The 55,415-nt window shown below is 75.0% G+C and carries 53 protein-coding genes and 1 pseudogene (1 of these 54 only partly in view); 30 read left to right on the top strand and 24 right to left on the bottom strand.

All coding sequences use genetic code 11. The features are described 5' to 3' along the window. On the top strand, positions 1-1,959 hold the 3' portion of the coding sequence (locus ACZ6Z8_RS00570) for a SpoIIE family protein phosphatase (protein WP_465604680.1). Its footprint begins 207 nt before the window's first position; only the last 1,959 of its 2,166 coding nucleotides appear in the window; its start codon lies off the left edge, out of view; the stop codon is at positions 1,957-1,959. 130 nt (positions 1,960-2,089) lie between these two features. On the opposite strand, the gene ACZ6Z8_RS00565 is transcribed toward ACZ6Z8_RS00570, so the two are convergent. Next, complete coding sequence (locus ACZ6Z8_RS00565; protein ID WP_465604677.1) at positions 2,090-2,281, bottom strand: hypothetical protein; 192 nt, start codon at positions 2,279-2,281, stop codon at positions 2,090-2,092. Beyond that, positions 2,281-2,679, bottom strand: coding sequence for a carboxymuconolactone decarboxylase family protein (locus ACZ6Z8_RS00560; protein WP_465604675.1), 399 nt, complete (start codon positions 2,677-2,679; stop codon positions 2,281-2,283). Before ACZ6Z8_RS00560 ends, ACZ6Z8_RS00565 begins: the two co-directional genes overlap by 1 nt. Before the next feature lie 448 nt (positions 2,680-3,127). Here ACZ6Z8_RS00560 and ACZ6Z8_RS00555 point away from each other — a divergent pair, with 448 nt between their 5' ends. From ACZ6Z8_RS00555 to ACZ6Z8_RS00525, 7 genes are all read left to right on the top strand, one after another. After that, entirely contained in the window at positions 3,128-4,174 is a 1,047-nt protein-coding gene (locus ACZ6Z8_RS00555; RefSeq protein ID WP_465604672.1) for a substrate-binding domain-containing protein, read from the top strand. Positions 4,175-4,197: 23 nt separating this feature from the next. Further along, positions 4,198-5,874 carry a sugar ABC transporter ATP-binding protein gene (locus ACZ6Z8_RS00550; protein ID WP_465604670.1) on the top strand — a complete coding sequence of 559 codons (1,677 nt, stop codon included), beginning with the start codon at positions 4,198-4,200 and terminating at the stop codon, positions 5,872-5,874. After that, the gene (locus ACZ6Z8_RS00545; protein ID WP_465604667.1) at positions 5,871-6,890 is read left to right on the top strand and encodes an ABC transporter permease; all 1,020 of its coding nucleotides are present in this window, start codon (positions 5,871-5,873) and stop codon (positions 6,888-6,890) included. Before ACZ6Z8_RS00550 ends, ACZ6Z8_RS00545 begins: the two co-directional genes overlap by 4 nt. Positions 6,891-7,334: 444 nt before the next feature. After that, positions 7,335-7,811 (top strand): pyridoxamine 5'-phosphate oxidase family protein, encoded by a 477-nt coding sequence (locus ACZ6Z8_RS00540; protein ID WP_465604664.1) that lies wholly within the window; start codon positions 7,335-7,337, stop codon positions 7,809-7,811. A gap of 85 nt (positions 7,812-7,896) precedes the next feature. Next, on the top strand, positions 7,897-11,013 hold the full coding sequence (locus ACZ6Z8_RS00535) for an amino acid adenylation domain-containing protein (RefSeq protein WP_465604661.1): 3,117 nt from the start codon (positions 7,897-7,899) through the stop codon (positions 11,011-11,013). Continuing rightward, complete coding sequence (locus ACZ6Z8_RS00530) at positions 11,010-12,248, top strand: cytochrome P450 family protein (RefSeq protein WP_465604658.1); 1,239 nt, start codon at positions 11,010-11,012, stop codon at positions 12,246-12,248. The genes ACZ6Z8_RS00535 and ACZ6Z8_RS00530 overlap by 4 nt, the downstream gene beginning before the upstream one ends. Before the next feature lie 50 nt (positions 12,249-12,298). After that, entirely contained in the window at positions 12,299-13,528 is a 1,230-nt protein-coding gene (locus tag ACZ6Z8_RS00525; RefSeq protein WP_465604656.1) for a cytochrome P450, read from the top strand. Positions 13,529-13,588: 60 nt separating this feature from the next. Here ACZ6Z8_RS00525 and ACZ6Z8_RS00520 read toward each other — a convergent pair whose 3' ends face one another. After that, positions 13,589-14,230 (bottom strand): TetR/AcrR family transcriptional regulator, encoded by a 642-nt coding sequence (locus ACZ6Z8_RS00520; protein ID WP_465604653.1) that lies wholly within the window; start codon positions 14,228-14,230, stop codon positions 13,589-13,591. A gap of 115 nt (positions 14,231-14,345) precedes the next feature. On the opposite strand from ACZ6Z8_RS00520, the gene ACZ6Z8_RS00515 reads away from it, so the two are divergent. Then, positions 14,346-15,011 (top strand): hypothetical protein, encoded by a 666-nt coding sequence (locus tag ACZ6Z8_RS00515; RefSeq protein ID WP_465604651.1) that lies wholly within the window; start codon positions 14,346-14,348, stop codon positions 15,009-15,011. Positions 15,012-15,200: 189 nt separating this feature from the next. On the opposite strand, the gene ACZ6Z8_RS00510 is transcribed toward ACZ6Z8_RS00515, so the two are convergent. Further along, positions 15,201-16,520 (bottom strand): MFS transporter, encoded by a 1,320-nt coding sequence (locus tag ACZ6Z8_RS00510; RefSeq protein WP_465606280.1) that lies wholly within the window; start codon positions 16,518-16,520, stop codon positions 15,201-15,203. A 546-nt stretch (positions 16,521-17,066) separates the two neighbouring features. Between ACZ6Z8_RS00510 and ACZ6Z8_RS00505 the strand changes: the two genes are divergently transcribed. Genes ACZ6Z8_RS00505 through ACZ6Z8_RS00460 form a run of 10 tightly spaced genes read left to right on the top strand, consistent with a single transcriptional unit; the run spans position 17,067 to position 27,761 of the window. Beyond that, positions 17,067-18,026 carry a UDP-glucuronic acid decarboxylase family protein gene (locus ACZ6Z8_RS00505; RefSeq protein ID WP_465604648.1) on the top strand — a complete coding sequence of 320 codons (960 nt, stop codon included), beginning with the start codon at positions 17,067-17,069 and terminating at the stop codon, positions 18,024-18,026. A gap of 59 nt (positions 18,027-18,085) precedes the next feature. Beyond that, a complete protein-coding gene (locus ACZ6Z8_RS00500; protein WP_465604645.1) occupies positions 18,086-19,759 on the top strand; it encodes a carbamoyltransferase family protein in 1,674 nt (557 codons plus the stop codon). Beyond that, on the top strand, positions 19,756-20,826 hold the full coding sequence (locus ACZ6Z8_RS00495; RefSeq protein WP_465604643.1) for a glycosyltransferase family 2 protein: 1,071 nt from the start codon (positions 19,756-19,758) through the stop codon (positions 20,824-20,826). The genes ACZ6Z8_RS00500 and ACZ6Z8_RS00495 overlap by 4 nt, the downstream gene beginning before the upstream one ends. Further along, a complete protein-coding gene (locus ACZ6Z8_RS00490) occupies positions 20,823-21,473 on the top strand; it encodes a D-glycero-alpha-D-manno-heptose-1,7-bisphosphate 7-phosphatase (protein ID WP_465604640.1) in 651 nt (216 codons plus the stop codon). The genes ACZ6Z8_RS00495 and ACZ6Z8_RS00490 overlap by 4 nt, the downstream gene beginning before the upstream one ends. After that, entirely contained in the window at positions 21,470-22,510 is a 1,041-nt protein-coding gene (locus ACZ6Z8_RS00485; RefSeq protein WP_465604638.1) for a glycosyltransferase family 9 protein, read from the top strand. The genes ACZ6Z8_RS00490 and ACZ6Z8_RS00485 overlap by 4 nt, the downstream gene beginning before the upstream one ends. Next, positions 22,507-23,469: a glycosyltransferase gene (locus ACZ6Z8_RS00480; protein WP_465604635.1), complete on the top strand. Its 963-nt coding sequence runs from the start codon at positions 22,507-22,509 to the stop codon at positions 23,467-23,469. Before ACZ6Z8_RS00485 ends, ACZ6Z8_RS00480 begins: the two co-directional genes overlap by 4 nt. Further along, entirely contained in the window at positions 23,466-24,728 is a 1,263-nt protein-coding gene (locus ACZ6Z8_RS00475) for a glycosyltransferase (RefSeq protein WP_465604633.1), read from the top strand. The genes ACZ6Z8_RS00480 and ACZ6Z8_RS00475 overlap by 4 nt, the downstream gene beginning before the upstream one ends. Beyond that, on the top strand, positions 24,725-25,393 hold the full coding sequence (locus ACZ6Z8_RS00470) for a D-sedoheptulose-7-phosphate isomerase (RefSeq protein ID WP_465604630.1): 669 nt from the start codon (positions 24,725-24,727) through the stop codon (positions 25,391-25,393). Before ACZ6Z8_RS00475 ends, ACZ6Z8_RS00470 begins: the two co-directional genes overlap by 4 nt. Further along, the gene (rfaE2, locus tag ACZ6Z8_RS00465; RefSeq protein WP_465604628.1) at positions 25,390-26,772 is read left to right on the top strand and encodes a D-glycero-beta-D-manno-heptose 1-phosphate adenylyltransferase; all 1,383 of its coding nucleotides are present in this window, start codon (positions 25,390-25,392) and stop codon (positions 26,770-26,772) included. The genes ACZ6Z8_RS00470 and rfaE2 overlap by 4 nt, the downstream gene beginning before the upstream one ends. Then, on the top strand, positions 26,769-27,761 hold the full coding sequence (locus ACZ6Z8_RS00460; protein WP_465604625.1) for a glycosyltransferase family 9 protein: 993 nt from the start codon (positions 26,769-26,771) through the stop codon (positions 27,759-27,761). The genes rfaE2 and ACZ6Z8_RS00460 overlap by 4 nt, the downstream gene beginning before the upstream one ends. Here ACZ6Z8_RS00460 and ACZ6Z8_RS00455 read toward each other — a convergent pair. The 13 genes and pseudogenes from ACZ6Z8_RS00455 to ACZ6Z8_RS00395 form a co-directional block, all read right to left on the bottom strand. After that, positions 27,749-28,684: a glycosyltransferase family 2 protein gene (locus tag ACZ6Z8_RS00455; protein WP_465606279.1), complete on the bottom strand. Its 936-nt coding sequence runs from the start codon at positions 28,682-28,684 to the stop codon at positions 27,749-27,751. The genes ACZ6Z8_RS00460 and ACZ6Z8_RS00455 overlap by 13 nt on opposite strands. A 432-nt stretch (positions 28,685-29,116) precedes the next feature. Continuing rightward, a pseudogene (locus ACZ6Z8_RS00450) lies at positions 29,117-29,545 on the bottom strand (glycosyltransferase family 2 protein); the annotation flags it as partial. A 203-nt stretch (positions 29,546-29,748) separates the two neighbouring features. Then, positions 29,749-31,593, bottom strand: a complete 1,845-nt coding sequence (locus ACZ6Z8_RS00445; RefSeq protein ID WP_465604623.1) for a complex I subunit 5 family protein — start codon at positions 31,591-31,593, stop codon at positions 29,749-29,751. Between the two features lie 7 nt (positions 31,594-31,600). Continuing rightward, the gene (locus ACZ6Z8_RS00440; RefSeq protein ID WP_465604620.1) at positions 31,601-31,945 is read right to left on the bottom strand and encodes a sodium:proton antiporter; all 345 of its coding nucleotides are present in this window, start codon (positions 31,943-31,945) and stop codon (positions 31,601-31,603) included. A gap of 64 nt (positions 31,946-32,009) precedes the next feature. Beyond that, positions 32,010-32,750: an MnhB domain-containing protein gene (locus ACZ6Z8_RS00435; protein WP_465604618.1), complete on the bottom strand. Its 741-nt coding sequence runs from the start codon at positions 32,748-32,750 to the stop codon at positions 32,010-32,012. Beyond that, positions 32,747-33,016, bottom strand: coding sequence for a hydrogenase subunit MbhD domain-containing protein (locus ACZ6Z8_RS00430; RefSeq protein ID WP_465604615.1), 270 nt, complete (start codon positions 33,014-33,016; stop codon positions 32,747-32,749). The genes ACZ6Z8_RS00435 and ACZ6Z8_RS00430 overlap by 4 nt, the downstream gene beginning before the upstream one ends. Beyond that, positions 33,013-33,309: a monovalent cation/H(+) antiporter subunit G gene (locus ACZ6Z8_RS00425; RefSeq protein WP_465604612.1), complete on the bottom strand. Its 297-nt coding sequence runs from the start codon at positions 33,307-33,309 to the stop codon at positions 33,013-33,015. The genes ACZ6Z8_RS00430 and ACZ6Z8_RS00425 overlap by 4 nt, the downstream gene beginning before the upstream one ends. Further along, positions 33,306-33,563 carry a monovalent cation/H+ antiporter complex subunit F gene (locus ACZ6Z8_RS00420; RefSeq protein WP_465604609.1) on the bottom strand — a complete coding sequence of 86 codons (258 nt, stop codon included), beginning with the start codon at positions 33,561-33,563 and terminating at the stop codon, positions 33,306-33,308. Before ACZ6Z8_RS00420 ends, ACZ6Z8_RS00425 begins: the two co-directional genes overlap by 4 nt. Then, positions 33,560-34,009 (bottom strand): hypothetical protein, encoded by a 450-nt coding sequence (locus ACZ6Z8_RS00415; RefSeq protein ID WP_465604606.1) that lies wholly within the window; start codon positions 34,007-34,009, stop codon positions 33,560-33,562. Before ACZ6Z8_RS00415 ends, ACZ6Z8_RS00420 begins: the two co-directional genes overlap by 4 nt. Positions 34,010-34,228: 219 nt before the next feature. Next, positions 34,229-34,405 carry a hypothetical protein gene (locus ACZ6Z8_RS00410; protein ID WP_465604603.1) on the bottom strand — a complete coding sequence of 59 codons (177 nt, stop codon included), beginning with the start codon at positions 34,403-34,405 and terminating at the stop codon, positions 34,229-34,231. Between the two features lie 37 nt (positions 34,406-34,442). Beyond that, positions 34,443-35,627: an alcohol dehydrogenase catalytic domain-containing protein gene (locus ACZ6Z8_RS00405; protein WP_465604600.1), complete on the bottom strand. Its 1,185-nt coding sequence runs from the start codon at positions 35,625-35,627 to the stop codon at positions 34,443-34,445. Positions 35,628-35,680: 53 nt separating this feature from the next. After that, on the bottom strand, positions 35,681-35,854 hold the full coding sequence (locus ACZ6Z8_RS00400) for a CsbD family protein (protein WP_465604598.1): 174 nt from the start codon (positions 35,852-35,854) through the stop codon (positions 35,681-35,683). Between the two features lie 95 nt (positions 35,855-35,949). Beyond that, a complete protein-coding gene (locus tag ACZ6Z8_RS00395; protein ID WP_465604595.1) occupies positions 35,950-36,906 on the bottom strand; it encodes an SDR family NAD(P)-dependent oxidoreductase in 957 nt (318 codons plus the stop codon). Between the two features lie 111 nt (positions 36,907-37,017). On the opposite strand from ACZ6Z8_RS00395, the gene ACZ6Z8_RS00390 reads away from it, so the two are divergent. After that, positions 37,018-38,058 carry a DNA topoisomerase IB gene (locus tag ACZ6Z8_RS00390; RefSeq protein ID WP_465604592.1) on the top strand — a complete coding sequence of 347 codons (1,041 nt, stop codon included), beginning with the start codon at positions 37,018-37,020 and terminating at the stop codon, positions 38,056-38,058. 30 nt (positions 38,059-38,088) lie between these two features. Here ACZ6Z8_RS00390 and ACZ6Z8_RS00385 read toward each other — a convergent pair whose 3' ends face one another. From ACZ6Z8_RS00385 to ACZ6Z8_RS00375, 3 genes are read right to left on the bottom strand one after another with little or no spacing between them, the layout of a single operon-like run. Further along, on the bottom strand, positions 38,089-39,090 hold the full coding sequence (locus ACZ6Z8_RS00385; protein WP_465604589.1) for a PHP domain-containing protein: 1,002 nt from the start codon (positions 39,088-39,090) through the stop codon (positions 38,089-38,091). Positions 39,091-39,115: 25 nt separating this feature from the next. Continuing rightward, positions 39,116-40,132 carry an SDR family oxidoreductase gene (locus ACZ6Z8_RS00380; RefSeq protein WP_465604586.1) on the bottom strand — a complete coding sequence of 339 codons (1,017 nt, stop codon included), beginning with the start codon at positions 40,130-40,132 and terminating at the stop codon, positions 39,116-39,118. 53 nt (positions 40,133-40,185) lie between these two features. Beyond that, a complete protein-coding gene (locus ACZ6Z8_RS00375) occupies positions 40,186-40,743 on the bottom strand; it encodes a DUF6328 family protein (protein ID WP_465604583.1) in 558 nt (185 codons plus the stop codon). A gap of 65 nt (positions 40,744-40,808) precedes the next feature. Here ACZ6Z8_RS00375 and ACZ6Z8_RS00370 point away from each other — a divergent pair, with 65 nt between their 5' ends. Continuing rightward, a complete protein-coding gene (locus ACZ6Z8_RS00370; RefSeq protein WP_465604581.1) occupies positions 40,809-41,303 on the top strand; it encodes an ATP-binding protein in 495 nt (164 codons plus the stop codon). A 227-nt stretch (positions 41,304-41,530) separates the two neighbouring features. Here the strand turns inward: ACZ6Z8_RS00370 and ACZ6Z8_RS00365 are convergent, their stop codons facing one another. After that, a complete protein-coding gene (locus ACZ6Z8_RS00365) occupies positions 41,531-41,854 on the bottom strand; it encodes a plasmid stabilization protein (RefSeq protein ID WP_402814447.1) in 324 nt (107 codons plus the stop codon). 272 nt (positions 41,855-42,126) lie between these two features. On the opposite strand from ACZ6Z8_RS00365, the gene ACZ6Z8_RS00360 reads away from it, so the two are divergent. The 9 genes from ACZ6Z8_RS00360 to ACZ6Z8_RS00320 all read left to right on the top strand — a co-directional run bounded on the left by ACZ6Z8_RS00360 (position 42,127) and on the right by ACZ6Z8_RS00320 (position 51,323). Further along, entirely contained in the window at positions 42,127-43,044 is a 918-nt protein-coding gene (locus ACZ6Z8_RS00360) for a SigB/SigF/SigG family RNA polymerase sigma factor (RefSeq protein WP_465604577.1), read from the top strand. Between the two features lie 90 nt (positions 43,045-43,134). Beyond that, the gene (locus tag ACZ6Z8_RS00355; RefSeq protein WP_465604574.1) at positions 43,135-44,940 is read left to right on the top strand and encodes a thiamine pyrophosphate-requiring protein; all 1,806 of its coding nucleotides are present in this window, start codon (positions 43,135-43,137) and stop codon (positions 44,938-44,940) included. Next, positions 44,927-45,373: a hypothetical protein gene (locus tag ACZ6Z8_RS00350; protein WP_465604571.1), complete on the top strand. Its 447-nt coding sequence runs from the start codon at positions 44,927-44,929 to the stop codon at positions 45,371-45,373. The genes ACZ6Z8_RS00355 and ACZ6Z8_RS00350 overlap by 14 nt, the downstream gene beginning before the upstream one ends. Further along, positions 45,366-47,690, top strand: a complete 2,325-nt coding sequence (locus tag ACZ6Z8_RS00345) for a GMC family oxidoreductase (protein WP_465604569.1) — start codon at positions 45,366-45,368, stop codon at positions 47,688-47,690. The genes ACZ6Z8_RS00350 and ACZ6Z8_RS00345 overlap by 8 nt, the downstream gene beginning before the upstream one ends. Beyond that, positions 47,687-48,781: an enolase C-terminal domain-like protein gene (locus ACZ6Z8_RS00340; protein ID WP_465604566.1), complete on the top strand. Its 1,095-nt coding sequence runs from the start codon at positions 47,687-47,689 to the stop codon at positions 48,779-48,781. Before ACZ6Z8_RS00345 ends, ACZ6Z8_RS00340 begins: the two co-directional genes overlap by 4 nt. 58 nt (positions 48,782-48,839) lie before the next feature. Beyond that, positions 48,840-49,514 (top strand): HAD family hydrolase, encoded by a 675-nt coding sequence (locus ACZ6Z8_RS00335; protein WP_465604563.1) that lies wholly within the window; start codon positions 48,840-48,842, stop codon positions 49,512-49,514. A gap of 155 nt (positions 49,515-49,669) precedes the next feature. Continuing rightward, complete coding sequence (locus ACZ6Z8_RS00330; RefSeq protein ID WP_465604560.1) at positions 49,670-50,329, top strand: nucleotidyltransferase family protein; 660 nt, start codon at positions 49,670-49,672, stop codon at positions 50,327-50,329. Beyond that, positions 50,326-50,595 carry a BON domain-containing protein gene (locus ACZ6Z8_RS00325; protein ID WP_465604557.1) on the top strand — a complete coding sequence of 90 codons (270 nt, stop codon included), beginning with the start codon at positions 50,326-50,328 and terminating at the stop codon, positions 50,593-50,595. Before ACZ6Z8_RS00330 ends, ACZ6Z8_RS00325 begins: the two co-directional genes overlap by 4 nt. Further along, positions 50,592-51,323 carry a metallophosphoesterase family protein gene (locus ACZ6Z8_RS00320; protein WP_465604555.1) on the top strand — a complete coding sequence of 244 codons (732 nt, stop codon included), beginning with the start codon at positions 50,592-50,594 and terminating at the stop codon, positions 51,321-51,323. The genes ACZ6Z8_RS00325 and ACZ6Z8_RS00320 overlap by 4 nt, the downstream gene beginning before the upstream one ends. On the opposite strand, the gene ACZ6Z8_RS00315 is transcribed toward ACZ6Z8_RS00320, so the two are convergent. From ACZ6Z8_RS00315 to ACZ6Z8_RS00305, 3 genes are all read right to left on the bottom strand, one after another. After that, entirely contained in the window at positions 51,316-53,079 is a 1,764-nt protein-coding gene (locus tag ACZ6Z8_RS00315; protein WP_465604552.1) for a glycoside hydrolase family 15 protein, read from the bottom strand. The two genes, ACZ6Z8_RS00320 and ACZ6Z8_RS00315, sit on opposite strands and share 8 nt — an antisense overlap. Positions 53,080-53,092: 13 nt before the next feature. Then, on the bottom strand, positions 53,093-54,049 hold the full coding sequence (locus ACZ6Z8_RS00310) for a TIGR03557 family F420-dependent LLM class oxidoreductase (RefSeq protein WP_465604549.1): 957 nt from the start codon (positions 54,047-54,049) through the stop codon (positions 53,093-53,095). 209 nt (positions 54,050-54,258) lie between these two features. After that, the gene (locus tag ACZ6Z8_RS00305; protein WP_465604546.1) at positions 54,259-55,389 is read right to left on the bottom strand and encodes an FAD-dependent oxidoreductase; all 1,131 of its coding nucleotides are present in this window, start codon (positions 55,387-55,389) and stop codon (positions 54,259-54,261) included. Between the last annotated feature and the right edge of the window lie 26 nt (positions 55,390-55,415).

The raw sequence follows: 55,415 nt of genomic DNA, 5'->3' as shown, positions 1-55,415 counted from the left end.
CCCTGGCGGCACATCGGACTGGCCGCGCCGATCCCGGTCGCCGAGGCCGCGCGCACCGGCCGCATCGTCTGGGTGGGCGGCGGGGACGACATGGCGCGCCGGTACCCGAGGGTCGCGGTCGCCATGCCGTACGTGTTCTGCCTCGGGGCCGTTCCGCTGATCGCACGCGGGGTCACGTACGGCGTGCTCTTCATCCTCTGGCCCGCCTCGCATCCCCCCGAGCTGTCGGCCGCCGAACGCGACGGGCTCGGTGAGCTGGCGGCCCGCCTGGCCGCGGTGGCGGCGGAGGCGAGCGGGGCGGGCAGTCCGATCCGGGCCGGCCCACGGCCCGTGCTGGCGGAGGCGCGGGTCGCCGACCTCCTCGCGTCGGCGATAGCGCGGCTGCCGGAGGGCCTCTGCGACATCGATCTGGACGGCCGGCTGGCCGCGGTCACGCCCGCCGCCGTGGAACTGCTCGGCGAACCGGCCGAACGGCTGATCGGCGCGCGCCCGTGGGCGGTGCTGCCCTGGCTGCGGGACCCGGTGTACGAGTACCACTACCGGGGTGCGGTGATCAGCGGGGAGTCCACCTCCTTCGTGGCGCTGCGGCCGCCGGACCGCTGGCTGTCGTTCCAGCTCTTCCCGGACGCCACCGGACTCACCGCGCGGATCGCCGCCGCCGATCCCGGCACCGTCGTCGAAGGCGCCGCGGATCCCACCCAGCAGCACCGGCACGCCGGGTTCTCCGCCGAGCGGGCCGTGCGCACCCGGCCCGGAGCGCTCTACCACGTCCTCCACCTCGCGAGCGCGCTGACCGAGGCCATCGGCGTCCAGGACGTGGTGCGCATGGTGTCCGAACAGATCGTGCCCGCCTTTGGAGGCCAGGCCTTCGCGGTCCTGATGGCCGAGGGCGGCCGGCTGCGCATCGTCGGCCACCGCGGCTACCCGCCCGGCCAGATCGACCGCTTCGACGGCACCCCGCTGACGGAGTCGACGCCCGGCGTCCAGGCGTCGACCAACGCCGTGCCGGCCTTCTTCGAGAACCGGGCGGAGCTGGAACTGCTCTACCCGAACCGCCGCGAGACCCAGGACGGGATGGCCGCCTGGGCGTACCTGCCGCTGGTGACCTCGCGGAGGCTGATCGGCACCTGCGTGCTCGCCTTCGCCGAGCCGCACCACTTCGACGTGGAGGAGCGTGCCGTCCTCACCTCGCTGGGCGGACTGATCGCCCAGGCCCTGGACCGTGCCCGGCTGTACGACACCAAACTCGGCCTCGCCCAGGGCCTCCAGGAGAGCCTGCTGCCCCATGTGCTGCCCGTGGTCCCCGGCCTGGAGGTCAGCGCCCGCTACCTGCCCTGCACCGAGGGCATGGACGTCGGTGGCGACTTCTACGACCTCATGCGGGTGGGGCCCGAGAGCGTGGCCATCGTCATCGGCGACGTCCAGGGCCACAACGTCAACGCCGCCGCGCTGATGGGGCAGGTGCGCACCGCCGTGCGGGCCTTCGCCGCCGCCGACGCCGATCCGAGCACCGTGCTGGCCCGCACCAACCGCCTGCTGGTCGACCTGGACACGACGCTCCTGGCCAGCTGCACCTATCTCCTCGTCGACCTCGCCGCCCGCGAGGCCAGCCTGGCCACCGCCGGCCATCCGGTACCCCTGCTGTACCGCCCGCACGGCCGGGCGGAGGTCGTGGAGCCGCCCATCGGCCTGGTCCTGAACGTCGACCCGGCCGCCGAGTACCCGCAGCTGTGCCTCCCGCTGCCGGTCGGCACCACCCTGGCGCTGTACACCGACGGCCTCATCGACACCCCCGGCGCCGACCTCGACCAGGCGCTGGCCGACCTCACGGCCACCCTCGCCCGGTACGGCGCCCAACCCCTCGCCGGACTGGCCGACGCCCTCCTCGGCCGCGCCGGCCACACGGAACACCGCACGGACGACATCGCGCTCCTGCTGGTCCGCTCCGTGGAGCGCTGAACCCCGACCGCGGAGGAACCTTGACACCCCACTCGACTCGGGCGTCGGCCTGGCCGCCGTGGTGGGCGTCCCGCGCCCCGCGGCGGACGGATCCACCGGAGGCGCGGGGCGGAGGGAGGCGGCGTCGGTGCTACGGCGCGGCCAGCTCGCGCAGCTGGCGGTCGTAGTCGGCCAGCAGGTGGGTGAGCTGGTCGAGCGCCTCCTGGGGGACGTCGGCGGGGGCGGACTCCACCACGAACCGGGCCGCCGCGACCAGCGCGGCGAGCTCGTAGGCGTGGAAGGTGCCGCGCAGCACCAGCGGCCGGATCCGTTCGAGCTCCATCAGGCGGCCTTGGCGCGGATGTAGTCCGCGATCTGGGCGAGCTCGGCGGCGAACTGGTCGTAGTCCTCCTGCATCCCGTTGATGTACGCGCTCCAGCCCAGACTGGCCTTCGCGTAGTGGACGGCCTCCTGGATCTCCTCGTCCGTCGCGCCGAAGAGCTTCGCGGCCTCGGTGTGGAACAGGCTGCAGTAGCGGCACTTGGTCTCGGCGTGCAGCCCGACGCCGATCAGTTCCTTGTACTTGTTGGGAATGACGGTCTCGCCCAGCTCGATCCTCTTGAAGATCTCCCACTCCGGCCCGAGGAGCTCGGTCGGGATGCTCTGGAAGAAGTGCGGCACGAGGCCCAGGGTTTCCTTGATTTCGGCCTCGATCTCGCCGCGGTTGGCCGTGGTGCTCATGACGGCCTCCTCGCCCGGGCCCCGCCTGCCCGGCCCCGTCCGCGCCGACCGCGGGCTGCCCGGACCGGCGCTCGGCTGGCCCTGTGACCAGCGTAGGCCGCCTGGGCCACTCGCGGAACGAGTGCCGGGGCCCTGGTTTTCCCGCTGGTCGGCCCCGATCCGGCGCCGACCCGGCGCCGACCCGGCGCCGCCCACGGGCCCGTAGGCGTCGCGGCCGTCGCGGCCTTCGCGGCCCGGCGGTTCGGCGGTTCGGGGACTCGTGGCAGCCGGGGGCGACTCGTTCCCGGCTCCACCGCTCCGGAAGGGTGGCGAGCGGGATCCGGGGTTCCCGAGGTCTTGACGGCTGCATGTGCATGTCGTTTCCTGTGATCCATTGATGTTTGGTTGTGGTGATATCTGATCCCTTGTGTTGCTGTCGGTCGAGCCGTCCAGCCCTACAGGAGTCCGCATGCGCACCTTCCGCAACCGCCTGGCCCCGGCCGCCGCCCTCGGCCTCGTCACCGTCCTCGGCCTGAGCGCCTGTTCGACCGGACAGGAGTCGTCCGGCTCGGCCGGCGACGTGAAGAAGGTGAAGGGGAAGATCTCCCTGACCTACCTTCAGAAACAGGGCGACCAGCAGTACTTCGTCGACGAGGCCGCCGGAGCCAGGGCGAAGGCCGCCGAGCTCGGCGTCGACCTCAAGGTGGTCGACCTCGGCAACGACGCCAACCGGACCGTGAGCGAGGTGCAGTCGGCGATCGCCCAGAAGAGCAACGGCCTGATCGTCGTCGTCCCCGACCCGGCCGTCGGGCCGCAGGTGGCGCAGTCCGCGAAGGACGCGAAGATCGCGCTGCTCACCTCGGACGACCAGATCTGCACCACGGGCCCGGACCCGGCTTCCTGTGCCAAGTCCGGCCTGGTGCCGCGAATCGGCTTCAGCGGGGAGCAGATGGGCGGCGAGGTCGGCAAGCGGGCGGCGGAGGAGTTCAGGAAGGCCGGCTGGAACGCGGCCGACACCCGGACCGTCTCCGCCTGGAAGCAGGACGTCACGGTGTGCGGCGACCGGGTCAAGGCGGCGAAGGCGGCCTTCGCGGCCGGCGTCGGAGCCACCGTGGGCAACCTCGACGTCGCCACCGACAACACCCCGACCGGCGCCCAGGACAAGGTCGCCGCCACCGTCACCGCCAATCCGGGGGTCAAGCACTGGGTGGTCTGGGGCTGCAACGACGAGAACGTCCAGGGCGGCGTCACCGCGCTGGAGAACGCGGGCATCGGCGCCAACGACATCATCGGCGTCGGCCTCGGCGCGTACCTCGCCTGCAAGGACTGGGGGAGCGGCAAGCCCTCCGGCATGAAGGCCGCGCTGTTCATCAACGGCAAGGACGTCGGCGCGCTCGCCGTGCAGACCATGGTCGACCGGCTCAGGAACGGCAAGGACTTCCCGGCCGAGGCCTTCGCCCCGACCAAGATGGTCGATGCCTCCAACTGGCAGTCCTCCGGCGTCGGTTGCAGCTGATCCCGGCGGACCGGAGACCCCTGATGACCGCACCCGAACCCCCGGGGCCCGGTCCGACCGCCGGACCCCCGGCGCCCGGACCGACCGTCGAACCCCCGGGGCCCGGACTGACCGCCGGACCCCCGGGGCCCGGACTGACCGCCGACGGCGTGGGCAAGCGCTTCGGCGCCGTCCGGGCCCTGACCGGCGTCACCCTGCACTTCCCGGCCGGACAGGTCACCGCCCTGATGGGCGAGAACGGCGCCGGAAAGTCCACGTTGCTGCGCATCCTGACCGGAGACCACCTCTCCACCGAGGGACGCGTGCTGCTGGACGGAGCGCCGCTCGCCCTCTCCTCGCCCATCGACGCCCGGCGCGCCGGGATCCGGATCATCCCCCAGGAACCGGAGGTCGTCCCGCACGTCCCGGTCGCCGAGAACGTCTACGTCGGCGAGCTGCCCCGCCGCGCCGCACGGCGGTTCGACCGGGCCGAGCTGCGCCGCCGGATCACCGCCGACCTGAGCCGGCTCGGCTTCGAGCAGATCCTCGACCCGGACCTGCTCGGATCACAACTCACTCCCGCGCAAAGACAGTTGGTCGAGATCATGCGCGCGCTCACCGGCGACAGCCCGCCGCGCGCGATCGCCTTCGACGAACCCACCTCCTCCCTCTCCGAGCACGAGAGCGAAGCCCTGTTCGCGCTGATCCGGCGACTGCGTGACGAGGGCATCGCCGTCATCTACGTCTCGCACCGGATGAAGGAGATTTTCCACCTCGCCGACCGCATCGCCGTCCTGCGCGACGGCGCGGTGGCCGGTGTGGTGGCGGCCGCCGACACCACCGAGGCCGAGGTGGTACGGCTGATGGTCGGCCGCGACCTGTCGAGCCTGTTCGTGCGGCAGGAGGTCGCCACCGACCGGGTGGTGCTCGACGTCCAGGGCCTGACCACCGACGACGTGCACGGCATCGACCTCCGGGTCCGCGCCGGAGAGGTCGTCGCACTGGCCGGCCTCATCGGCGCCGGACGCTCCGAACTCGCCCTGGCCCTCGCGGGCGACGCCCCCGTCCGCTCCGGGCGCATCTCGCTCAACGGCACTCGGCTGCGCCTGCGCAGCCCGCGTGACGCCATCGCCGCCGGGATCGGCCTCGCCCCGGAGGAGCGCAAGGCCCAGGCACTCTTCCTGCACCGGACGATCCGCGACAACACCACCCTGGTCAGCTACCGCCGACTGCGCCGCTGGCGGTTCGTCAGGAACCGCCAGGAGAAGGCCCTCGCCCAGGAGTTCGCCGAACGGCTGCGGGTGCACGCGCCGTCCATCGAGGCCGAGGTGCGGACCCTGTCCGGCGGCAACCAGCAGAAGGTCGTCCTGGCCCGCTGGCTGGCCCACCGCCCCGACCTGCTGATCCTCGACGAGCCCACCCGGGGCGTCGACATCGGCGCCAAGGCCGAGATCTACCGGATCATCGCGGACCTCGCCCGCGAGGGCGTCGCGGTGCTGGTGATCTCCTCCGAACTGCCCGAGGTGCTCGGGCTGGCCGACCGGATCGTGGTGATGCAGAACGGGCACGTCACGGGAGAACTGAGCCGGGCCGAGGCCACCGAGGAGGCCGTCCTCGCCCTCGCGATGGCCGACGACCTCCAGGGCGCCGCGGACAGCGACACCAGCACGGACACGGACACGGACACGGACACCGACCCCGCGAGCGGAGCCGCGCGATGACCACCACCTCAGCCCCGAGCACTCCGCGCGCCGGGAACCGGCCCGGTCGGCGTGCCCTCCTCGGGATCGGCGCGCAGAACCTCAGCCTGATCGGCGCCCTCGCCGTCGTGGTCGCCGTGTTCGGCTCGCTCGACAGCAACTTCCTCAGCCCGGACAACCTCCAGGGCATCGGCGAGGCCGTCACCATCGCGGGCCTGCTCGCCGTCGTCCAGACCGTCGTCATCATCTGCGGCGGACTCGACATCTCCGTCGGCTCCCAGGCCGGACTGGCCTCCGTGGTCAGCGCGATGGCCTTCACCTCCACCGGCTCCAGCGCACCGCTGGGCATCGGCGCCGCCCTGCTCGTCGGCGTCCTGGTCGGCCTGCTCAACGGCGTCGTCATCATCTACGGCAGGGTCAACCCCACCATCGCCACCCTCGCGGGGCTCGCCGCCTACAAGGGCGTCGCCCAGCTCATCTCGAACGGCCGCGCCCAGGGCTACGTGCGCAACGACGCCCTGTTCATCTTCCTCAGCCGGGGGCGGATCGCCGGCCTGCCGACCATGATCTGGATCCTCGTCCTGGTCGCCGTGGCGGTGCACGTCCTGCTCAAGTACACCGACATCGGCCGCAACATCTACGCCATCGGCGGCAACGACACCGCCGCCCGCCTGGCCGGCATCAGCCTCAACAAGTACCTCGTCTCCGCCTACGCCCTCTCCGGTCTCGTCGCCGCCCTCGCCGGGATCCTCCTCACCGCCCGCACCGGGTCCGGCCAGCCGGTCTCGGGCAGCGAAGGCCTCGAACTCCAGTCCATCACCGCCGCCGCCCTCGGCGGCTGCGCCCTCAAGGGCGGCAAGGGCGGCGTCGGCGGGACCCTGCTGGCCGTGGCCCTGCTCGGCGCACTCCAGAACGGCATGACCGGGCAGGGGATCAACACCTTCTGGCAGAACGTGGCCCAGGGCCTCCTGCTGGTCACGGCCGTCGTCATCCAGCAGCGCCGCAACCGGGACCGCGCCGTCGGCCTCCCGGCCTAGGGTTTCGGTACGGCTCAGCCGATCGTCCAGTGCTGCGCACCGCCGGCGCCGGACGCTTGCCAGGACCCGACCGCGGCGATGGCGGGCGCCGCCTGACGGGGCGCCCGGTGGACTCCGGCAACCGACGCGGCGAGGTCGTTCGCGGACGGTCGGATTCAGGCCAGTGAATGACATGTTCACGACAGTGAAGTGATCTCTCCGTCACTGTACGTGCCAAGAGCGTCATGCTGTTCCTGCGGAGGTGATCCCGGCCGGCGAGGCGCGTCGGCCGCCTCGCGTCGCCCCCGGTGCCGACGCCACCCGATCGGGTGGCTGTCGTCCCATCCTGTCGTCCCATCCCGCAAGTGGACGCGCCGCGCCGTCCGCCATGACCGAGGTGGACCGCGCATCGCCGCGCGTCTCAACTTCCTTACGCCTGAAGGGGATTGCCTGATGCTGCCTGCCATGTCACAGCACGACCGGGAGAGCTTCCTCGCCGACCGGCGGGTCGGGGTCCTGAGCGTCGCGGATCCCAGAGAAGGCGACCGCGCGCCGCTGAGCGTCCCGGTCTGGTACGGGTACGAGCCCGGCGGCGAGGTCCTCGTCCAGACCGGCCGCGAGACGGTCAAGGGCCGACTGCTGCGCGCCGCGGGCCGGTTCAGCCTCTGCGTGCAGGACGAACGGCGGCCCTACCGGTACGTGAGCGTCGAGGGGCCCGTCGTCGCCGTCGAGGACCCGGTGCCGCCGGCCGTCCGGGACGCGCTGGCCCACCGCTACCTGGAGCCGGACGAGGCCCGCGGCTACCTCGACGCCACCGCCGACCAGCTCAAGGACGACATCCTGTTCCGGCTGCGCCCCCAGCGCTGGCGCACCGCCGACTTCGCGGCCTTCGCGGCCGACTTCACCGCACCCGCCGATCCGCCCGCCGACAGCGCGGGCTGACCGGGCCCGCCGTCGGCAGCCCCGGCACGGCGCGGACCGGCACCGCCGCAGCCGCCGTGGCGGCCGACCCTCCTGAGAAGGACCCATGACCGATACCGATGTCTCGTCACGTCTGATCCGCATCCCGGCCGCCCGCCCCGCCGAAGGCGCCGTCGCCCCCGACTACCCGCGACACCTCACCCTCCCTGAGCTCTTCGCCCGCCAGGCGGCCGCACACCCGCACGCACCGGCGGCTCGCCACCGCGACCGCACCCTCAGCTACGGCCGCCTCGACGCCGGCTCGACCGCCCTGGCCGCCCGACTGGTCGCCGCCGGCATCACCCCCGGCGAACCGGTGGGCGTGTGCGGCAGCCGCTCCCCGGAGGCGCTGATCGCGCTGCTGGGCATCCTCAAGGCCGGCTGCGCGTACGTGCCGCTCGACGACGACCTGCCCCCGGCCCGACTGCGTGCCATGGCCGAGGACGCCGGACTGCGCGCCGCCGTCACCCTGCCCGGCGCCGAACGCCGGGTCCGCGGGCTGCGGGTGAGCATCCCGGTCGTCGACGACGCGCCCCCCGGGCCCGTCCGGGCCGCCGGCGTCCTGGCCGAGGCCACCGACTGCGCCTACGTCGCCTTCACCTCCGGCACCACCGGCCGCCCCAAGCCCGTGGCGGTACCGCACCGGGGCGTCGTCCGGCTCGTCCTGTCCGACCGCGAACTGCCCCCGCCCGGGCCCGGCGACCGGATCCTGCACGGCTACGGCCTGTCCTCGGACGCCTCGACGATCGAGATCTGGGGCGCCCTGCTCACCGGCGCCTGCCTCGTCATCGCCGACCGCGAGGAACTCCTCTCGCCCACCGCCCTGGAGCACCTCCTCCGCACCCAGGGCGTCACCGTCGCCTACCTGACCACCAGCGTCTTCCACCTCCTCGCCCGGACCAGCCCCCGGGCGATGGCCGGACTGCGGTTCGTCTCGGCCGGCGGCGAGGCGATGGACCCGCGGCTGGCCAACGCCGTCCTCGCCGCCTGCCCCACCACCACGGTCGTCAACTTCTACGGCCCGACGGAGAATTCGGTCGTCTCCACCGCCCACCGGGTGCGCCCGCTGCCCGAGGACGCCACCCACGTCCCGATCGGCCGCCCGTTCGGCGCCACCACCTGCCACGTCCTGCGCGCCGACGGCACACCCGCGGCGCCCGGCGAGGAGGGCGAGCTGTACGTCGGCGGGGACGGACTGGCCCTCGGCTACCCGGGCGACGAACAGCTGACCGCGGAGCGCTTCGTGCACCTGCCGCAGGTCGAACCCGGCGGCCGCCTCTACCGCACCGGCGACCGGGCCGTCCGCGACGCCGACGGCCTGCTGGAGCACCGCGGCCGCGCGGACCGCCAGGTGAAGCTGCGCGGCGCGCGGATCGAGCTCGACGAGGTGGAGTCGCGACTGCGCGCCCACCCGTCCGTCGCCGAGGCCGTCGTCGAGGCGGAGGACGGCGCGCTCACCGCCTACGTCACCCCCGCCGCCCCCGGCGGCCGGCTGCCGCTGCCGGAGCTGCGCGGCTACTGCGCCCAGTGGCTGCCCCCGCAGGCCGTCCCCTCGCTCGTCGCCCTCGACCGCTTCCCGGTGACCAGCGGCGGGAAGGTCGACCGCAAACGGCTGCGGGCCGTCACCGCAGCGCCGGTCGACCGGACGCCGTCCGAGCAGCCGGCCGAAGGACTGGCCGCCCTGCTCGCCGGGATCTGGCAGCAGGTGCTGCGCACCGGGCCCGGCCCCGAGGACGACTTCTTCCACCTCGGCGGAGACTCCCTGCTCGCCTCGGAGACCGTCACCCGCACCCTCTCCGCCCTCGGGCTCGACGCCGCCCTCAGCTCCGGCCTCATCCGGGCCCTGCTCACCGCGCCCACCCTCCGGAGCTTCACCGAGGCCGTCCGCGCCGCCCGGGAAGGCTCCCCGCCGGCCGCCGACGGAACCGCCGTCGACTTCGCCCGCGAAACCGAGCTCGGCTTCCGCCTGCCGCCCGTCCAGGGCCCGGCGCCGTGCCCCCAGGATCCGAAGGACGTCCTGCTCACCGGCGCCTCCGGCTTCGTCGGCGCCTTCCTCCTCGCCGCCCTGCTGCGCCGCACCGCCGCCCGCGTCCACTGCCCGGTCCGCGCCACGAGCCCCGCCCACGCCGAACAGCGCGTGCGCACCGCCCTCGCCCGCTACGGCCTGCGCCTGGACGAGGCCGACTGGCGACGCGTGACCTGCTTCCCCGGCGACCTCGCCGAGCCCGCCCTCGGACTGCCGGACGAGCACCGCGCCGAACTCGCCGACCGCCTCGACCTGATCGTCCACAACGGTGCCCAGGTCAACTTCCTCTACCCGTACGAGCAGTTACGCGCCCCCAACGTGGACGGCACCCGGGAGATCGTCCGGCTCGCCGCGCCCCGCCGCGTCCCGGTCCACTTCCTGTCGACCGTCGCCGTCGTCGCGGGCTCCGGCGCCGCCGGGGTGCGCGAGGTCGCCGAGGACGCCCCGCTGGCCCACGCCGACGGGCTCACCATGGGCTACGCCGAGAGCAAGTGGGTGGGGGAGGGGCTGCTGCGCCGGGCGGCGGCGCAGGGGCTGCCGGTGGCCGTCCACCGGCCGTACGAGGTGACGGGTGACCAGGTGAGCGGTGTGAGCAACACCGAGACCGCGATCTGCTCCCTGTTCAAGACGATCGCCGAGACCGGCCTCGCCCCCGACATCGCCCTGCCGATGGACTTCGTCCCGGTCGACCACCTCGCCGAGGCGGTGGTGCACATCGCCACCCGCCAGGCCGCCGACGGCCGGACCTACCACCTCACCAACCCCCGCCCGGCGATGCTCTCGGACGTCGTCGAGCGGATGCGCGCGGCCGGGTACGCGGTTCGCACCCTGCCCTACCGGCAGTGGGTCGCCGAGCTGGTCCGGCACGTCGCGGCCAACCCCACCAGCGCCACCGCGCCCTTCGTGTCGCTGTGCGTGGACCGCAGCCGCACCGCGGACATGTCCGTCAAGGAGCTGTACTTCGAGGGCACCTTCCCGGTGCTCGGGCGGGAGAACGCCGAAGCGGCCCTGGCGGAGAGCGGGCTCCACTGCCCGCCGGTCGACGCCGCCCTGCTGGACCGCTACCTGGAGTACTTCTTCAGCTCCGGCTACCTGCCGCGTCCCGCAGCCGCCACCGCCACCGTCACCGCCACGGTCACCCAGGAGGGCACTCGATGACCGACACCGCCGTCCCGGCCCCCGCCCCCGTCCCGGCCCCGATCCCGGTGCCCGAGGTGGAGCCGGGCACCGCCGGACCGCCCTGCGCCTACGCCCGGCTGCGCGTCGAACAGCCCGTCGCCGAGGCACGGTTGCCCAACGGCGAGACCGCCTGGCTGCTCAGCCGCTACGAGGACGCCCGCGCCGCCTTCGCCGACCCGAGGCTCGTCCGGCCCCTGCTGTCCGCCTGGCCACCCGTCGAGGGCGACGACGCGCCGCCACCCTGCCTGCCGACCTTCCTGGAGATGACCGGCGAACACCACGAGCGCGTCCGCCGGGTCGTCCTGCCGCTGTTCGGCCGCGGACGCCTGGAGTTCATGCGGCCCCGCATCCGCGCCATCGCGCAGGAGCTGATCGACGCGATGACGGCCGCCGCGCCGGACCGCACGGCCGACCTGGTCGCCGCGTACGTCGAACCGCTGCCGCTGCGCGTGCTGTGCGAGACCATCGGCCTCCCGCACCAGGACCGCGACCGCTACCTCCCGCACACCCTCACCCTGCTCAGCGCCGCCGGGCTGAGCACGGACGAGATCCTCGCCGCCCTGTACGCCCTCCAGGACTACGCCTCGGAACTGATCACCCGCAAGGAAGCGGAGGCGGACGGCGACGAGGACTACATCCGCCTGCTCCTGGCGGAGAGCCGCCGGCCCGGCGCCGAGCTGACCAGGGACGACGTCGTCAGCTTCATCGTCACCATGCTGATGGCCGGCTACAAGACCAACATGCAGCACACCGGCAACGCCCTGCTCACCCTCCTCACCCACCCCGACCAGCTCCACCGGCTGCGCGAGCACCCCGCCGGAATCCCCACCGCTGTGGACGAACTGCTGCGCCACGTCCCGCTGATGAACGCGATCAACATCCTGGTCGCCGAAGAGGACCTCACCCTCCACGGGCAGCGGATCCGGGCCGGCGACGCCGTCGTCCCGGTGCCCGCCTCCGCCAACCGCGACCCCGAGGCGTTCACCGACCCCGACCGCCTCGACCTCACCCGCACGCCCAACCCGCACATCGCCTTCGGCCACGGCCCGCACGCCTGCACCGGCGCGCACCTGACCCGGATGCAACTGGCCGTCGTGATCCAGGTGCTGCTGGAGGAACTGCCCGGCATCGAACTCGCCGAGCCCGCCGAGTCGCTGCCCTGGGACGAGACCACCCCACTGCGCGCCCCCGCCCGGCTGCCGGTGCGCTGGTGACGACGGCGTCCCCGCCCCACTCCGAATCCGCCCAGAAAGGACCGCGCCACGTGAGCGCACCCCAGGCTCCCGCCGCCACCGACGACACCACGGGCGAGCACCCGCTGCCCCGCTACCCGTTCAGCACCGACGGCGACCGCCTCGCCCCGGAACTGGACGAGCTGCGCGGCCGCTGCCCGGTCGCCCGGGTCAGGACCAACTCCGGCGGCGAGGCGTGGCTGGTCACCGGCTACGAGCTGGCCCGCGACGTCCTGCGCGACCGCGCCTTCGCCCGCTCGGTGCTCGGCGAGGCCGACAGCCCGACCCAGGACGCCCCGATCCTGGCGCCCGAACTGCTGGACGCCATGAACCACCTCCAGCAGGCCGGGCTGCGCGACGAGGTGCTCGCCGCGCTCGGCCGCAACCAGCCCGAACTGCCCGCCGACTGGGTCGCCGAGGTGACCCGGCAGGGCCTGGAGCGGATGGCGGCCGAGGGCGCACCGGGCGACCTCCAGCGGCACTTCGCCGAGTGGGTCGCCGCGCAGTGCCTGTGCCGGCTGCTCGGCCTGCCCTTCGAGGACCGCGAGTGGCTCGCCGAGCGAGCCGACAAGGACCTCACCATGGCGACGTACTCCGACGCGGAGCTCGCCGTCAACTGGGAGGAGATCCGCGCCCACATGGCGGCCTTCATGGCCGGGCGCACCCCCGGGCGACCGCGCGGCCTCGCGGACCGGCTCGCCGATCTGAACGACGTCCACCGGGGCCTGGACGAACGGCAGTTGTCCAACATCGTCGCCGTGCTGTTCGTCAGCGGCTACGAGGACTTCGCGAGCTTCCTGGGCGTCGCCGCGTTCAACCTGCTCCAGCACCCCGAGGCGATGGCCGCGTTGCGGGAGCACCCCGAGGAGACACCCCGGTACGTCGAGGAGCTGCTGCGGTGCAGTGTCGTCCTCGGCAACGCCATCCCGCGCTTCGTCACCCGGGACACCTCCCTGGGCGGGGCGCAGGTCAAGGCCGGCGACCTGGTGCTGCTCTCGCTGGACGCCGCCAACTACGACCCCGAGGCGTTCACCGACGCCGAGCGGTTCGAGCCGGGCCGCTCGCCCAACTCCCACCTGCGCTTCGGTCACGGCCGTCACCACTGCCCGGGCGCCCACCTGGTGCGCCGGCAGTCCGACGTCGCCTTCCGGGTGCTGCTCCAGCGGTTCCCCGGCCTGCGGCTGGCCGTGCCGGCGGCCGAAGTGCCCTGGCACCCCAACCGGATGGCCATCATGGCCGCGGCCGTACCGGTCACCTGGTGAGCTGAGCCCCTCCCGGTCCGGGAGGCACACCGCCGGTGACGCCCCGAGGACGGTTCGCCGTCAGGGCGCCACCGGCGGTCGCAGCGCCGCGAAGCCCGTACAGAGCAGGCGGACACTGCGCGTGAACTTCTCGTCCTGGCCGATGCGGGGGATCAACTCGCCCATGACCAGCGGGAACCGCTCGCACAGGTCGGCGTGGAGTTCGGCGGTGACGGCCGGTGGGGAGGACGGCTGGTTCTGCTCCTGGAGGACGAAGCCGGTGACGTGGCTGAGCAGGGTGTCGGCGGCGATGCCGCAGTGCTCGGGAGGCAGGCCGCCGTCGAGGAGGGTGCCCAGCAGGCGTTCCATCAGGGAGAGCGCGCCGGTGCTGAGCCTGCCGGGGCTCTCGGCGAGGAGCTGGGCGCCGCCGGGGTGCTCCTTGATGCTCAGCCGGAGGGCGGTGGCCTGGGCCTCGACGCGGTCCGGCCAGGCCGCGGTGGACGGCAGGGCGGCCAGGGCGGCGGTGCCCGCGTCGTACGCCCGGCGGCAGACCCGGTCGGCCATCAGGGCGAGCAGCTCCTCCTTGCCGCGCACGTGGTAGTAGAGGCTGCCGGCGTGGGCGTGGAGCCGCTCGGCGACCTGCCGCATGGAGAGGTTCTGGTAGCCGACCTCGGCGAAGACGGCCATGCCCGCGTCGACGATGCGCTCCTTGGTGAGCTTCATGCGGGCCACCGTAACAGCCTTTTCCAACAGTGTTCGAAAGTTGTGCTAGCTTGTGCGGCGTCAGGTTTTCGAACGGTGTTGGAAAGCGCCGTAACCGGGGGGAGGGGCCAGGCGGATGGAGGCGATCGTCTTCAACGTGACCACGGCCGCGCTGATGGTCATGATGGTCAACTGCGGGCTCGGTGTGGTCGGCCGCGACACCCTGCGCGGGCGGCCGCTGCCGTGGGCGGCGATCGCCCTGACCGTGGTCGCCGTCGGCGGGGTCGTGCTCCAGCTCGCCTGGTCCGGCGCCATGGACGCGCTGGACGCGGACCCGGCGAGGTCAGGCTGGTGGCGCGAGTTCACCTCGGTGTTCATGCAGAACGGCGGCCTCTTCGGCGGGCTGTGGAACCTCGTCACCCTCGCCGCCGTCGCCGCGCTCGCCCAGTGGTACTGGGGCGGCACGCTGACCCTGGTCCTCTTCCTGGCCGGCATCGTGCTGCCCGGCCGGATCGACACCCTGCTCGGCTTCGGCGACGGCCCGAGCACCGACCCGCGCAACTTCGCCGGCAGCTCCGGCGCCACCTACTTCCTCGGCGCCAGCCTGGCCCTCGCCCTCCTCACCCGCACCCGCCTGCCCAAGGAGATCGCCCTGGCGGCCGGTGTCCCGGCGCTCGGCCTCGCGATGTGGCTCGCCCAGGACAACGGCCACGGACTGGTGTCCGTCTACGGCTTCGCCCTCGCGGCGGTGGTGCGGGTGGTCCGCGGCCGACTGGTCCGCCCGACCGGGCAGGCGGCCTGACCGCCGGGCGGGACGAACTTCGCCGCCGACCCGCCGACCCGCCGACCCGCCGACCCGCCGACCCGCCGAGCTACCGACGCCCGGCGACGTCGTGGGGTGCTCGATCGAGGGGCTCGGAACGCCCGGCAACCGGATCACGGCCCTGGAATGACGCCCCCGGACCGACGACCCCGGACCGACGGCCGCCGGTCACGCGGCCGCGACGAGCCGCTCCGGGTCGCCGACCCCGCCGCCGACCCCGTCGACGGCCGGCCGGGCGGCCGGCCCGGCGGTGGTCCGGCGGCTCAGCACGGAGCCGCCGCCCACCGCGCCGCTGACCAGCAGCCCCCCGGCCAGCAGGGCGCCCCGCGCGCCGAGGAGCTGGATCGAGGCACCCAGCAGCGGCGGACCGGCCAGGCCCCAGAGCGTGCTCACGCTGCGCCAGGCCCCCAGGACCCGTCCGCGCAGGTGGGCGGGCGGGTCGGTCTGGAGGATCGTGGACACGGCCGTGTCGCTGAGCGACTCCAGGACGGCCATGGGCACGACCAGCAGGGCGAGCAGGAGAAGGGTGGGCGAGAGCGCCGCCAGGCACTGGAGGAGCCCGCCGGCCGCCGTCAGCACCGCCACCAGCCGCACCGAGGGGTTGCGCAGCCGTCCGGCGATCACCGCGCCGACCGTGCCGCCGACGGCCAGCACGGTGGCGATCAGGCCGTACTCCCGGGCCCCGCCGTGCAGTGCCCCGCTGACCAGGGCGGCGAGGGTGAGACCGTAGTTGCGGCCGAGCATCGAGCCGAGGCCGGTGAGGCAGGCCACCGCGACCAGGCGGCGCCGGCCGACGAAGAACGCGACGCCGGCCCGGACGCCCTGGTGGTCGGCGTCCGGCCCGGGTCCGTCGGCCGGCGCTGCACCCGCCGCCGGCCGCAGGAACGGGATGACCAGCGCCACCACGACGAAGGACAGGCCGTTGGCCAGGTAGGCGCTCGCCATCCCGAACAGGCCGACCACGACCCCGGCGAGGGCGGTGCCGGCCAGCCGTCCGACGCTGTGCACCACCGAGCCGACCGCGATCGCCGAGGGCACGTCCTCACGGGGGACGAGGTCGTTGCCGAGCAGCGCGCAGGCCGGGGACTCGATGGTGGCGATCAGCCCGGTGAGCACCGCCAGCACCAGGAGGACGGGAACGCTGAGCGCGCCCAGCGCCACCAGCGCCGCCGTGCCGAGGGCGATCACGGCCAGTGCCGCCTGGCTGACGGCGGCGGTGGTCTTGCGGGGCCACCGGTCGACCGCGGCCCCGCCGGCCAGGCCCAGCAGCAGACCGGGCGCCACCTGGAGGGCGAGCGACAGACCGGTGACCGCGGCCGATCCGGTCAACTGGAGGACCAGGAGGTTCTGGACGGTCAACTGCATCCAGGCGCCGGCGTTGGAGACCAGGTTGGCCAGCGACCACCAGCGCATGCTCCGATGGCGCAGCGAACGCCAGGGCGCGCGGGAGCCTTCCGGTCCGGTCTCCGCCGAACGCGCCGCGGGCAGGACGGAGCCCTTACGAGGGGAGGGGACGAGAACGCGCCGGGCGCGCGACGGTGCGGTGATTCTGGGCAGCACTTTCACAACCGGATCGAGTGGTACGCGGGAAGGGTCGGGCTCGATCCGGGGTGGGCGTCGCCGGTGCGTGAGCCGGTGCCGCCGGGGCGACCAGGCGCCCGGCGGTAGCTCCATGCTCGGCGGCCGGGGCGCGATCGCAAACGTCAGCTGGCTCACATCGTCCGCGACGGCCCCGGCCGCATCCCCGCTGACCTGCGGTTTCCTCGTGGCGGTGGGGTTGCTCACACCGACTCGGCGGTGGCGGCCGCAGGGGAACCGGGCGGACGGTCCTCGAACGGCCGATGACCTTCGAACGGGTGAACCAGTCGGTTCCTGGTACCCGGCCGCGCCGGGGCCGGTCGCACCAGCGGAATCGACGGCCTGCGCCCCGGTGGCAGCGGCCCCGGGGCGCGCCCCACCTGTCGCGGGACCCACCGGTGGTGGAGAGGCTGGGCGTCAGCGCCGACGCACCGGCCGAGCACCGAGGAGGAACGGATGACTTCCCGTCCTGGACAACGCCTTCACGCCGTGGTCACCGGCGGGGCCGGCTTCGTCGGCTCCCACCTGTGCACCGCCCTGGTCGCCCACGGGTACCGGGTCACCTGCGTCGACGACTTCTGCACCGGGTCCACGGCCAACGTCGCCCACCTGGCGGACCGGCCCGGCTTCGAGCTGCGGGAGGCCGACGTCGGCGAGGGCCTGGACGTCGAAGGGCGCGTCGACTACGTCTTCCACCTGGCCTCGCCCGCCTCGCCCGCCGACTACCTGCGCCTGCCGCTGCACACCCTGGACGCGGGCAGCCTGGGTACCCGCAACGCCCTGGAGCTCGCCCGCCGGAACGGCGCCAGGTTCCTGCTCACCTCCACCTCGGAGGTGTACGGCGACCCGCTCCAGCACCCCCAGGTGGAGAGCTACTGGGGCAACGTCAACCCGGTCGGCCCGCGCAGCGTCTACGACGAGGCGAAACGGTTCGCCGAGGCGCTCACCACCGCCGAGGCCGGCGCCGTCGGTGTGGACACCGCGATCGTCCGGCTGTTCAACACCTACGGCCCGCGGATGCGCTCCCACGACGGACGGGCCGTGCCCACCTTCATCCGCCAGGCGCTGGCGGGGGAGCCGCTGACCGTCACCGGCGACGGCACCCAGACCAGGTCGCTCACCTACGTCACCGACACGGTCGACGGCATCCTGGCGATGGCACGCTCCGACCTGGCCGGCCCGGTGAACATCGGCAACGACGTCGAGTTCACGATGCTGGAACTGGCGCACCTGATCATCGAGCTCACGGACTCGCCTTCCACCGTGCAGTTCGTGGCCCGGCCGACCGACGACCCCGCGGTGCGGCGCCCCGACATCACGATGGCCCGCGACAAGCTCCGCTGGGAGCCGATGACGCAGGCCCGCGAGGGACTCGCCACCACGATCGAGTGGTTCCGCGCCCACCCGGAGGCCTGACACCGACGCTCCCGGTGAACGGTGTCCCGTCGCCGGCCGAATCGAGGAGGTCACGCGCCATGCGCGTGCTCGGAATCAACGCCCTGTTCCACGACCCGGCAGCCGCCCTGGTCATCGACGGCCGGACGGTAGCCGCCGCCGAGGAGGAACGGTTCAGCCGTCGCAAACACGGCAAGCGCCCGCTGCCCTTCTCCGCCTGGGAACTGCCCGTCCAGGCCGCCCGCTGGTGCCTGGAGCACGCCGGGCTGACACCCGCCGACCTCGACCTCGTCGGCTACTCCTTCGACCCCGCGCTGGCCCGCCCGGCCGACGCCATGGGCCTGGACGACCCCTGGGACCACCTGCGGCTGCGGTACGCCCACGAGGCGCCCGGCTTCCTCGCCGAGGTGCTGCCCGGCCTGGATCCGGCCGCCGTCCGCTTCGTCCCGCACCACGTCGCCCACGCGGCCTCCGCCGCGTACGCCGCCGACGGCGCCACCGACCCCTGTTCCGTCCTGGTCCTGGACGGCCGGGGAGAGGCCACCTCCCACCTCGCGGCCCGGCGGGTCGGCAGCCGCCTGGAACCGCTGGCCGGACAGCAGCTGCCCCACTCGATGGGGCTGGTGTACGAGGAACTCACCCAGCACCTGGGCTTCCTGCGCTCCTCGGACGAGTACAAGGTCATGGCGATGGCCTCCTACGGGACCCCGAGGATGGCCGACGCGGTGCGCCGCCACGTCCACCCGACGGGCGACGGCGGCTTCCGCGCGAGCGGTGTGCCGTGGTCCGAGTTCGCCCCCGCGCTCGCCCCCGGCCAGGAGTGGACCCAGCTGCACGCCGACCTCGCCGCCTCCACGCAGCACGTGCTGGAGGAGGTCATGCTCGACCTCGCCCGCTGGCTGCACGGCCGCACCGGGGACCGCCTGCTGACGCTGGCCGGCGGCGTGGCGCTGAACTGCGTGGCCAACTCCAGGATCGCGGCCGAGGGCCCCTTCGACCGGGTCTGGGTGCAGCCCGCCGCCGGGGACGCGGGCACCGCGCTGGGCGCGGCCCTCCACCTGGCCGCCGCGGGCGGTGACCAGCCGCTGCCGATGCCCGGCGTCGACCTCGGCCGGGGCTGGTCGGACGCGGAGGTGGAGGCGTGGCTGCGCCGTGCCCGCGTCCCGTACGAGCGGCCGGTCGACGTGGCGGCCGAGGTGGCCGCGGCACTGGCCGAGGACGGGATCGTGGCGTGGTTCCAGGGCCGGTCCGAGTTCGGCCCCCGGGCGCTGGGCCACCGCTCGCTGCTGGCCCACCCCGGCCGGGCGGCCAACCTGGAGCGGCTGAACGACGTGAAGGGGCGCGAGCAGTTCCGGCCCGTCGCCCCGATGGTGCTCGCCGACCGGGCCGCCAAGATCTTCGAGGGGCCGCTGCCCAGCCCGTACATGCTCTTCGTGCACCGGGTCACCGCCGAATGGCGCGAGCGGATCCCCGCGGTCGTCCACGTGGACGGCACCGCGCGGATCCAGACCGTCGACCGGGCAGCCGACCCGCTCACCGCCCGGATGCTGGAGGAGTTCGAACTGCTCACCGGACTGCCGGTGGTGGTGAACACCAGCCTCAACACGGCCGGCCGGCCGATGGTCGACGACGTGCGCGACGCCCTGGAGTGCTTCGGCTCCTCCCCGGTCGACCTGCTGGCGCTGGGCCCGTTCGTGGTCCGGCGCGGCCGGATGTTCGCCGACCCGGCCCGGCCCGGGGAGGGAGCGCGGTGAGCGGCGGCCCGACCGCCTACGCGGTGGTCGTCCCGACGCTCGGCAGACCCAGCCTGACCGCCTGCCTCCGGGCGCTGGCGGACGGCCAGGGGCCGCCGCCGGAACAGGTCGTGCTGGTCGACGACCGCCCGCTGACCGACTGCGGGCCGCTGGCCGTCGAGGTGCCACCGGCGCTGCGGGACCGGCTGACGGTCCTGCCCGGCGGCGGCAACGGCCCGGCGGCGGCCCGCAACACCGGGTGGCGCGCCGTCACCCAGCCCTGGGTCGCCTTCCTGGACGACGACACCGTGCCCGGCCCGACCTGGCCGCGGGACCTCGTGGCCGACCTGGCCGCCGCGCACCCCACGACCGGCGGCGTCCAGGGGCGCATCGAGGTGCCCCTGCCCGTCGGGCGACGGCCCACCGACTGGGAGCGGGGCACGGCGGGCCTGGCCCGCTCCCGGTGGATCACCGCCGACATGGCCTACCGGAGGGCCGCGCTGGAACAGGTCGGCGGCTTCGACGAACGCTTCCGCCGGGCCTTCCGCGAGGACGCGGACCTGGCCCTGCGGGTGCTGGACGCCGGCTGGCGGCTGGAGCAGGGCGACCGCCGCACCACCCACCCGGTGCGCCCGGCGGACCGCTGGGTCTCGCTGCGCCAGCAGGCCGGCAACGCGGACGACGTCCTGATGAACCGGCTGCACGGACCGCGCTGGTGGGAGCGGGCCCAGGCGCCCCGCGGCCGCTTCCCCGCCCACGTGGCGGTGACCGCCGCGGCGGTCACCGCCCTCGGAGCCGCCGCGGCCGGTCGACCGCGCGCCGCCGCGGCCCTCGCCGCGCTGTGGCTGGCCGGTACGGCGCAGTTCGCCGCCGTCCGCGTCCTGCCCGGCCCGCGCACCAGGGAGGAGGTCGTCACGATGCTGCTGACCAGCGTGCTCATACCGCCGGCCGCCTGCCGGCACCGGCTCCTGGGCCTGCTGCGCCACCGTGCGGCCGAACCCTGGTACGCGCCGGCTCCCGTCGTGCCCACCGCCGAACCGCAGGTGGCGCGGGCGGTCCGGCCGGTGGAACGGGAGGAGTCCTCATGAGCTCCGCCACCGGCCGGGCCCCGGCCGACGCGCGGCCCCCGCACCGCGGGGCGCGGCCCGAGGGGCCCTGGATCTTCCCCGCGCGCCCCCGGCCGGCCGGGCCCTCCGCGGCCGCCGCCGTGCTCTTCGACCGGGACGGGACCCTGGTGGAGGACGTGCCCTACAACGGCGACCCGGCCCAGGTGCGGCCGGTGCCCGGCGCCGCGCGGGCGGTGGCCGAGCTCCGGGCCGCGGGCCTGGGGCTGGGCGTCGTCAGCAACCAGTCCGGCGTCGCCCGCGGGCTGCTGACCCGGCGGCAGGTGGCGGCCGTGCAGAGCCGGATCGAGGACCTGATCGGCCCGTTCGGGATCTGGGCGGTCTGCCCGCACGGACCGTCCGAGGGCTGCGGGTGCCGCAAGCCCGCGCCCGGCCTGGTCCTGGCCGCCTGCCGCGGCCTCGGCGTGCCGCCGGCCCGGACGGTCGTCATCGGGGACATCGGCGCCGATGTCGCAGCGGCCCGCGCGGCGGGCGCGCGGGCGATCCTCGTCCCGACCCCCGCCACCCGGCCGGAGGAGGTCGCGGACGCCGAGACCGTCGCTGCCGACCTCGCCGCCGCCGTCCGGCTGGTCCTCGACGGCCGGCCCGGAACCGACCGGGAGGGCACATGACCACCCTCGTGGTCAGGCTCGACAGCGCCGGCGACGTCCTGCTCGCCGGCCCGGCCGTCCGGGCCGCCGCCCACCGCTCCCGGCGGGTGGTGATGCTCTGCGGACCGCAGGGCGCCCCCGCCGCCCGGCTGCTCCCGGGCGTGGACGAGGTCGTGGTCTGGGACTCGCCCTGGACCGGCTTCGACCCGCCCCCCGCGACGGCCCGGGGCGTCCTGGAACTGGTGTCCTCGCTCGCCTCCAGGCGGATCGAGCGGGCCCTCGTCCTGACCTCCTTCCACCAGAGCGCCCTGCCGACCGCGCTCCTGCTGCGGATGGCGGGCGTGCCCCACATCGCCGCGGACAGCGTGGACTACCCGGGCTCGCTCCTGGACCTGCGCCACCGGCGCGGGGAGGGCCGCCACGAAGCGGAGGCCGCCCTCGACCTGGCCGGGGCCGCGGGCTTCCCCCTGCCGCCCGGCGACGACGGCCGGCTGGCCGTCCTGCCGCCGCCCGACCAGCGGCACCTCACCGGCCCCGGCCGCTACGTCGTCCTGCACCCGGGGGCCGCCGTGCCCGCGAGGGCGCCCGGGGCGCGCCTGGCCGCGGCCGCGGTACGGGCCCTGACCGCCGCGGGCCACCGGGTGGTGGTGACCGGCGGGCGGGCCGAGAAGGAGCTGACGGCCGAGGTGGCCGGCGCCGACGCCCTCGACCTCGGCGGGCGCACCGGCCTCGCCGAACTCGCGGGCGTCCTGGCCGGCGCCGACGCCGTCGTCGCGGGGAACACCGGTCCGGCCCACCTCGCCGCCGCCGTCGGCACCCCCGTCGCCTGCCTGTTCGCGCCCGTCGTGCCGGCCCACCGCTGGCGGCCGTACGGCGTGCCGCACGTGCTGCTGGGGCGTCAGGACGCCCCCTGCGCGGGGACCAGGGCCCGGACCTGCCCGGTCCCGGGCCACCCCTGCCTGGACTCGCTCACCGCGGAGGAGATCGTCACGGCCGTCGACCTCCTGCGGGAACCCGCCGATCCCGACCGAGCGGCCGCCCCGGAGGTGACCCGATGAACATCCTGCTGTGGCACGTGCACGGCTCCTGGACGACCGCGTTCGTCCAGGGACCGCACACCTACCTGGTACCGGTCACGGAGGACCGCGGACCGGACGGCCTCGGACGCGCCCGCACCTTCGACTGGCCGCACACCGTGGTGGAACTGCCGCCGGAGCGCCTGCGCGAGACCGACATCGACCTGGTGGTGCTCCAGCGGCCCCACGAGGCGGAGCTCGCCGAACGGTGGCTCGGCCGACGGCCCGGCCGCGACCTGCCGGCCGTCTACCTGGAGCACAACAGCCCGCACGGCGACGTCCCGGACACCCGCCACCCGATGGCCGACCGGGACGACCTGACCCTCGTCCACGTCACCGCCTTCAACGACCTCTTCTGGGACTGCGGGCGCACCCGGACCACGGTCATCGAGCACGGCGTCGTCGACCCCGGGTACCGCTACACGGGAGAGCTGGCCGCCTCGGCCGTCGTGGTCAACGAGCCGGTCCGCCGCGGCCGCACCACCGGGACCGACCTGCTGCCGCTGTTCGCGCGGCAGGGCCCGCTGCACGTCTTCGGCATGGCCACCACCGGGCTCGCCGCCCACCTCGGCCTGCCACCGGAGCGCTGCCGGACCGCCGAACTGCCCCAGGCCGCCCTGCACACCGAACTGCCCCGCCGCCGGCTCTACCTGCACCCCGTGCGGTGGACCTCCCTCGGCCTGTCGCTGCTGGAGGCGATGCACCTCGGCATGCCGGTGGTGGCCCTGGCCACCACCGAGGCCGTCCGCGCCGTGCCCCCCGGAACGGGCGTGCTCTCCACCGACGCCGGGGAACTCGCCGACGCGGTGCGCCACTACCTGGCCGACCCGGCGGCCGCCGCCCAGGACGGGCTGCGCGCCCGCCAGGCCGCCCTGGAGCGGTACGGCCTGAAGAGGTTCCTCGCCGACTGGGACCGCCTGATCGAGGAGGTGACCCGTTGAACACGCCCCTGAGCATCGACCTGGTCTCCGAACACGCCAGCCCCCTCGCCGTCCTCGGCGGGGTCGACGCCGGCGGGCAGAACGTCCACGTCGCGGCGCTCGCCGGAGCCCTCGCCGACCTCGGCCACCGCGTCGTCGTCCACACCCGGCGGGACCGGGCCGACCTCGCCGAACACGTACCGCTGCGCCCGGGCGTCCTGGTCCACCACGTCCCGGCCGGTCCGGCGCGCCAGCTCCTCAAGGACCAGCTGCTGCCGTACATGCCGGCCTTCGGGGACGAGCTGGCGCGGTACTGGCGGGCCCGCCGGCCCGACATCGTGCACGCGCACTTCTGGATGTCCGGACTGGCCGCGCTGCGCGGCGCCCGGGACCTGGCCATCCCGGTCGTGCACACCTACCACGCGCTGGGCGTGGTCAAGCGGCGCCACCAGGGAGCGGCCGACACCAGCCCGCCCGGCCGCCGGACCATCGAGACCGCCATCGCCTGCTCGGCCCACCGGCTGGTCGCCACCTGCAGCGACGAGGTCGCCGAACTCCTGGGGATCGGGGCCCCCGCCGACCGGATCAGGGTCGTGCCCTGCGGCGTCGACCCGGCCCGCTTCACCCCGACCGGACCGAGCGCGCCGCGCGGCAGGCGCCGGCGGCTGCTCACGGTGGGCCGGATGGTCCCCCGCAAGGGTGCCGAGACCGCCGTCGAGGCGCTGGTGCGGCTGCCCGGCACCGAGCTCCTGGTGGCCGGCGGACCGCCCGTCGACCAGCTGGACGCCGACCCGTACGCGCGACGCCTGCGCGCGCTCGCGGCCCGGCTCGGCGTGGCCGACCGGCTCGTCCTGCTGGGCGCGGTTCCCGCCGACGAGATGCCCGCCCTGCTGCGCAGCAGCGACCTGGTGATCTGCCCCGCCCACTACGAGCCGTTCGGCATCGTCCCGCTGGAGGCGATGGCCTGCGGCGTGCCGGTGGTCGCCACGGCCGTCGGCGGCCACCTCGACACCATCGCGGACGGGCGTACGGGCACCCTCGTGCCGCCCGCCTCCGCCGAGGCACTGGCAGCCGCCGCGCACGCCCTGCTGGCCGACCCGAAGACCCGTCAGGCCTACGGCGAGGCCGGGCGCCGCCGCGTCCTCGCCTTCTACACCTGGCGCACCGTCGCCACCGCCACGGCGAAGGTGTACGAGGAACTGCTGGACCGCACCGACCCGCCCGCCCGGACGGCCGGCGCACCCCGGGCCCCGCGGGTCACGACAGGAGACCCCCGATGACCGCAGGTTTCTTCGACGCCGCCGACGACCTGGAGCAGGCCGCGCGGCACTGCCGGGCCCTGGAGACCGCCATCGGCGCCCTCCGCACCCACCACCTGCCCCTGCTCACCGGCTGGGGCGAGGCACTGGCCGGCCTGCTGCCCGCCGGCTCCCGCCTGCTCGCCGCCGGCAACGGCGGCAGCGCCGCCCAGGCCCAGCACCTGACGGCGGAACTGGTCGGCCGCTACCGGGGCGAGCGCGCCGCGTACTCGGCGATCTCCCTGCACGCCGAGACCTCCAGCCTCACCGCCATCGGCAACGACTACGGCTTCGAGGAGGTCTTCGCCCGCCAGGTCGAGGCGCACGGCAGCGCCGGTGACGTCCTGGTCCTGCTGTCCACCTCGGGCCGCAGCCCCAACCTGCTGGCGGCCGCCGACACCGCCCGCTCCCTGGGCCTGGGCGTGTGGGCGATGACGGGCCCCGCACCCAACCCGCTGGCGGAGCGCGCGGACGAGGCGCTGGCGGTGGAGGCGCCGGAGAGCGCCACCGTGCAGGAGGTCCACCTGGCCGCCCTGCACATGGTCTGCGAGGCCTTCGACGCGGCGCTCGACCGCCGCCAGGACACGGACCACCCGGTCACCGCGCCCGGCCCCGACCTGCCTGGACTGCCCGGGAGGACCTCGTGAACGGCCCCCTGGTCGTGGTCGGCGACAGCCTGCTCGACATCGACGTCGACGGCCGCGCCGACCGCCTGGCCCCGGACGCCCCGGTGCCCGTGGTCGACGTGACGGCCGAGCACAGCCGCCCCGGCGGCGCCGCCCTCGCCGCGGGCCTGCTGGCACGGTCCGGCCGCGAGGTCGTCCTGGTCACCGCCCTGGGCGACGGAACGGCGGCCCGCACCCTGCGCCGCCACCTCACCGGACGCGTACGACTCGTGGAACTGCCACTGGCCGGCGACCTCCCGGTCAAGACCCGGGTGCGGGTCGACGGCCGGCCCCTGCTGCGCGTCGACCGCGGCGGCGGAACCGTCGGGCCCCCCGACCGCCGGGCCACCCAGGTGCTCGCCCGCGCCGCGGCCGTCCTGGTGGCCGACTACGGCCGGGGAGTCGCCGACCGGCTGCGCGCCCCGCTGACGGCCTGCGCCGGGCACGCCCCGCTCGTCTGGGACCCGCACCCGCGCGGCGGGCCGCCGGTCCCCGGGGCACGGCTGGTCACCCCCAACGCCGCCGAGGCCAGATCCTGGGCCGCCGCCCTCGACCCCGGCGCCCCGACCGGCGACGGGCTCCCCGACCACACCGCCCGGGGCGCCCTGCTGGCCGACCGCTGGCGCGTCGCCTCGGTGGCCGTCACCCTCGGGCCGCGGGGCGCGCTCCTCTGCCGGGGCACCGAGAGCCCGATCCTGCTCCCGGCCCCCTACGAAGCCACCGGCGACCCCTGCGGAGCCGGCGACTGCTTCGCGGCGGCCGCCACCGCGGCCCTGGCGGCCGGCGCCATCGCCGAGGAGGCGGTCCACGCCGCGGTCACCGCGGCGGCGGACTTCGTGGCCCGCGGCGGCGCCGGCAACCCGGCCCTGTGGGACCGGGCTCCCGGCCCGGCCACCGCGCCGCCGGACGCCCTGCGGATCGCCGAGGCCACCCGCGCCCGGGGCGGCACGGTCGTGGCGGCCGGAGGCTGCTTCGACCTGCTGCACGCCGGCCACGTCTCCCTCCTGGAGTCCGCCGCCCGCCTGGGCGACTGCCTGATCGTCTGCCTGAACTCCGACGACTCGGTGCGCCGGCTCAAGGGCCCGGGCCGCCCGCTCAACCCGGAGGACGACCGCGTCCGGGTCCTCACCGGTCTCGGCTGCGTCGACGCCATCCAGGTGTTCGAGGAGGACACCCCCGAACGGGTCCTGCGCACCCTGCGCCCCGACGTCTGGGTCAAGGGCGGCGACTACCGGCCCGAAGCCCTGCCCGAGGCCCCGGTGCTGGCCGAATGGGGCGGCCAGGTGCTCGTCCTGCCCTACCTGGACGGCCGTTCCACCACGGCGATCGCCGAGCGGGCCGCCGTCCGGGCCCGCCCGTGACCGAGCGGCCCGCCCTCCTGGTCCTGCGGGCGCTCGGCCTGGGCGACCTGCTCACCGGTGTCCCCGCCCTGCGTGCCCTGCGCCGCCACCACCCCGGCCACGAACTGGTCCTGGCCGCCCCGGCCCGGCTGGCACCCGCCCTCGCCGCCACCGGCACGGCGGACCGGCTGCTGGCCACCGACGCGCCCGGGCGCGAGGTGCCCCACCGCCTGCCCTGGGACGGCCCGCCGCCCGAGCTCGCGGTGGACCTGCACGGCAACGGACCGGCCAGCCGTGACGCCCTGGCACGACTGCGGCCCGCCCGCCTCATCGCCTACGCCGACGCCCGCGCCCCGCGCTGGCGCGACGACGAGCACGAGCGCGAACGCTGGTGCCGCCTGCTGCGCCACCACGGCATCGGAGCGGACGCCGACGACCTGCTCATCGCCCGGCCCGCCGTCGCCTCGCCCGCACCCGGGGCCGTGGTCGTCCACCCCGGAGCCGACGCGGCCGCCCGGCAGTGGCCGCCCGACCGGTTCGCCGCCGTGGCCCGGGCGCTGCGGGCGGACGGCCGGCGGGTGGTGGTCACCGCCGGCCGGGGTGAACGCGCCCTCGCCGAGGAAGTCGCGCGCGGCGCCGGACTGCGGGCGGGGGACGTCCTCGGCGGCGGCGCGGACCTGCCCTTCCCACTGCTGGCGGCGCTGGTGGCCGAGGCCCGCGCGGTGGTCTGCGGGGACACCGGGATCGCCCACCTGGCGGCCGCGCTCGGCACGCCCTCGGTGACGCTGTTCGGCCCGGTCTCGCCGCTCCTGTGGGGGCCGCCGGCCGTGCCCCGCCACCTCGCCCTCTGGCGGCACGAGGGCGACGCGACCCGGCCCGGCGACGCCCACGGCCCCCGGCCCGACCCCCGGCTGCTGCGCATCCGCCCGGCCGAGGTGCTGGCCGCCCTCGCGGAGCTGCCGCCACCGGTACCCCGTCCGGGGCGCGAGGCCCCGGTTCAGCCGACGTAGCGGCGGGCCCGGGAGGCACGCTGCGCCCCGTCCAGGCTGCGCAGCGCCCGTTCGACCCGGGGCGGCACGGTGCGCCGTTCGCGCAGCACCCACGGCAGGCCCGCCGCCGCTTCGGCGAAGGCCCGCAGGGACACCGCGTCCCGGGGCACGCTGCGGGCCAGGAAGGCGGTGCGGCGCGCCGCGGGCCACAGCGGCCGGCGCAACCAGGTGAACCAGAGGGTGTTGCGGATCCCGTGCCGCCGCCGCAGCGTCGCGTCGCGGGCCGGGGACGGCCGGTGGTGGACCGTCAGGCCGTCGGCGTACACCAGCCAGTGGCCGGCGGCCGCGAGGTCGGCGGCCAGCAGCTCCTCCTCGCCGCCCAGCCAGAGCCGCGGCGAGAAGCCGCCGGCGGCGCGGAACAGGTCGGTGCGCAGCACCGTCGCCCCGGCGAGGAACGAGCCGAGGGCCGGCCCCGGGAGCCAACTCGGCGCGGGCACCGGTGAGTTCCGCAGCTCCTCGACGATCGGGTCCTCACGCGGCGGCGCCTGGGGGCGGTCGGGGTCGTGGACCAGGATCCGGGCGGTGACCGCCGCCACCGGCGGGTGGGCGTCGAGGAGCCGGACCGCCGCGTCCAGCGAACCCGGCTCCCACCAGGTGTCGTCGTCGCAGAAGGCGAGGTAGCGCGTCGTCACCTCGCGGGCCGCCAGGTTCCGCCCGCAGGCGCCCGCGTTGCGCCCGGCCGGCAGCAGACGGGCGCCGCCCGGATGGTCGCGGACGGCCCGGGCCGTCCCGTCGGTGGAGCCGTTGTCGACGACCAGCACGGGTGGGCGCTCCGGCAGCTCCGCCAGGCGGTCGAGGGTGTGCAGGAGTTCGCGGCGGCGCTCGTGGGTGATCACGACGACGGTGACCGGGTGCCGCCCCCCGGCCGGTTCGGGCGCGGCCACGGGCAGGCCCTCCAGGGTCCGGACGGCCCGCTCGACCCGCTCGGGCAGCGGATCGCGCCGGTGCAGGGCCAGCGGCAGCCGGGGCAGGGCGGACACCAGAGCCCGGCGCGCCACCGGGCCGTGCGGCGCGGCCCGCAGCACCGCGGCGGTGTGGCCGAGCGCCACCGGTCGGGAGCGGCGCAGCCAGTCGGTGAGGAGCATGTTGCGCAGCTGTCGGGCCGACCGTCCGGGCCGGCAGTCCGGGGCGGGGTGGTGGTGGGCGACGACCTCGGGACAGTAGGCGAGGCCCCAGCCCTCGGCGGCGAGGTCCAGGGCCAGCAGTTGCTCCTCGCCGCCGAAGTGCAGCAGCGGGTCGAAACCCCCGACCGAGAGGAACGCGTCCCGGCGGACGACGGCGGCGCAGGCCAGGAAGCCGAGGACGGACGGCCCGGGCAGGTCCGCGTCGGTGCCGAGCGGGCCGGCGGCCAGTTCCTCGTTGATCGGGTCCGGTCGCTCGGCCGGACCGACCAGCGTGGCCCCGGTGAGCAGCGCCAGCCGCGGGTGCCGGTCGAGCAGCCGGACGGCGGAGTCCAGGGCGCCGGGCGCCCACCAGGAGTCGTCGTCGCTGAAGGCGATGTACCGGGTGGACAGCGCGGTGGCCCCGACGGCACGGGCGGCCGCGCCCAGGTTGCGGCGCAGCGGGATCACCCGAACGGCGGGATGGCCGGCCAGGACGGCGTCGGCGGTGCCGTCGGCGGATCCGTTGTCGACGACGGCGATCGGCGGACGCTCGGGCAGCGCGGCCAGGTGGTCCAGGGCGTCGAGCACGTTGGCCCGCCGGTTGCGGGTGATCAGGACCACGCCCAGGTCGGCAGGACGCATGGAGGCCCCCAGGAATCCGGTCGGTGGCGGGGAGCGCGGCGGACGGCGAGGGTCGCGGGGGTGCTGCCCCGCTGCCGCCGTCGCTCCTCCAGTGTGACGCCCGGGCGGCCGGCTGGCGTGGCGGGCGCCGGGCCGCCCGCACAGCTGGGCCGAGTCGTCCGCAGGGCTGCGGCGGGCCCTCCTCACCGCTGGGCCGGGCCGCCTCACAGCTGGGCCGTGAGGGCGACCAGCAGCGCGGCCAGCCCCACGGCCAGCCAGGCGATGTAGTCCCCGAGCAGCCCGGAGTGCAGTCGGCGCAGCGGCAGGACGGTGACCCGGAACAGCCCGCTGGTGCCGCGCCCGGGGTCGCGCCGGACGGCGGCGGTGGCGAGGCCGACGGCCAGCAGCGTGGAGAGCAGGCCCAGCAGCACTCCGGACACCGTCCACCAGGCCTCGGGCGCCTCGCTGGCGGGGGCCGGGGCGCCGCCCAGGGTCTGGGCGAGGTAGCCGCTGCGGTCGGTGAAGGCGGCCGCTCCCGCTGCGAGCGCGCGCCCCACGCCCGGCAGCACGCCGACGGCCAGGCAGCCGGCCAGCAGCACCGCCGGGACGAGGAGCATCGGCACCGGCGGCCGGCGGCCCGGTTCGCGGATCTCGGGCTCCTCGCCCTCGCCGGTGGTCGCCGCCACCTCCGGGTGCTCGGCCGGCGGCGCGCCCACGCCGCCGAAGACCCGCAGCCCGGCGCGCAGCACCGCGCCGCCGGTGAGCGCGGACACCAGGACGAACACCGCCGGCAGCCAGCCGCCCCAGCGCCCGGCGGCCTCCTCGGCGACGGCCTTGCCGAGCCCGGTGCCGAACGGCGGCAGCCCGGCCAGGGCGAGTGCGCCGACGACGAACAGCAGCCCGGTGAAACGGAGTTCGCGGGCCCGGCCGTGCAGCCCGTGCTCGTCCACCGAGCCGTAGCGGTCCAGCAGCACACCGGTGAGGCCGAACAGCGCCGCCTTGGCGCCCGCGTGGCCGGCCACGTACACGGCCGAGCCGGTCAGCCCGGCCGGGTCGAGCAGCGCCGCGCCGATCAGGAACAGGCCGATGTGCCCGACGGTGGAGAAGGCGAGCATCCGCTTGAGGTGCCGCTGCTGCCAGCACATCACCGCGCCTACCAGCGCCGTCAGCACGCCCGCGGCGAGCAGGGTGTCGCGGACCACGGCGTCCGGCAGGCCGCCCGCCCCGGCGAAGACCACCCGGTGGATGCGGGCCACCCCGTAGAGGCCGAGTTCGACCATCACCCCGGACAGCAGCATGCACACCGGGCTGGGCGCCACCGCGTGGGCGTCCGGCAGCCAGAAGTGGAAGGGCGCGGTCGCGGCCTTGACCAGCGGTCCGGCCAGCACCAGTACGAAGGCGACGACCACCAGGGCGTCCCGGCCGTGTCCGGCCGCGGCGCGTTGGTCCAGCGCGGCGCCGATCTGAGCCAGGCCGAGTTCGCCGGTGCGGGCGTAGAGCAGGCCGATGCCGAGCAGCGAGAGGTACGCGGCGGCCGAGTTGACCAGTCCGAAGGCGAGCGCGCCCTGCAGCGGGCGTTCGTCCTCGATCCGGTAGCCGGTCAGCGCGTAGGCGACGGCGCCCATCAGCTCGAAGAAGACGAAGGCGTTGAAGAGGTCCCCGGTGAGCGCGAAGCCGCACATCCCGGCCTCGAAGAGCAGCAACAGCGCGGGGAACACCCCGCCGTGCTCGCCGGAGGGCTCGTCGAAGTACCGCCAGGCGTAGCACACCACGGCGAGGACGAGGACGGCGGTGAGCAGAGCGAGGCCGGTGCCGAGCCGGTCGGCGACCAGCACGATGCCGACGCTGTGGCCGCCGCGTGGGCTCCAGCCGCCCAGCCAGGACACCGCCCGGCCGTCCGGCGCGGTCCGGGACCACAGCAGGGCCAGGCAGACCACGTCGGTAGCGGCCCAGGCGGCGGTCAGCGCGTCGCGGCCGGGGCGGGGGAGCCAGCGGCCGGCCACGGCCAGGACGGCGGCGCCGAGCAGCGGGACGGCGACGGCCAGCGGCAGCAGATCAGCGGTGTTCACCGGCCGCTCACCCGCGCAGCCCGGTGAGTTCCTCCGGGTCAACCGTGCCGTGCCGCTTGCGCAGTTGGATGACCAGCGACAGCAGCAGCGCGGTGACGGTCGCCCCGACCACGACGTCGGTCAGGGTGAGCGCCTGGACCACCGGGTCGACCACCGGGGCGTCGGTCGGCAGGTCGGAGTAGACGGGAGCGGTCGCCCCGCTGCGGTAGCCGACCGCGAGCAGCAGCACGTAGGTGGAGGACTGGGCGACGGCCAGGCAGCCGACCGCCTGCACCAGGTTGCGGCTGGTCACCAGGCCGTACAGCCCGGCGAGCAGGATCCATCCGGCGACCAGGTACGGAAAGAAGCTCATGCGCCCATCTCGCTTCGCTCGGGGGTCGCTTCGCGGAACGCGCACCTCTTCATGGTTCGCTCGCTCACCGGCCCTCCCCGCCGTGGACGATCTCGACCGCCTGGTCGAGGAAGTGCGCCAGCAGGACCACCACGGCGGAGGCGACCTCGATCCCCACGGCGGCGTTGATCACCGCCACCAGCCCGCTGGAGGACATCTGGTTGAAGGTGCCGAGCGGCAGGGTGTTGGCGAGGTAGCCGGCGCCCTGGGCGAGGCCGATCAGGCCGAGCGCGGCGTAGCTGCCGGCCGCGATCGCGTCCGCCACGTCCAGGACGGCCAGTGGGCGGATCCGCTTGAGCACCCCGTAGTCGGCGGCGACGTAGGCCAGGTGCAGGGCGGTGGCCAGCGCGACGCCGCCCTGGAAGCCGCCACCGGGGCTCAACTGACCGTGGGCGACGAGGTATCCGCCGACCAGCACGGTGACCGGCAGCAGGGTGGCGCCGAACAACCGGGTGGTGGGGAGCACGGTTTCGGCGGCGGCGCGGCGCTTGTGTTCGTCCCGGGCGAGCCGCAGCAGTATGGCGGCGCCGAGCACCGAGCCGAACAGGATGGACTCCTCGCCGAGGGTGTCGAAGGCCCGCTGGTCGAAGTTGACGGAGGAGACGATGTTGGCCGTCTGCCGGGCCAGTCCGGCCGCCACCGCCCGTTCTCCGTACGGGTGGTGGCTGCCGCCGAAGCCGGGCAGCTCGGTGGCGGCGGTGATCAGGGCGGCGGCGAGGACGGCGGCGGCGGTGAGGAACAGCCGCAGTCGGGCGGTGCGGCTCACTCGGTCCGGTCCGGGTTCTCGTCCGCCTGCTCCCGGCGGCGCACCCGGCGGACGGTGAGCAGGATCAGCAGCGGGGTGACCGCGCTGCCGACCCCGAGCTGGGAGAGTGCGACGTCGGGCGCCTGGAGCACGGTGAACAGCAGCGCGAGGCAGAGCCCGAGCAGCGCGAGGACGGCGGCCTGCCGGACCGGGTCGCGGGTGAGCGCGGCGGCGGTCGCGGTGACGGCGGTGAGCAGCAGGGCGATCACGGTCAGGGCGTTGTTCACTGCTGAGCCTTCCGTTCGGCGCGCACGGTGGTGCGCGCGACGGCCATGGTGGTGACGGTGCCGCCGACGGCCAGCAGCAGGCCGATCACCAGGAGCTTGACGGCCGCCCGTCCGGGGCCGGTGTCCACGGCGAGGGCGAGCGCGACCAGCGGCGCGCCGAGGGCGGCGGCGGGGGAGAGGGCGTGCAGCCGCAGGTAGGGGCCGGGCAGCACGAGGAGGGCGAGCGCGGCGAGCAGCAGCGCGGCGGTGCCGGCCACCAGCAGGACCAGCGCGATGGTGTGCCGGGGCGTCACCGCTGCCTCCCGGTCAGGAGGCGGGTGAACACCAGCGTTCCGGCGGGTGCCAGCACGGCGAGGTCCAGCGCCAGGTCGGTGTACGAGGTGCGGCTGAACCCCTGGGCGAGCAGCAGCAGGACGACGGAGGCGGTGGTCGCGGCGAGGTTGAGCCCGGCCAGGCGCTGCTCGGGCGAGCCCCGCAGACCGAGCAGCAGGCACGGACCGACCCCGCAGGCGGCCAGCACGGCCGCCGCGAGCAGCCAGGCGTTCACTCCCCGGCTCCGGTCAACGCCCGCTCCAGCGAGGAGAGTTCGTCGCCCAGTGCGTGGACGGTCAGCTCGCCGCCGTCCCGGCTCCCCACCGCGTACGCGCCGGGCGTCGAGGACAGCAGCGCCGCGCCCCAGGCCGCCCCGGTGCCGGGGGCGAGCCGGACCGTGCGGAACCCGCCGCGGCGGTGCGCGGGGGAGAACACGGCGAGCGCGAGCCGGCCGGTGTCGGCCAGCAGGGTCCACGGGTACGCCCAGAGCGCCCGTGCCAGCCGGGCCGGTCCGCCGGGAGTCGCTCCGGACGCGCGCCGCACGGCCACCGCGCCCAGCGCCCCGAGGAGCGCCACGCCGCCGCCCACCGCCATCTCCAGCGGGGACACCGAGCTGATGAACACGGTGTTCAGCAACAGCAAAACCCCCCACCAGAGCAGGAGTTCGAGCATCGTTCGCATTTCCGCCACCCCCAGGTCGCTCCTCCGGGCACCCGCCACCGCGGCGGGCGGCCCCCAGGTGTACCGCCCGGTCGGCGCACGCGTCCCGCGCGCAACGCCGCGGCGCGCGTGATCGCCGCGCCGGACCACCCGTTCGCCGGACGGCGGGCCGGAAAGCTCCGATGATCGGCCCGGCCCGCCCGGTCGTACTGCTTCGGTCGTACTGCTTCGGTCGTGCTGTTATTGCTGCCGCTCCGGCTCGTGGGCCGGCTCCGTCACCTCGAACTCCGGGCCGTCCTGCGGCCCCTTCTCCTCCTCGTGCTCCGGCGGAGGACTGCCCTCGCCGGTCATCCGGGACTCCGGGGTCTCGACCGGCTCCGGCGGATCCTTCGGCACCGGGTTCCTCATGGTGCTCATCGCGTTCGCCTCCTCGGTACGGACGCGGACAGGCCGGTCAGGGCTGGAACAGCACCTTGACCACGCCGTCCTGCTTGCGTTGGAACATGTCGTACGCATCCGGGGCCTCGGCCAGCGGCACGTGATGGGTGGCGAAGCCCTCCACCCCCAGCGGGTCGCCGTCGCCGAGCAGCGGCAGCAGGTCGTCCATCCAGCGCAGGACGTTCGCCTGCCCCATCCGCAGCCGGAGTTGCTTGTCGAACATGGTCAGCATCGGCAGCGGGTCGGTCATCCCGCCGTACACGCCGGACAGCGAGATCGTGCCGCCGCGCCGGACCAGGTCCACCGCCAGGTGCAGGGCGTGCAGCCGGTCGAGGCCGACCCGGGTCATCAGTCTGGCGGCCACCGCGTCCGGCAGCAGCGAGGTCATCCGCTGGGCGGCGGTCGCGGCGGGGGAGCCGTGCGCCTCCATCCCGACCGCGTCGATCACGGAGTGGGGGCCGCGGCCGTCGGTGAGATCCCGGACGGCGTCGACGATCCGGGAGCCGAGCCGGGCCAGGTCGAACACCTCGACCCCGTTCTCCCGGGCGCGCTCCAGCCGCTCGGGCACCAGGTCGACGCCGATCACGGTGCCGGCCCCGCGGTGGCGGGCGATCCGGGTGCACATGTCCCCGATCGGGCCCAGCCCGAGCACCGCGACGCTGCCGCCGGGCGGGATCTCCGCGTATTCGACGGCCTGCCAGGCGGTGGGCAGCACGTCGGACAGCAGCACGTAGCGGTCGTCCGGCGGCCCGTGCGGGACGGGCACCGGCAGCGTGTTGCCGAACGGAACCCGCAGCAACTCGGCCTGCCCGCCCGGCACTTGGCCGTAGAGCTTGGTGTAGCCGAACAGGGCCGCGCCGGTGCCGTAGGCGTGCACCTGGGTGGTCTCGCACTGGGACTGCAGGCCCTGCACGCAGGTGTGGCAGGTGCCGCAGGAGACGTTGAACGGCACGACCACGCGGACGCCCGGATCGACGGCGTGCACCGCGGGGCCCACTTCGCGGACCACGCCCATCGCCTCGTGGCCCAGGATGTCGCCCTCGTCCAGGAAGGCGCCCAGCACCTCGTACAGGTGCAGATCGGATCCGCAGAGCCCGGTGGTGGTGACCTCCACCAGGATGTCGGTGGGCTCCCGGATCACCGGGTCGGGTACGGAGTCGACGCGGACGTCTCGGCGCCCGTGCCAGGTCACGGCCTTCATGGTTCTCCTTCCGGACGGGCCGGCGGCCGCGCGGGGCGGCCGCCGGTGCCGGGTCAGTCCTTCCCGACGTCCTTGACCTTCTCGCCGGCCTGCTTGAGGTCGCTCTTCATCTGCTTGCCCTTGCCCTCGGCCTCGACGACCGGGTCACCCGTCGCCTTGCCGGCGGCCTCCTTGGCCTTGCCGTGGGCCTTCTCGGCCATGTTGCGCAGCTTGTCCTCGGTACCCATGGGGGTGTGCTCCTCTCGTGGTTCCGACGGTGGGGGGTCGTGACCCCCCGGGCCGCGTGTGCCCCGGAAGCGCACTTCCACACCCCGCGGCCGCCTCAGGACGCCGTCGGCTCGTTGTGGGCGCGGCTCGCCCGCCGCCCGAGGGCGGTCAGCCGGTGGACCGGGCCGCCCTGCGGGTGCCGGGACGCGGCCCGCACACCCGGCACGCCGTGCTCCGGCGCCGCACCGGCCGAGGGCAGCAGCCGCGCGGTCAGGGCCAGCAGCCGGTTGGTGGTGGCGGGAGCGACGCCGTGGGCGAGCACGGCGCCCTTCGCGAGCGGCGTCAGCACCAGCTCGCGCCGCCCGCCCTCGACGGCCCGGACGATCCGCCGCGCCGCCCGCCGGGCGTCCATCGACACCAGTGGCATGGAGGCGGCGGTCGCGAACCAGGCGTACTCGCTGCCCGCCTGCCCGGCGAACTCGGCGGCCGTGTGCGAGCCGGTGCGCATCAGCCCCGGCAGCACCGTGGTCACCCGGATGCCGTACGGCGCCAGCTCCGCCGCCAGCCCCTCCGAGAGGCCGGTGAGCGCGAACTTGGCGGCCACGTACGGCAACAGGTGCGGGGCCGGGATCCGGCCGCCGATCGAGCTGATCATGACGATCGAGCCCGCGCCACGGGCCCGCATCTCCGGCAGCACGGCCTGGACCAGCCGCAGCGGTGCCATCGTCATCAACTCGTGCGCCCGCCGGAAGTCCTGCTCCTGCACCGCCGAGAACGGGCCGACCTGGATCAGACCGGCATTGTTGACCAGCACGTCAACCCCGGTGCCGAAGCGCTCCCGGACGGCCGCGAGCAGCCGCCCGGGCGCCTCCGGGTCCATGAGGTCACAGGCCGTGGCGGCCACTTCGCCCGGCAGGCCGCGCAGCTGCCGCAGCGCCCTCTCCAGGCCCACCTCGTCCCGGCCGCAGATCATCACCCGGCAGCCCCGCTCCGCCAGCTCACCCGCGATGAGCAGTCCCAGCCCGCGGGAGGAGCCGGTGACCAGCGCCGTTCGTCCGGCCAGCTCAACCATCGCCCGCACCCCTTCCTCGCTCCCGGAAGTCCGACGCCGGCGCGTGTGTCCGACCACCCCGCCCGCAAACCCCGGGGTGTGGCCGGGCCCGGCCCGGGCACCCGCCGTAGCGTGACGAACCCCACCGGCCGGACCGGCCTGACCAGCAGCGACCCGCACGGACCGGGGTGGCGGCGGGTGCGCCGGGGGAGGGGCTTCGGCTACCGCGACACCGACGGCAGCCCGCTGCGCGACCCGCTGGCGATCGCCCGGGCCAAGGCCCTCGCGATCCCTCCGGCCTGGACCGACGTGTGGATCTGCCCGCACCCCCGCGGGCACCTCCAGGCCGTCGGGACCGACGCGGCCGGGCGCCGGCAGTACCTCTACCACCCGGAGTTCCGGGCCCGCCAGGAGCGCGCCAAGCACGACCACGTCCTCGCCGTCGCCCCCGCCCTCCCCGCGCTGCGCCGCCGGGTCGAGGAGGACCTCACCCGGCGCGGCCTCGGCCCCGACCGCGTCCTCGGCTGCGCCACCCGGCTGCTCGACCTGGGCTTCTTCCGCATCGGCTCGCCGGGCTACGAACGCGACAACGGTTCGTACGGCCTCACCACCCTGCGGCGCGAGCAGGTGACCGTGCGGCGCGGCCGGGTGCACTTCGCCTACCGCGCCAAGTCCGGCCGCGAGCGCGACCTCACCCTGACCGACCGGGCGGCGGCCGCCGCGGTAGGGGCCCTGCTGCGCCGGCCGGACCCGGGGCCCCGGCTGCTGGCCTACCGCGAGGGCCGGGCCTGGACGGAGGTCGACGCCGCCCGGCTCAACGGCTACCTGCGCGAGCACACCGGCACCGACCTGTCCGCCAAGGACTTCCGCACCTGGCACGCCACCGTGCTGGCCGCCGTGGGCCTGGCCGTCTCCTGGCCGGTGGCCGGCCACTCGGCGGCCGCCCGGCGACGCGCGGCGGCCCGGGTGGTCCGGGAGGTGGCCGAGTACCTGGGCGACACCCCCGCGGTCTGCCGGGCCTCCTACCTGAACCCGCGCCTGTTCGAGCTGTACGAGGAGGGCGTCACCCTGGCGGCGGCCCTGCGGGGCCTCGCCCCCGGCGAGGGGCAGGGGCTGCCGGGCACGGGCGAGGAGGTCGAGCGGGCCGTGATCGAACTGCTCGGCGGCGGCTAGCCGGCAGCGGTGACGGTACGGACCGGTCGATCAGCCGGTGGCCGGGTGCGCCCAGGCGAGCAGCCGCTCGCGCGGCCAGGTGGTCACCAGCCGCTCGGGCGTGAGTCCGAAGCGGGCCGCGCGGGCGTAGCCCGAGGTGAGCCAGTGGAGCTGCTCCGGGGCGTGGGCGTCGGTGTCGACGGCGAAGAGACAGCCCGCGTCGACCGCCAGGCGGAGCAGGTCGTCGGGCGGGTCGCGGCGCTCGGGGCGGCAGTTGATCTCCACGGCCGTTCCGGCGGCGGCGCAGGCGGCGAAGACGGCCTCGGCGTCGAAGCGGGACTGCGGCCGGCCGCGGCCGGTGACGATCCGGCCGGTGCAGTGGCCGAGCACGTTGGTGCGCGGGTGGCGGACGGCCGCGAGCATCCTGGCCGTCATCGGTTCCGGCTCCGAGCGCAGTTTGGAGTGGACCGAGGCCACCACCACGTCGAGCCGGTCGAGCAGTTCGGGTTCCTGGTCGAGCGAGCCGTCGTCCAGGATGTCGCACTCGATCCCGGTGAGCAGCCGGAAGGAGCCGTCCTCGGCGTTGAGGTCCGCGACCACGTCGAGCTGGTGCCGCAGCCGTTCGGGGCTGAGGCCGTGGGCGATGGTCAGCCGGGGCGAGTGGTCGGTGAGGACGGCCCAGTCGTGGCCGAGCGCGCGGGCGGCCTCGGCCATCTCCTCGATCGGGTGGCCGCCGTCGGACCAGTCGGAGTGCAGGTGGCAGTCGCCCCGCGCGGTCGCGGCGAGCTCCCACGCGGCCCGGGCGGCCGGTCCGGCGGCGCTCTCCAGCCGGGCGAGGTAGGCCGGGGTCGCACCGGCGGCGGCCTCGGCGATCACCTCGGCGGTGACCGGCCCGACGCCCGGCAGGCGCTGGGCCCGGGCGGCGTCCACCGGCCCGGGCGGCAGCGCGCGGACCGCGTCGGCCGCGGTGTGGAAGGCGCGCACCCGGTAGGGCGAGGCGTCGTTCCACTCCAGCAGGAACGCGATCCGCCGCAGCGCCGTCGCGGGATCCATGGCGGTCGGTGGGGTGCGCCGCCGGTCAGTGCCCCCGCGCCAGCGCGCGGGCGGCGGCGCCGACCAGGACCGCGCCGCCGGCGGCGAGCAGGCCGTGGTGCTGGGAGGCCCAGAGCTGGGCGCTGCGTTCGTGGGACTCCTCGTCGAAGCGGCCGTGGGCGCCGCGGTCCTGGGAGGCGTCGCCCGGGGCCCAGAGGTTGGCGTGGTCGTCCGGGGTCCGCGAGCCCTGATCCTGCTGGGCCGCGATGCCGGTGCGGGCGAGGTAGCGGTCCAGCAGGCCGGGGGCGATGGCGTTGGCGATCAGGGTGGCCGCGGTGCTGCCGCCCACCCAGTACTCGCGGCGCCCGGGGTGGTCGGCGGCGTAGCGGACGGCGCGGGCGGCCACCTGGGGCTGGTACACGGGCGCGACGGGACGGGCCCGGCCGCGCAGCCGGTTGAGGACCCAGTCGAACTGCGGGGTGTTGACCGCGGGCATCTGCACCATGGTCGTCCGTACCCCGCTCCCGCTGGCGAGGAGCTCGCAGCGCAGCGCCTCGTGCCAGCCCTGGATGGCGTGCTTGGCGCCGCTGTAGGCGGTCTGGAGCGGGATGCCGCGGTAGGCGATCGCGGAGCCGACCTGCACGACGGTGCCGTGGTCGCGCGGCAGCATCCGGTTCAGCGCGGCCCGGGTGGCGTTGACGTAGCCGAGGTAGGTGACCTCGGTGACCCGGCGGTACTCCTCGGGGCTGATCTCCGTGAACGGTGCGAACACCGAGACGAAGGCGTCGTTGATCCAGACGTCGATCGGCCCGAACTCGGCCTCGGCGCGGGCGGCCACGGCCTCGCAGGCGTCCGGGTCGGAGACGTCCGCCAGGACGGTGCGCACCGGTGACCCGGCGGCCTGGGCCTCGGCGGAGGCCGCGCGCAGCCCGGCGACGCCACGGGCGACCAGCACCAGCCGGTTGCCGTCGGTGGCGAACGCCCGGACGCAGGCCCGGCCGACTCCGGCGGTGGCGCCGGTGATGACCACGGTTCGGGGCTTGGAATGCGTACGGATCCTCATGGCGGGCGTCTTGCCCGCCGTCCGGTGCCGAAACGTCCCGGCCGGCCGCCGCGTCACGGGTGGGGGTCGTCGCAGTCCGGCCCGTCCGGTGGTCCGGAGCTCCGGCCGTTGTGCCGGTACAGGTGCCCGATGGGCAGCACCAGCCAGCAGGACGCGAACCACAGCATGACCGCCGCGGTGATCCAGCCGGAGACCGCCGAGTCGGTCGCCACCCGCAGCAGGAGGAGCAGCGCAGAGCCGATGGTCAGGGCCAGCAGCACCAGGCCGACGGCGACCAATCTGGCTGCGGCGTCGACCAGTTGGGGCTTGAGGCGGCGCCCGGCGAAGATCCGGTGGTAGGCCACGGGGGAGGTCAGCGAGCCGGTGGCGAGCGCCCCGAGCACGACGGTGGCCACGTACAGTCCCCGGTCGAAGCCGCCGAGTTGGGAGAAACGCGGCATGAAGACCACGCTCAGCAGGAAGCCGAAGAGGATCTGCGAGCCCGTCTGGGCGACCCGGACCTCCTGGAGCAGGTCGGTCCAGCGCCGGTCGGCCCGTTCCTCGGGTGACTCCCGACGGCCGGTCCGGGGCCGGGAACCGTGGCTGTCGGGGCCGGTGTTCGTCGCCGTCATGCTGATCGCCTCCGCCTCCTCACGTCGGCGCGTGTAGCCGTGACCGGGCGGGGCAAACGCCGGGCATGGACGAGGAGCACGTGGCCTCTCCGGCCGCCGCCGGTGAGACCAGGCGACTCGCCTTCACGGGCAGTGAGGGCGCGGTCCAGCGCAGCCGTGAGTTCAGCCGGGCGGCGCTGCGGTCCTGGCACTGGCTGCCCGACGACGACCGGCAACGGTGCGACGACGAGCAGCGGGCCCTGGCGGAGGACGTCCTGCTGATGGTCTCGGAGCTGGTCACCAACGCGTGTCTGCACGCCCCCGGCGGACCGCGCGAGTTGCGCCTGGACTGGGACGGGGTGCGCCTGCGGGTGGAGGTCGCGGACGCCAGCCCGGTGCTGCCGCGGCTGGCCGAGGCCGGCGATCCGGGCCGGCCGGGCGGGCACGGCCTGCGGGTGGTCGACCGGCTGGCCCGCGCCTGGGGCGCGGGGCCCGACGACGGCGGCAAGCTGGTCTGGCTGGAGGTCGGCTCCCCGCTCGACCGGCACGCGCGGGTCGACGGCTTCAACCGGGGTGGTTGAAGCCGTCGACCGGAAATCGAAGCCGTCGGGCGGAAGGCGCTACGGCTGCCCGGGGTGCGGTCGCGGCGGCGGCGCCGGGTCGGGGTCCGGGTAGGGCGTGGGGTCCGGGAACGGCGGGATGGGAGGAGGAATGGGGTCGGGTCCCTCGCCCGGCCGCGGTGCGGGGTTCGGGTGGGGGATCGGCTGGGTGTCCGGGTCAGGGGGCGTGGGAACGGTCATCGCGCACCTCACTGACCGAGCGCGTGGGCCAGTTCACGCTTGTTCATCTTCGAACGGCCCTTGATGTTGCGGTGCTTGGCCTCGTTGTAGAGCTGGTCGTAGGTCGGACCGCCGGCACCCTTGTGCGAGCGCAGTCCGCCGCGCCGGCCGGACGACATGTCGTGGGTCGAGGTGCGGCTCGCCGTCTTGGACTCGCCGTGGCGGGCGCGTTCCTTGTTGACCGTCCGGGCGGCGATCTCCTTGGCCCGCTTCTCGCTCTCGCCCCGGTCGAGCGCACTGTCCTTGATGTGCTCGTACTGGCGTTCCCGCTTGGGGCTGGATCCTCGGGGCATGGCCGCCCCTCCTCTCGTGGTCCGGGTCGTTGTCTGAGTTCGTGTACCCGGAAGAATCAGAAGAAACCGGACGAAAACGTGAATTCCATGTCGTATGTCGGGTAGAACAACCGTGCGGCGGTTCGCCGGACGAACGCCGCCCGGCACCCGGACCGGGTGCCATCGGGACCTCGCCCCTCGAAACCGGTCGGGTCCTGGGAAAGAGCCCCCTGACGAACGGGCGCCAGCCCGTGGGCGTCGTCGGGCCTTCGTCCCGAGGCCGAGGAGGACTCGTGTCCACCCCTCTGGAAACAGCTCCCCGTGGCGGGCAGGACACCGTCCTGTCCTCGGGCACCCCGCCCGACCTGCCGCCGAGACCCAGCAAGACCGAACTCCGCGCGATGGGGAAGGCCGAGGCGCGGGAAATCAGCGACGCGCTGTTCGAGCGGCTGTCGGGGCTGGCGCGGGAGAGTGCGGCGTACAGCTACGTGCGCGGCACGATCATCGAGCTGAACATGCCGCTGGTGCGGTTCATCGCGGCCCGCTTCCGGCACCGGGCCGAGGACATGGACGACATCCTCCAGGTGGGCACGATCGGCCTGATCAAGGCCGTCGACGGCTACGACCCGCACCGCGGCGTCGAGTTCGTCACCTACGCCATCCCCACCATCGCCGGCGAGATGAAGCGGTTCTTCCGGGACACCTCGTGGCCGGTGCGCGTCCCGCGCAGCATGCAGGAGCTGTACCTGACGGTGGCCCGCGGCTCGGACCGGCTGGAGCAGCAGCTCGGGCGCCTCCCGCAGCCGGAGGAGATCGCCGAGGACCTCCACCTGAGCGTCGAGCAGGCCACCGAGGGCCTGGTCGCGGGCCGGGTCTACCGCCCCAGTTCCCTGGACGCGCTGCGGGATCAGGACTCCGACGAGAGCGGCAGCGCGATGCTGGACCGGCTCGGCGGCTGCGACCCCGGGATCGAACTCGCCGACTTCCGCACCGCCGTGCGTCCACTGCTCGCCGAACTGCCCGAGCGTGAGCAGACGGTGCTCAAGCTGCGCTTCTGGGAGGGCAGGACCCAGTCGGAGATCGCCGCGCGGATCGGCGTCTCCCAGATGCACGTCTCCCGCCTGCTGAGCGCCACCCTGACCCGGTTGCGCGAGCAGCTGGAGGACCAGGACGCCCCGGGCTGGGCCGACGAACCGGCCGAGGCGGACTGAGTTCCACCCGCGCCGGGTGTTTCCGACCCCCCGCAGCGGTTAGTCGCGCTGCGGGGGGCCGTCGTGTCAAGGACGTCAAGGAGGAGCACCGTGTCCCCGAAGGTTTCCGACCACATCCTGGAACGACTGCGCGCCTGGGACGTCGAGTACGTCTTCGGCTATCCCGGCGACGGCATCAACGGGCTGCTCGCGGCCTGGGGCCGGGCCGACAACAAACCCGTCTTCGTCCAGGCCCGGCACGAGGAGATGGCCGCCTTCGAGGCCGTCGGCTACGCCAAGTTCTCCGGCCGCACCGGAGTGTGCGTGGCCACCTCGGGCCCGGGCGCGATCCACCTGCTCAACGGGCTGTACGACGCCAAGCTGGACCACGTCCCGGTGGTCGCCCTGGTCGGGCAGACCAACCGCAGCGCCATGGGCGGCTCCTACCAGCAGGAGGTCGACCTGCTCAGCCTCTACAAGGACGTGGCCGCCGAGTACTGCCAGATGGTCACCGTCCCCGAGCAGCTGCCCAACGTGCTCGACCGGGCGATGCGCACCGCCGCCGCCCGCCGCACCGTGACCGCCGTGATCGTGCCCGCCGACGTCCAGGAGCTGGACTACAGCCCGCCGGAGCACGCCTTCAAGATGGTCCCCTCCAGCCTGGGCGCCCCGCAGTGGACGGTCGTCCCCGAGGACGACGAGCTGCGCCGGGCCGCCGACGTGCTCAACGCCGGCAGCAAGGTCGCCGTACTGGTCGGCCAGGGTGCCCGCAGCGCCCGCCGGCAGGTCCAGCAGGTCGCCGAACTGCTCGGCGCCGGGGTCGCCAAGGCGCTGCTCGGCAAGGACGTGCTGCCGGACACGCTGCCCTACGTCACCGGGTCGATCGGCCTGCTCGGCACCCGCCCCTCGTACGAGCTGATGCGCGACTGCGACACCCTGCTGACCATCGGCTCGTCCTTCCCGTACAGCCAGTTCCTGCCCGAGTTCGGGAAGGCCAGGGCCGTGCAGATCGACCTCGACCCGTTCATGGTCGGCATGCGCTACCCGTACGAGGTCAACCTGGTCGGCGACGCCGCCCGCACGCTGGACCGGCTGCTGCCGCTGCTGGTCCGCAAGGAGGACCGGGACTGGCAGCGCACCATCTGCGACAACACCGAGCGCTGGCAGGAGGTGATGGAGCGGCGCGCCGGGGTCGAGGCCGACCCGATCAACCCCGAGTACGCGATCCACGCCCTCGACCACCTGCTGCCCGACGACGCCATGGTCACCGCCGACTCCGGCTCCGCCGCCAACTGGTACGCCCGCCACCTGCGCTTCCGTGGCCGGATGCGCGGCTCGCTGTCCGGCACCCTGGCCACCATGGGCCCGGGCGTCCCGTACGCGATCGGCGCCAAGTTCGCCCACCCCGACCGGCCCGCCATCGCCATCGTCGGCGACGGCGCGATGCAGATGAACGGCCTCGCCGAACTGATCACCATCGCCAAGTACTGGCAGCAGTGGGAGGACCCGAGGCTGGTGGTGGCGGTGCTCAACAACCGCGACCTCAACCAGGTCACCTGGGAGATGCGGGCCATGGAGGGCGCCCCGAGCTTCCTGCCCTCCCAGCAGCTGCCCGACCTCGACTACGCGGGCTTCGCACGCAGCCTCGGCCTGGGAGCGGAGAGCGCGGTCGCTCCCGGCGACGTCCCCGGCGGCTGGCAACGCGCCCTCGGCGCCGACCGCCCGTTCGTCCTGGAACTGCGCACCGACCCGGCCGTCCCGCCCATCCCGCCGCACGCTACCTGGGACCAGATCCAGGCCGCCGCGGCGTCCGTGCTGCGCGGGGACGCCGACCGTACGGCGATGGTCCGCCAGGGGTTCAAGGCGAAGCTCCAGGAGCTGCTGCCGTCCTTCGGAGGCCGGCATGGCCGTCACTGACCTCGTCGGCCTCGCCGTGCGCAACGTCCGCACCGGGCGCTTCCAGCGCTCCCTGGCCCTGGCGACCGGCATCGGCTCGGTGATCACCGCAGCCGAGATCTACCTGGAGCACGACCGGGCCGGCTTCGGCAACCGCGTCATGTGGTGGCCGGTCCTGCTCGGCCCGATCGGCGCCGCCGCCGGAGTGGCGGGGGCGATCAGCCCCCGGGCCGCCCGGACCCTGCTGCCGGTCGCCTCCGCCTCCATCGTCGCCAACGGCCTCCAGGGCACCTGGCTGCACGTGCGCGGCATCGCCGAGAAGCCCGGCGGCTGGGAGATGGCCCGCTACAACATCGAGATGGGCCCGCCGCTGTTCGCGCCGCTGCTGATGAGCCTGGTCGGCGGGATGGGCCTCGTCGCCGCCGTACTGCGCCGGGAGTCGCCCGATGCCTGAGCCCCGCTTCCCCGGCTTCGACGTCCTCTCCCAGGCCCGGTACTGGGACCGCCGGACGACGGCCGTGGTGGTCGCCCGCACCGGCCCCCAACCGCCGCTCCGGTTCTTCACCCCCGCCGAGGAATCCACCGCCCGCGCCCTGCTCGACCAACTGCTCGACCACCCCGACGCCCCGCTGCTGCCGATGATCGACGCCCGGCTCGCCGAACTGGAGACCGACGGCTGGCACTACGCCGACATGCCGATGGACGACGAGGCCTGGCGCCGCTCCCTGCACGCCCTGGACGAGGAGGCCGACGGCCCGTTCGCCGCGCTGAGCGAGGTCCAGCAGCGGGCGCTGATCGGACGGGTCCAGGAACTCACCGGCGAGCACTGGCACGGCATGCCCGCCGAACACGTCTGGAGCCTGTGGACCAGGTACGCCTGCACGGCGTACTACTCCCACCCCACCGCCTGGAACGAGATCGGCTTCGGCGGCCCCGCCCACCCACGCGGATACCTGCGCCTCGGCCCGGACCAGCGCGAACCCTGGGAGGTCGCGGACGCCCACTCCAGCCCGCCCCGGCCCCCCGACGACGAGCCGCCCCACCCCGTACCGCCCGCCACCGACCCCGGCCGGCACTCCCGGCTGCGCGCCGCCGCCGAGACCGTACGGGCCAACGCCGAGGCCGAGCGAGAGGTCCGCCGAACCAACGCCTCCGCCTGGCTGCTGCCCCGCGACGGCCACGGCTTCGACCACGGCCTGCGGCGCGACATGCGGCGCTACGCGGACACCGACGAGGTGGACCTGCTGATCGTCGGCTGCGGCGCGGGCGGAGCCACCCTCGCCCAGCGGATGGCCCGCCGCGGCTGGAGCGTCGTGGTGCTGGAGGCCGGCCCGTTCTGGGACCCGCTCAACGACTGGGTCAGCGACGAGGCCTCCTCCCACCACCTCTACTGGACCGAGCCCCGGGTCATCTCCGGCAGCGACCCGGTACCGCTCGGTTCCAACAACTCCGGCCGCGGCGTGGGCGGTTCGATGGTCCACTTCGCCGGCTACACCCCCCGCTTCCACCCCTCCGACTTCCGCACCCACAGCCTCGACGGCGTCGGCGCCGACTGGCCGATCGACTACGAGGACCTGCGCGACTCCTACCGCCGCGTCGAGTACGAACTCCCCGTCGCCGGACAGTACTGGCCCTGGGGCGACCCCCACCCCTACCCGCACGCGCCGCACCCCGTCGGCGGCAACGGCGAGATCTTCCTGCGCGGCGCCGCCGCCCTCGGCATCCAGGCCCGGGTCGGCCCGGTCGCCATCACCAACGGCCGCTTCGGCCGCCGACCGCACTGCATCTACCGGGGCTTCTGCCTCCAGGGCTGCAAGGTCAACGCCAAGGCCTCCCCGCTGATCACCCACGTCCCCGACGCCCTCGCCCACGGCGCCGAGATCCGCGCCGACTGCATGGCGGCCGCCGTCGAACTCGACGCCGACGGACTCGCCCGCGGCGTGCGCTACTTCCACAACGGCCGCGAGCACCTCCAGCTCGCCCGTACCGTCGCCGTCGCCGGCTACGCCATCGAGACCCCGCGGCTGCTGCTCAACTCGGCCTGCCCGCGCTTCCCCGAGGGGCTGTGCAACGACCACGACCTGGTCGGGCGGTACGTCATGGTGCAGGGCGCCCCGCAGACCTCCGGCCGCTTCGAGGAGGAGATCCGGGCCTACAAGGCCCCGCCGCCCGAAGTCTCCACCGAGCAGTACTACGAGACCGACCCCGACAAGCCCTACAAGCGCGGCTTCACCATCCAGAACATCTCCCCCCTGCCGATCACCTGGGCCGAGCACGTGGTTGCCCAGGGCCACTGGGGCGCCGACCTGCGCAGGTACCTCTCGGACTACGTCCACTGGGCCACCCTGGGCGCCATGGCCGAACTGCTGCCACAGCCGGACAACCGGATCACCCTCGCCGAGGAGACCGACCGGTACGGACTGCCCGTCGCCAACTTCGCCTTCTCCCAGTGCGACAACGACCGGATGCTGATCCAGGCCGCCCGCGAGGTGATGGAGTCCATCCTGCGCGCCGCGGGAGCGAGCGAGGTGATCACCATCGACCGCTACGCCCACCTGGTCGGCGGCTGCCGGATGGCCGACCACCCCTTCGCCGGCGTCGTCGACCACCGGCTGCGCACCTTCGCCGTGCCCAACCTGCTGATCACCGACGGCAGCGTGCTGCCCACCCAGGGCAGCGCCAACCCGGCGCTGACCATCATGGCCCTGGTCGACCGGGCCGCCGGCCTGCTGGCGGCGGGCGAACGCTCCGGACTGCGGACACCGTCATGAGCGAGCTCGAACGCATCGACGTCAGCGTCTACACCGTCCCCACCGACGCGCCCGAGGCGGACGGCACCCTCGCCTGGGACCGGACCACCGTGGTCCTCGCCGAGGCCGTCAGCGGCTCCCACCGGGGCCTCGGCTGGACCTACGGCGCGCCCGCCACCGCCACCGTCATCAGCGGGCAACTCGCCCCGCTGGTCACCGGCCGCGACCCGCACGACACCACCGGCGCCCACGAGGCGATGAACCGGGCGGTGCGCAACGCGGGCCGCCCCGGGCTGATCTCCGGTGCCGTCTCGGCCGTCGACCTCGCCCTCTGGGACCTGCGCGGCCACCTGCTGGGACTGCCGCTGGCCCGACTGCTCGGCGGCGCCGCCCGACCCGTCCCGGTGTACGGCAGCGGCGGCTTCACCACCTACTCGGCCGAGCAGCAGGAACGCCAACTGCGCGGCTGGGCCGAGGAACAGGGCATCCCCCGGGTCAAGATCAAGATCGGCGAGTCCTGGGGCACCCGCGAGCAGCGCGACCTCGAACGGGTCCGCGCCGCCCGCGCCACCGTCGGCGACGGGGTCGAGCTCTACACCGACGCCAACGGCGGGTACCGGCGCAAACAGGCCGTCCGGGTCGGCGCCGCCCTCGCCGACCAGGGCGTCAGCTGGTACGAGGAACCCGTCTCCTCCGACGACCTCACCGGCCTGCGGGTCGTCCGCGACGCCGTCCTTCCCGATGTCACCGCCGGGGAGTACGGCTACGACCCCGCCTACTTCGCCCGGATGATCCCCACCGTCGACTGCCTCCAGGCCGACGTCACCCGCTGCGGCGGCGTCACCGGGTGGCTGCGCGCCGCCGCCCTCGCCCAGGCCCACGGCCTCGACCTCTCCGCCCACTGCGCCCCCCACCTGCACGCCCACGCCGCCGCGGCCGTCCCCAACTGCCGCCACCTGGAGTGGTTCCACGACCACGTCCGGATCGAGCGGATGCTGTTCGACGGCACCCTCGACCCGGCCGGCGGCACCGTCACCCCTGGCGCCGACGGCGCCCCCGGGCACGGGCTGCGGCTGGCCCCCGCCCGGGCCGCCGAGTACCGCACGGGGTGACCACGGCAGCGCTCCGGCACCGGCACCGGTGAAAGGGAAAGGGAAAGGACTGACGACCATGACGACCACCGCGGCGGCGCTCTTCGACGTCGACGGCACCCTGCTCGACACCACCTACTTCCACGCCCTCGCCTGGTGGGAGGCCCTGCGGCAGCACGACCGCACCCTGCCCGTCGCCCGCGTCCACCGGGCCATCGGCATGGGCTCCGACCAGCTCCTCGACCACCTGCTCGGCGCCGACCGCGACCACGACGACGACGAGGGCATCACCGCCGCCCACGCCGCCCTCTACGCCCAGTACTGGCCCCACATCCAGCCACTGCCGCGAGCCGCCGACCTGCTGCGCGCCTGCGCCGACCGCGGCTGGCCGGTCGTCCTCGCCAGCTCCGCGTCCGAGCGGGAACTCGCGGTGCTGCGCCGCGCGCTCGACGCCGACGAGGCGATCACCGCGGTCACCTCCGCCGACGACGTGGAGGCCACCAAGCCGGCCCCCGACCTGGTGCGCGCCGCCCTGAACCGCGTGGGCGCCGAGCCCGAGCACGCCGTCTTCATCGGCGACACGGTCTGGGACGTCACGGCGGCAGGCCGTGCCAAGGTCCCCTGTGTCGCGGTCGAGAGCGGCGGCTTCGACACCCGAGAACTCCTCGGCGCCGGCGCCGCCGAGGTCCACCGGGACACGGCCGAACTGCTCGCCGACCTCGACCGGAGCCTGCTGGCCGGCCCCCCGGCCTGAGCCGCACAGGGACGCGGGCACCGCGCGGGTCCGGGTGGCGGCCCGGGCCCGCGGCGGCGCCCGCTCCACCGCCTGCCCGCCGCCCGCCGGAGTGAAGTCCCGCGGACGGGGTAGCCGTGGGGACGTCCCGAACGGACGCCGCCGAGGAGGCCGCGATGGACGCACGCGCCGAACACCCCGAGGTGACCCGCTCGGCCAGCGCCGAGCCGGGCGGCTGGTCGCTGGACGAGCCCGGGGGCCGTCTGCCGCCCGACCGGGCCCAGGCGATCCTGGAGGCGGCGAAGCGGATCGGCTCGCTGCTCAAGGCCAAGGACCACCCGTTCGCGCTGGCGGGCGGGGTCGCCGCCTACGCCCACGGTGCCGACGTCCGGCTCCAGCACGACGCCGACTTCTGCATCCGCCGCGATGACGTCGAGGCCGTCACCCACACCCTGCGCGAGGCCGGGCTCCAGGTCTTCCTGCCGCCCGAGGACTGGCTGATCAAGGCCCGTTGCCTGGGCCAGGACGTGGACCTGATCCTGGAGCTCGCCAAGCGGCCGGTCACCTCGGAGCTGCTGGACCGTGCCGAGGTGCTGCCGGTGGACTCCGTGCGCATGCCGGTGCTCTCCGCCACCGACCTGGTCAGCGGCCTGCTCGCCGCCTTCTCCGAGCACCACTGCGACTTCGGGGCGGCGCTCTCGGTGGTGCGGCCGCTGCGGGAGAAGGTCGACTGGCGGCGGGTCCGGGAGGAGCGCGGCGGACCGCCGATGCCGGACGCCTTCCTGTACCTCCTGGAACGGCTCCAGGTGATCGAACCCGAGGAGGCCGCGGCATGAGCGGCGCCGACCACACCGGATCCGACGACACCGAGTACCGGCTCGGCCACCTGCGCGACCGCCTCGCCGACGACGAGGTCGGCGAACTCGGCCTGCGGATCGAACTGCACGGCACCCACGTGACGGTCCGCGGCACCGTGCCGAACGAGCGGCGCCGCGCCGCCGTCCAGCGCATCGTCGCCGAGGTGCTGGACGGCCTGCGGGTGCACACCGACATCGTGCTGGCCGACGACCGGCCGCCGACCGGGGCGGAGGACCTGCCGTGATCCGGGTGGCCGCGGTCGGGGACATCCACCTCGGGCCGGACAGCCGGGGCGTGCTGCGGCCCGCCTTCGCCTCCCTGGGCGAGCTGGCCGACGTGCTGCTGCTGGCCGGGGACCTCACCCGGCACGGCACACCCGAGGAGGCCGCGGTGGTCGGGGAGGAGGTCGGCGGACTGCCCGTGCCGGTGATCGCGGTCCTCGGCAACCACGACTACGACGCCGGCCGGCCGGAGGAGGTCACCCGGATCCTCGCCTCCCACGGCGTCCAGGTGCTGGAACGCAGCTCGACCGTCGTCCGGGTGGACGGCACGCTGGTCGGCGTGGCCGGGACCAAGGGCTTCGGCGGCGGCTTCGCGGGCCGCAGCGCCGGCGAGTTCGGCGAGCCCGAGATGAAGGCCTTCGTCCGGCACAGCCGCGAGTGCGCCGACGGGCTGCGCACCGCCCTCGACGAGCTCACCGCCGAGGGCTGCGACCTGCGGATCGCCCTGACCCACTTCGCGCCCGTCCCGGACACCCTGGCCGGGGAACCGTCGGAGATCCACGCCTTCCTGGGCAGCTACCTGCTCGCCGAGGCGATCGACGGGGCCGGCGCCGACCTGGCCCTGCACGGCCACGCGCACCTGGGCACCGAGCGCGGGCTGACCGCGTGCGGAGTGCGGGTGCGCAACGTCGCCCAGCCCGTCATCGGCCGTGCCTTCGCCGTGTTCCGGCTGCACCCGCCGGTCAGCTGACGGGGGGCGCGGCCAGCCGGGCCGCGGCCTCCAGCAGCATGGCGTGCACGAAGGCCTGGGGCAGGTTGCCGCGCTGCTGGCGCTGGGCGAGGTCGTACTCCTCGGAGAACAGGCCGGCCGAGCCGCAGAGCCCGCGGGTGGCCTCGAACCAGCGGGCGGCCTCGACGGCGTCGCCCTGCTGGTGCTCGGCCAGGGCCATCAGGAAGCCGCACAGTACGAAGGCGCCCTCGGCCTCGGCCAGCGGACGTTCGTCGTGCCGGAAGCGGTACGCGTAGTGCCCGTCGGTGAGCTGCTCGCGGCAGGCCCGCAGGGTGGCGGCGGTGCGCGGGTCGTCGGCGGGCGGCCAGCCGCGCACCGGTGGCAGCAGCAGGGCCATGTCGGCCGCCGGGTCGTCGGGGGAGCGCTGCCAGCGGCCGGAGGGGTGCAGCGCTCGGCGGGAGGTTCGGGCGGTCAGCCGGTCGGCCAGCGCGCTCCACTCGGCCGCGAGCCCGTCCGTCAGCCCCGCCGCTGCGGCGACCCCGGGGCGGCTGATCGCGCGCAGTCCGGCGGCGCAGATCAGCCTGCTGTGGGTCCACAGGCGGGGCTCCAACTCCCAGATGCCGGCTTCCGGTTCACGCCATCGCGAGGCGATCGCCGCGGTCGCGGTACGGGCCGCCCGGCGGGTCTCCGGGGCCAGCCCGCCGTGCCGGGCGGCGGCTGCGAACAGCAGCAGGGCCTCGCCGAAGGCGTCCAGCTGGAACTGACGGGTGATCTGGTTGCCGATCTGGTCGTGGCCGCCCGGGTACCCGGGCAGGTCCACGGTGCGCTGGTCCGGGACCTGTCCGCCGGTCACGGTGTAGGCGGGGGAGAGGTGCGGCCCGTCCTCGTCCAGCCGCGCGGTGGTGAACCGTACGGCGTCGTCCAGGAGCCGGTCGGGCCCGCAGGCGGCGACGGCCTGGCCCGCCAGGCACTGGTCGCGGATCCAGACGTAGCGGTAGTCGTAGTTGCGGCCCGCCTCGGCGCGTTCGGGCAGGCTGGTGGTGGCCGCGGCCACCATGCCGCCGGTGACGGGGGAGGTGAGGCCGCGCAGCACGGCGTAGGAGAAGCGGGCGTCGCGCTGGTCGTAGGTGTGCCCGAGGTCCGGTACGGCGTCGTGCCAGGCGCGTTCGGTGGCCCGCCAGCACCGCTCGGGGTCCGGCGGCGGCCCGTCGAGGCCGTGGTCGGAGATCTCCAGCACCAGGTCCAGCCGCTCGCCCGCGGCGAGGGCGACCTCCGCGGTGAGGGTTCCGTCCGGGCCGGGGCGGGCGGCCCCGGCGCCGGTCCAGCGCAGCCGCAGCCGCCCGGCGCGGATCGTCCAGCCGTCCGCCGTCCGGTGGGGGGCATGGGGGCGGGCCGTGCCGAACCCGGTGCCGGCCGCCAACCGCAGCCGCAGGCGGGCCGGGCCGTAGTCGGCCTCGATCCGGCGCAGCAGCACCAGCCGGTGCGGGTCGGCGGGCAGGGCGAGCGCCTCGCGGCACACCACCACGCCCTGCTCGGTGATCCACCGGCCGCGCCGGACCAGCCCGCGGTCCTCGTAGTAGCCGCCGGGGACGAACCGGCCGACCGGGGTCACCGCGTACTCGCCGGTGCCCCCGATCAGTCCCGCGAAGACCGGTTCGGAGTCCCAGCGGGGCGCGCAGAGCCAGGCGACCTCGCCGGACGGTCCGACCAGGGCGCCGCGTTCGCCGTCGGCGAGCAGGGCGTACTCGCGCAGACTGCAGGGCGGGAAGACCGTCAAGTGAGTCCTCCCCCTAGGCCGTTCGGGGCAGGACGTGCTCGCGGTAGAAGTCGAAGAAGCCCTCCTGGTCCGGGCCGATCTGGCCGATGTAGACCTCGTCGAAGCCCGCGTCGACGTAGCCGCGCAGCCGGTCGAGGTGCTGCTGGGGGTCGTCGCCGCAGGTGACCGCCTCGGCCACCATCTCCTCCGTCACCAGCTCGGTGGCCTGCTCGAAGTGCCGGGGGGTGGGCAGGACCTGGGCGAGTTCGCCGGGCAGCAGTTCGCTCGGCCAGAGCCGGTGGACGGTCTTGACCGCCCGCTCGCGGTCGGTCGACCAGCACACCTTCACCCCGCCGATCACCGGTCCGGTGCCGCCGGCCGCCCGGTAGCGCCCGATCAGCTCGCTGTCGGGGGACATGGTGACCAGCCCGTCGGCGTACTCCGCCGCGGACTCGGCCGCCTTGGGGCCGAAGGCCGAGACGTACACGGGCAGCCGGCCGTCCTTGGGCGGGGTGTAGAGCCGGGCGTTCTCGACGGTGTAGTGGGTGCCGCGGTGCGAGACGAGGCAGCCGGTGAACAGCTCGCGCATCACCGAGACGGCCTCCTCCAGCATCTCCGTCCGCACGTCGAACGGCGGCCAGCGGTCGCCCAGGACGTGCTCGTTGAGCGCCTCGCCGGTGCCCACGCCCAGCCGCAGGCCGCCGGCCAGCTGGACGTCCGCGGTGGCCGCCGCCTGGGCCGTCACCGCGGGGTGGAGCCGTACGGTCGGGCAGGTGACCAGGGTGGTCACCGGCAGCCGGGTGACCTGCGAGAGCGCGCCGATCACGCCCCAGACGAACGGGCTGCTGCCCTGGGCGTCGTTCCACGGGTGGAAGTGGTCGGAGATCGCCAGCCGGGTGAAGCCGGCCCGCTCGGCCAGCTGGGCCTGCTCGACCAGCTGGGCGGGGGTGAACTCCTCGCAGGACAGGAAGTAGCCGAACGCGGTGGTCATGGCAGCCTCGGTTCCTCGGTCTGGGCTCCTCGGGTTTCCTCCGGTGGAGCGGCTAACCCCGCCGGGCGCGGTGAAACCTCGCCGCCGCCCGCCTCCGGCCCGCCGCAGGTGCCGGCCGCCCGGCCGCCGGACGCCGTCGTTTGCGGGCCGCGGCACCGGGTAGTCGGTGGGTTCGCTTCCGGGAGTTCGACGACAGGGCCGGGGGCGCTTCAGTGTGCCGGGGTGAACTCCTGGAGCCGGTCCAGGCCCATGGCGACAGCTGCGAAGCCCCGGTCGAGCATCTGCAGTTCGTACTCCTCGACGGCGGCGGCCAGTTCGGCCTCGCCGCGGTGGACGGCCGTGAGCGAGCGGCAGAGCTGCGCGGCGTCGCGCAGCGCCGTGTTGGCGCCCTGACCGGCGCTCGGCGGCATGGCGTGGACGGCGTCGCCGAGCAGGGTGACCGGGCCGGTGCCCCAGTGGGGTACGGGCTCGGCGTAACGGATGGTCAGCGGCGAGCTGTTACCGGTGTCGGAACTCCGGACGAGCTCGACCAGGTCCGGGTGCCAGCCGTCGATCCGGCCGAGCAGCCGGTCGCGTACCTGCGCCCAGGCCCCAGCCTCCGGGCCGAGCGGCTCGGGGAGCATCGCCACCCAGCGCAAGTAGCTGCCGGTGTCGGGCAGTTCCACCTCCGGCGCCAGCTCGGCGGCCGCGAGCCGCGGTGGGCGCCGGAACTCCATCCGGCCGATCAGCAGGTTCAGGTCGGGGCCGTGCACCAGGGTGCCGGAGCCCGGCACCAGCGCGGCGAGGCGGTCGGTGAGCGGGGTGCGGCCGAGCAGGGCGTTGCCGGGGACGGCGGTGACCCCGGCCCCGGGCAGCAGTTGCCGGCGGACCGCTGATCCCACGCCGTCCGCCCCGACCAGCAGGTCGCCCACCGCGCTGCCGCCGTCCGCGAGGCGGGCCTCGGCCCGGCCGTCCGCCCGCTCCCGGTAGCCGATCACGGCCCGGCCGAACGCGACCCGGTCGCCCAGCCCGGCGAGCAGCAGCTGCCGCAGTACGTGCCGGTCGGCGGCTGTGCCGTCGACCGTCGCGCTGAGCTGCCGGATTTCGTTCAGCCACGGGTCCACCACCCGCCGTTCGCCCGCCAGCGGGCCGGTCACGGCCTCCAGCAGGCGGTGCAGCCGGGGCGGCAGGCACTCCCGCAGCGCGGTGAGCCCCGGCCCGTCCAGGCCGATCCGGAAGCCCTGATAGCGGCTGTCCGCGCCGGGCTCGCGCTCGAAGACCCGGACGTCGATCCCGGCCCGGACCAGTCCTTGCGCCAGGCAGAGGCCGCCGATCCCGGCCCCGGCCACCAGCACCTTCATGCTCTTCTCCTCGTTCCTCGTCGTCG

It is taken from the genome of Kitasatospora sp. NPDC101108, assembly GCF_055584725.1.
Note: the sequence above shows the minus strand (reverse complement) of the source record. Positions and strands in the feature narration are given on the sequence as shown.

Bases quoted from the DNA above. Each gene is read 5' to 3' on its own strand.
- ACZ6Z8_RS00565 (WP_465604677.1), bottom strand. From the start codon at position 2,281: ATGGAGCTCGAACGGATCCGGCCGCTGGTGCTGCGCGGCACCTTCCAC.
- ACZ6Z8_RS00560 (WP_465604675.1), bottom strand. From the start codon at position 2,679: ATGAGCACCACGGCCAACCGCGGCGAGATCGAGGCCGAAATCAAGGAA.
- ACZ6Z8_RS00555 (WP_465604672.1), top strand. From the start codon at position 3,128: ATGCGCACCTTCCGCAACCGCCTGGCCCCGGCCGCCGCCCTCGGCCTC.
- ACZ6Z8_RS00550 (WP_465604670.1), top strand. From the start codon at position 4,198: ATGACCGCACCCGAACCCCCGGGGCCCGGTCCGACCGCCGGACCCCCG.
- ACZ6Z8_RS00545 (WP_465604667.1), top strand. From the start codon at position 5,871: ATGACCACCACCTCAGCCCCGAGCACTCCGCGCGCCGGGAACCGGCCC.
- ACZ6Z8_RS00540 (WP_465604664.1), top strand. From the start codon at position 7,335: ATGTCACAGCACGACCGGGAGAGCTTCCTCGCCGACCGGCGGGTCGGG.
- ACZ6Z8_RS00535 (WP_465604661.1), top strand. From the start codon at position 7,897: ATGACCGATACCGATGTCTCGTCACGTCTGATCCGCATCCCGGCCGCC.
- ACZ6Z8_RS00530 (WP_465604658.1), top strand. From the start codon at position 11,010: ATGACCGACACCGCCGTCCCGGCCCCCGCCCCCGTCCCGGCCCCGATC.
- ACZ6Z8_RS00520 (WP_465604653.1), bottom strand. From the start codon at position 14,230: ATGAAGCTCACCAAGGAGCGCATCGTCGACGCGGGCATGGCCGTCTTC.
- ACZ6Z8_RS00515 (WP_465604651.1), top strand. From the start codon at position 14,346: ATGGAGGCGATCGTCTTCAACGTGACCACGGCCGCGCTGATGGTCATG.
- ACZ6Z8_RS00505 (WP_465604648.1), top strand. From the start codon at position 17,067: ATGACTTCCCGTCCTGGACAACGCCTTCACGCCGTGGTCACCGGCGGG.
- ACZ6Z8_RS00500 (WP_465604645.1), top strand. From the start codon at position 18,086: ATGCGCGTGCTCGGAATCAACGCCCTGTTCCACGACCCGGCAGCCGCC.
- ACZ6Z8_RS00490 (WP_465604640.1), top strand. From the start codon at position 20,823: ATGAGCTCCGCCACCGGCCGGGCCCCGGCCGACGCGCGGCCCCCGCAC.
- ACZ6Z8_RS00485 (WP_465604638.1), top strand. From the start codon at position 21,470: ATGACCACCCTCGTGGTCAGGCTCGACAGCGCCGGCGACGTCCTGCTC.
- ACZ6Z8_RS00480 (WP_465604635.1), top strand. From the start codon at position 22,507: ATGAACATCCTGCTGTGGCACGTGCACGGCTCCTGGACGACCGCGTTC.
- ACZ6Z8_RS00470 (WP_465604630.1), top strand. From the start codon at position 24,725: ATGACCGCAGGTTTCTTCGACGCCGCCGACGACCTGGAGCAGGCCGCG.
- ACZ6Z8_RS00440 (WP_465604620.1), bottom strand. From the start codon at position 31,945: ATGAGCTTCTTTCCGTACCTGGTCGCCGGATGGATCCTGCTCGCCGGG.
- ACZ6Z8_RS00415 (WP_465604606.1), bottom strand. From the start codon at position 34,009: ATGCGAACGATGCTCGAACTCCTGCTCTGGTGGGGGGTTTTGCTGTTG.
- ACZ6Z8_RS00410 (WP_465604603.1), bottom strand. From the start codon at position 34,405: ATGAGCACCATGAGGAACCCGGTGCCGAAGGATCCGCCGGAGCCGGTC.
- ACZ6Z8_RS00405 (WP_465604600.1), bottom strand. From the start codon at position 35,627: ATGAAGGCCGTGACCTGGCACGGGCGCCGAGACGTCCGCGTCGACTCC.
- ACZ6Z8_RS00400 (WP_465604598.1), bottom strand. From the start codon at position 35,854: ATGGGTACCGAGGACAAGCTGCGCAACATGGCCGAGAAGGCCCACGGC.
- ACZ6Z8_RS00395 (WP_465604595.1), bottom strand. From the start codon at position 36,906: ATGGTTGAGCTGGCCGGACGAACGGCGCTGGTCACCGGCTCCTCCCGC.
- ACZ6Z8_RS00385 (WP_465604589.1), bottom strand. From the start codon at position 39,090: ATGGATCCCGCGACGGCGCTGCGGCGGATCGCGTTCCTGCTGGAGTGG.
- ACZ6Z8_RS00380 (WP_465604586.1), bottom strand. From the start codon at position 40,132: ATGAGGATCCGTACGCATTCCAAGCCCCGAACCGTGGTCATCACCGGC.
- ACZ6Z8_RS00375 (WP_465604583.1), bottom strand. From the start codon at position 40,743: ATGACGGCGACGAACACCGGCCCCGACAGCCACGGTTCCCGGCCCCGG.
- ACZ6Z8_RS00370 (WP_465604581.1), top strand. From the start codon at position 40,809: ATGGACGAGGAGCACGTGGCCTCTCCGGCCGCCGCCGGTGAGACCAGG.
- ACZ6Z8_RS00365 (WP_402814447.1), bottom strand. From the start codon at position 41,854: ATGCCCCGAGGATCCAGCCCCAAGCGGGAACGCCAGTACGAGCACATC.
- ACZ6Z8_RS00350 (WP_465604571.1), top strand. From the start codon at position 44,927: ATGGCCGTCACTGACCTCGTCGGCCTCGCCGTGCGCAACGTCCGCACC.
- ACZ6Z8_RS00345 (WP_465604569.1), top strand. From the start codon at position 45,366: ATGCCTGAGCCCCGCTTCCCCGGCTTCGACGTCCTCTCCCAGGCCCGG.
- ACZ6Z8_RS00340 (WP_465604566.1), top strand. From the start codon at position 47,687: ATGAGCGAGCTCGAACGCATCGACGTCAGCGTCTACACCGTCCCCACC.
- ACZ6Z8_RS00335 (WP_465604563.1), top strand. From the start codon at position 48,840: ATGACGACCACCGCGGCGGCGCTCTTCGACGTCGACGGCACCCTGCTC.
- ACZ6Z8_RS00330 (WP_465604560.1), top strand. From the start codon at position 49,670: ATGGACGCACGCGCCGAACACCCCGAGGTGACCCGCTCGGCCAGCGCC.
- ACZ6Z8_RS00325 (WP_465604557.1), top strand. From the start codon at position 50,326: ATGAGCGGCGCCGACCACACCGGATCCGACGACACCGAGTACCGGCTC.
- ACZ6Z8_RS00310 (WP_465604549.1), bottom strand. From the start codon at position 54,049: ATGACCACCGCGTTCGGCTACTTCCTGTCCTGCGAGGAGTTCACCCCC.
- ACZ6Z8_RS00305 (WP_465604546.1), bottom strand. From the start codon at position 55,389: ATGAAGGTGCTGGTGGCCGGGGCCGGGATCGGCGGCCTCTGCCTGGCG.